Genomic DNA, 57671 nt, shown 5'->3' with positions numbered 1-57671 from the left:
GAGCGTATCGATGGCGCCCTTGCTTGCAGCATAATCTATATATTCGTTAGGTGAGCCTGTTCTCGATGCTGCTGAAGAGACATTAATAATACTGCCGCCGGTACCACCAAATTCTGAAGACATATGTTGAATGGCGTATTTAGAACACAGAAAATAGCTCATCACATTACTCGTCAATACCTCTTTTACTCGCTCCTCAGTTAACTCGATAAGTTTTGCTTGTGGTTTCAAAATACCCGCATTATTCACAAGCACATCGATAACACCCAGCTGCTCAGTGACAACCTCAAATAGTTTGTGTACTTCGCTTTCTTTATTAACATCAGCTTGTACGGCAATGGCTGTTCCACCCATAGACTTAATTTTGCCGACAACTTCGTTAGCTGCATCTGCATTGTTGAGGTAATTAACGCAAACGGCATAATTATTTTTTGCGAATAACAACGCTGTAGCTGCACCAATCCCACGGCTAGCTCCTGTAATTACAACTATTTTCTTTGATGTCATGTGTATTCCTTATCGGTAAAAAATAATTAAGTTAATCACTCGTTGCAAAAAAAGTGTTTTTTAGGTGGTAGATAAATGGCTATTTAAAGCAATGACAACAATCAAAAGGATATGATTATGAAATTTAACCTTAAAAAGCAAAACCTAAAGCAATTAAATCGTAACGTAAACGACTTAGAAAAGCAGCAAATCCCTCAAGTAGCTGGTGGTGTTTTGACTGATTATGCTTGTCTACCAACAGGTCATATTTGTCACCGTTTAAGTAAAGATGGTCATAATTCTTGTCTTTGCTGATTCGATGTTGAGCCTTCGGGCTCTTTTAAAGCTAAGTTTTAATCGACTGAGAAATTCACTCAAATTTACTATGCTTAAATCAGAGTTTGTAAATTCGAAGATTTCCATGAAAACCTTAACCTGTTTTGTTTTTCTATTTCTGGCTGTTCCTTCATTCGCAAATTCAATTGTTGAAAATAAAATCACAGAAGCCGAAGATTATTTAACTGTAAATCCTGCACACACTCTAATTTTGCTTGATAGCATTTACGATAAAGAACGTTTCTCTGACGAACAATTTATTCGTTGGCATTTGATCAGAATGAGAGCCGCTGTACCAACAAATCAATTAGATAAACTCAGTGAGTCTTTAGCAACCGTATTTCACCACAAACAGCATCCTTACTTTAAAGCCCATTTAACTTCATTTCTGAGTGGAGCTGGGATATATCTTAGGAAAAAGCAATCTCTGGCTGATGCGCAAAAAAGTTTAGAGTGTGCTTATAGATATGCGCAAAATGAAAAACAAAGATTAACTTTAACGAATAGTTTAGCTTTGGTTGCACGCCAGCAGAGCGATTATGATAGTGCAAGGTTACTTTATAAAAAAGCTCGGGCATTGGCGGTAGAGAATAAACGGGAGAGCATCATTGCAATGATAGATAATAACCTCGGAATGATTGAATTCGATGTAGGCAATATTAAAGAGGCTGAAGCGTATTACCGACAAGCATTAAAAGGCTATCAACTGATCGATAAGCGCTCAGGAATAGTGACTGCTAGCATTAATTTACTTTTTTCATTCTTACTACAAGATAAGTTTTTAAATTATCAGCGCTTGTATTCACCAACTGCAACCTTGACCCTCGCTTTTCCTAATCAATCTAAACAATCTCTTTTGTATTGGATCCATCAAAGATATCTACAGCTACAGGGAGGAAAAATTACCTCTCAAACAATTAAAAAACTAAAAGAGGCATACATTAATTTAGAAGATATTAAAGTCAAAATACATATTTATAAATATCTTGCCGATGATATGAACATCTCGCTTAAAGCCCCTGAAAATAAAACTAATCAAGAATTCAATCGCCCATGGTTTTTGGCCGTTAAGCAGTGCGATTGGGTTTTGGATTAGTCACTTCCAACTTGAGTCTACATATTTCTTCAATAAACCCTTAACTAAAGCGTCACGAGTTTGTAAGAAACCATGTTTAATCTATGCCAAATCAATCTGGACTAGACCAGATTCAAACCCAAAATTAGAGATAAACGCAATGAAAAAACTATCCTATGTCGCAGCTGCAATATTGCTGGCTCAAAGCGCACACTCTTTTGCATCAAATGGCAAACTTGTTGGTTCAGTGAAAGATCTGAATAGCCATTTGTCAGGTGCAATGATCACCGTGAAAGGGCAAAAAGCAACGGCGGTCACAGATTATCGCGGTCGATTTGAACTGCCGAATGTGAAAAGTGGCGAATATACACTTGTAGTGAGCTACATGGGGTACGACAGCGCTGAAGTAAAAGTAAAAGTACTAGACTCTGAAATTACTTTACTCGACCCAATCACCTTAAACTCGCAACAGCAAATAGAAGAGGTTGTGAGTGTGGGTCAAATATTTCGGGGTGAAATGGCGGCCGCGAATAATCAAAAAAATGCTTCGAATATTATCAGTGTGATCGCAGCCGACGGAATTGGAAAATTACCCGACAGAAATGCAGCAGAAGCGGTGCAACGTATTCCCGGTGTGTCAATTGAGCGCGATCAGGGCGAAGGACGTTTCGTAGCTGTTCGTGGCCTACCATCGCAATGGAGCTCAGCTAGTATCAACGGCAATCGGCTCCCAACTGCAGAAGAAGAAACAACGAGTAGGGCAACGGCATTTGATTTTTTTCCGAGCGAGTTAATTGAGTTTGTTGAAGTATCTAAAGCGATCACCCCAGATATGGAAGGCGATGCAATTGGCGGCAGTGTTAATTTCATAACTAAAAAATCAGCAGATGACTTTGTGTTTAAAACAAACTTTGGATTAGGCCAAAACGAGCTAGCAGAGGGCACAAATTACTCTGCAAATGTGGTTTACGGAGACCGCTTACTTGATGACAAACTCGGTTTTATTGTCAATGCCACGGCTTGGAAGCGTGATTGGGCAACTGATAACTACGAACCAAGACGCCGTGGTGAAGGCGAAAACTTCGGGATTTATCGACTAGAGCTGCGAGATTACACCGGCACCCGCGAAACATATGGTTTAAATGGTTCTATTGAGTACGACTTGGAGAGTGGCAGTATCAGTGCCAGTGCATTATATGGCACCTTAGTTGATGATGAAACGCACTACAAACACCGACTTCGTTTTGATAAAGACAGAGTTGAGCTACAGCATATTCGTAATGAATTAATTACTGAAATGAACGGTTTAGAGTTCGCGGGTGTCCACAATATCGGCTTTGATAAAACCATAAACTGGCAGTTAGCGAGCTATGAAAATGAGTTCAAATATGGTGATAAACCAAATGGCCAAGATAACAGCTATTTTGTTATGCGTTTTGACCAGAAAAACGTCGGTTATGTTGGTTTGCAAAAAGCAGCAAATGGAAAAAACTACGCGTATAACCTAGTGGATGGGGGGGCTGATCCTTGGAATGCGATCAGTAACCATTTTGCAAATGGTTTCGCATTGGATGCAACTCAAGCTGGCTTATCTTGGGTTGAGTTATATAAAGTGTATGTTAAAGAGAAAGATAGGTTGGTTGCTAACCTTGATTTTGAATGGCAAAGAGATTCTGACCTAACCTTTCAATTCGGTGCTAAATACAGAGATAAAGTTCGTTATGCAGATTTTGCAGATGAATTTTACGAGTGGAATAGTGATGAATTTGGTACAGCACCAACACTTGCTGATTTTACACTTGTTGATCAACCCGGGCGAAGCGATTATCTATCAGAAGCTAATTTCAATTACCAAGCACAGTTTTCTCAAGTGGCCACAACTGAAGATGCAATGGCATTTTGGAATACAAATCGAGATAAATTCAGATTGGTAGATGGTGAATCAGCACTCATCAGCAATGGTGGCGCACTCGGTCGAAATTTTGATGTAGAAGAAACCCATACTTCACTTTACGGTATGGCAACCTATCAAATGAGCGCTCAGTTAGAAATACTCGCAGGACTACGACTGACGCAAACTAAGACCAATGTATCCGGTTACACCTACTTAGCCGATAAACAACAGACTGTAGAAACCACGCAGAGTAATGATTATCTTTCTGTGCTGCCAGCTCTACATCTTACCTATCGTGCTGATGAATCGAAAAATTATCGTGTTGCATTAACAAGAAGCTTTGCGCGTCCAGACTTTGGCTCATTAACTCCGGGGGCAACTTATCTAGAAGCAGACAACAAGCTTGATTCAGGTAACCCTGCGCTAGAGCCAACTTATTCTAACAACCTAGATGTAATGTTAGAGCATTACTTTGACAGAGTAGGTCTTGTGTCTGCGGGTGTGTTTTATAAAGATATTCAAGATCCAATTTTCGAAAAACGCTCGATTGGCAATTACAACGGTCGTGATGGCGTTAATATTGTTCGCCCAGAAAATGGCGACAGCGCGTGGCTTGCAGGGATAGAGTTTGCGTTTAATCGTGACCTTACTTTTATTTCTCCACAGTTACAAAACTTTGGTGTTATGACCAATGCCACATTTATGGATTCAGAAATGACCATTCCAGAGCGGGCAGGCAAGGTTGCTATCCCAAGGCAAGCAAAAGAATTATATAACTTTACTCTTTACTATGACGATACTGAATTTGCAGCTCGTATCGCTGTGAATCATAAAGGTGCTTATATCGAAGAGCATGGTAAATCAGCAAACAGCGACAGTTATTATGGTGCAAATACTAGTGTTGATTTTACAACTTCTTATCAAATCAACGAACAAGCTTTGGTTTATCTAGAGCTTAATAATCTCACCAATGAAGCACTTGAATACTACATGGGCGAAAAGGGCCGACCGCTACAAGTTGAGTACTACGGTATGCGCGCAATGATTGGCTTTAACTACCAGTTCTAACGGTAACTTAAACGTCTAGTTTTTGTTTCTTATATTTCTTAGCTGTTTTGCGAGGTCAGAGATTGGCCTCGTAATTTTCAAGGTTTATTTATGAACTCTTTATCGCTTTGGCAAGTGCCGCCAAAATGGTTAAGGCCAGCTCAAGGGCTCGCTTTTGTTGCTTTTGCTGCCTGTAGTGCGTTTATGACGTATTTCTGTATGTATGCATTTCGAAAGCCCTTTTCGGTTAATAGTTATACCGAGCTGGATCAAGACCACTGGCTCGTCAGTTTCAAAATAGCTTTGATTTTATCGCAAGTATTTGGCTACTTAGTGGCTAAATTTATCGGTGTAAAAGTCATTGCTGAGATGCAGCATGCAAACCGAGCAAAAACCATTCTCTGGATGATAGTGAGTGCCGAACTTGCCTTGATCTTATTTGCTATCTCACCTTCACCACTGAATGTGATTTGGTTATTTTTTAATGGCTTATCGCTTGGCATGATCTGGGGTCTGGTTTTTAGCTACCTAGAAGGGCGTAAAACCACTGAGTTACTTGGTGCAGTGTTAAGTGTAACGTTTATTCTTGCGTCGGGCTTAGTTCGTACTGTGGGTAAATGGCTTATGGTTGAAATACAGGTATCAGAAATGTGGATGCCAGCAGTAACTGGCGCCATTTTCTTACCTCTTTTGGTTATCTCTGTGTTGTGTTTGAACAGTTTACCGGCGCCTACAGCATCGGATGAGCAAGCCAGACAAAAAAGAGCACCAATGAACGGCGCGCAAAGGTGGGCGTTTTTTAAAGAATACGGGGTTGGGATCACCTTACTGGTACTAAGTTTCTTACTCTTCACTGGGTTTCGAGATTTTCGAGATAATTTTTCTTCAGAAATTTGGAATGCACTTGGGTATGGACAAGAGCCTGCCATTTTTGCTTATGCAGGCGTTCGAGTCTCTTTAATTGTCTTAATTGCGTTAGCGGCTTTGGTATTGATTAAAAATAACCGTATCGCATTTTTTGCAAATCATGGCTTTATCTTGTTGGGCACGGCTTTACTGGCAACAAGTACATGGGCGTTTGAGCAGAGTCTGCTGGATGCTAAAGCTTGGATGGTGTTACTTGGCGCAGGGCTTTATATTAGTTACATCCCCTATAATTGCTTTCTATTTGACCGAATGATATCAGCAGTTGGCTCAACCGCAAATGCTGGGTTTTTGCTTTATCTCGCAGACTCAGCAGGTTATGTCGGCTCAGTTGGCATTTTACTCTACAAAACTTTTGCATCACCAGGGTTAAGCTGGTTGAGCTTTTTCATTATGGCTTGTTACTGGGTAGCGGCAATTGCCAGTGTGCTGGTGGCCAGCTCCTTGCTGTATTTCAGTTTCAAACTCAAACCTTTTAGACCTGGTTACTCTCTACAACCAGCACATCAAAACTAACAAACAGGAACATCAAAATGAAACATATTGAAGCGCTAATTTTAGATTGGGCGGGCACAGTTGTGGATTATGGCTCAATCGCACCCACGAGTATCTTTGTTGAGGCTTTTAAGCAAGGCTTTGATTTTGAGATTAGTCTTGAAGAAGCTCGAGGCCCGATGGGAATGGGGAAATGGGACCATATTCATACTTTATTGAATATAGGCTCTATCCAAGTTCGTTGGCAAAATCAATTCGGTCGTTTGCCTAATAAAGAAGATGTCGACCAAATTTACAATACATTTATGCCCTTACAGCAGGCTAAAGTAGCTGACCGTGCTGCACCAATTGAAGGCGTTCTAGCAGTGATACATCGATTGCAATCCGATAACGTCAAAATAGGCAGTTGCTCAGGGTATCCAAAACCTGTGATGGATGTATTGGTGCCTGCAGCGGCAGAATATGGTTATAAACCTGATTGTGTGGTTGCAAGTGATGAGTGCGAAGCCGGCTCTCGTCCTGGGCCTTGGATGGCATTAGAAAATGTACAAAAACTGGGTATTTCTCGAGTAAGTGCCTGCGTAAAGGTAGATGATTCAGTACATGGTATTAGTGAAGGGCTAAATGCAGGGATGTGGACAATAGGCATCGCGGTAACAGGCAATGCCATTGGTTTGAGCGAACAGGAATGGGTAAATGAGAGTCAAGCAACACAGGCGTCGCTTACTCGCAAAGCTTATGCGCAATTGACTTCGGCGGGTGCCCATTATGTTATTGATTCGCTCGCTGATATTGAGCCGATTTTACATGCGATAGAAGCCAGAATAGCAAGAGGAGAAAGACCTTAATGCGCTATGTGCCTTTTTGGTTCGATGAGGTGATGACTGAGGCAGATGAAAAATCTGCCTCACATTTGACTCATGATATAACCACAGATGTATGTATTATTGGTGGAGGTTTTACAGGGCTTTGGACAGCAATTAATCTGAAACTAACAAAGCCTGAACTTGATGTTGTGATTATTGAAAAGGACTTATGCGGACAAGGTGCTTCAGGCAGAAATGGCGGTGCTATGCTCACCTGGTCTACAAAGTTTGGCAGCTTAATTAAGCAAGTCGGTTTAGAGCGGGCGATGAATTTGGTCAAAGTCTCCGAACAAGCAGTACATGACATTAAAGCGTTCGCTGAAAAGTATGGTATTGACTGTGATTGTCGAGTTGATGGTACGTTTTATACGGCATCGAACGCCTCACAGCAAAATGCCTTTGAGCCTGTGCTGGATTTACTTGCTTCACATCAACTTAATGCTTGGCAAAGTGTTACACAAGATAAGCTTGTGATGACGGGGTCAAAAGCGAATTTATCTGCAATATTTTCGCCTCATGCTGGCAGTGTTCAACCAGCCAAATTAGTCCGAGGTATATTTAGAGTAGCCAAGGAACTTGGTGTGAAAGTATATGAACGGACCAAGTATATTCACTATCAGGGCGATGAAACTTTAAATATAAAAACTGACAGAGGCATGATCAAAGCCAATAAAATGGTGTTTGCAGTGAATGCTTGGCTCCCTATGCTTGAGCCACAATTTGCGCGTTCTGTGGTGTTAGTTTCAAGTGATATGGTTATCAGCAAAGCTAACCCAGAAACAATTAAAGCTATGGGGCTAAACCATGGCGCTCCAATTATAGATAGCCGAATTTTCGTAAATTATTATCGAACCACGCCATCAGGCAGACTAATGCTTGGCAAAGGCGGCAACTATTTTAGCTATGCAAATCATGTGTCAAAGAGGTTTGATCAGCCGAGTAGATATTTGGAAATGATGAAGCATTACTGGCAATATTTTTTTAATCATAGCGGCTTAGAAATCGAAAGAAGTTGGACAGGACCCTCTGATAGAAGTGTCAGTGGACTGCCTTTTTTTGGGCAATTAAACACTCAGGAAAACATTTACTATGGCAGCGGATACTCAGGTAATGGCGTCGTGCAGAGTTACCTTGGCGGTAACATTTTGGCGAGTTTAATTTTAAACAAAGCAGATAAGTGGCGAGATTGTGGCTTAGTTAATCAGCCAATTGCACAATTTCCTGTTGAGCCAATTAGAAGCTTAGGGGCATACATGGTGCGAAATGCTATTAGGCGAAAGGAATATGCTGAGGACTTAGGAAAACAAGCTAAACTTTGGGATATTTATCTGAGTAAATATAGTGGAACAGCCGCTAAAGTTGATACGTCAGTTAATAAATAGCAACAATATTCGAGTGTGACAATTATATAGCCTTGTATTTGTAATCTAGATAGGTAAATTAAGAGAGGATTCATATTTCAGTTGTTATAAAGGCAATTTGATTTGAGGTGCATTAGGATATGTATAATTACGCTGTTTTAATATTATTGCTTATTTCGAGCTTTAGTTTAGCTGCAAACAATGATGTTTTGTCTTTGGATAGAGTCGATGTCGGCCAAGTTAAATTTGCTTTTGAAAACGACTCAAATATATACCCAGACGAGAGTGAATTTAACATCGACCATTTTGTTTTGATGAGCAACGACAATGGTGAGCGATGGGGAATTTTAACCATTACCAACCAGTCGAGCGGTCGCAGAGAATTACAAGCAAAACACATCATGGCGTTGTTTGCAGACGGTTCAAGATATTCCCCCATAAACTTTAAACAGCCTTTCAATGGCAATGAAACACAGTCTATTACTTTGAATTTTGGGGAAAACAAGTTTCCGATCTTATCCGTTTACACGAGAAATTAATAATTGACTGTACAGGTCTAAAAATTAGATTTATCGCATAGGCGATAATCTAAATAGTATTTGTCTAGTTCAGGTTTTGCGCCCTGCGTAAGGTAGTTGTACATTAGCTCGGCGCTTTTCTTGCCCATCTCAAAAGGCTTTGGTCCTAGATTCACAGTTGATAGACCGTGCTTAAGTGCATCAAGTTGAATTTGCTCAGTGTCGGCTGAGATCATCACAAAGTTACCGTCGGCTATTTTACCTTTTACTGCTTTCATCGTCTCTATATAGTCAGGGTTAAACTGAGCAAATCCTGCCACAGCCAAGAAGATTGGCGGATTTTTTAGAGGAGAAAAGCGCTCTACTTGTTCCAACGAGGCATGTCTTTTCCCCATGGTATAAAGCGGGCAGCGAGGATGTTCTACCCAACCACTGTTGCCAGATAGACGCTTTTTACTTTGACCAGATAATGCATGACGCACCCCAGCAAGGCGGGCATTCAGATTTGGTGTTGTTTGATGCCCCGACTTTAAACAAATGCTCTGTTTTTCTGCTGTTTTGTATTTTTTTGCTAATTCTCCTAAGGCAACAGCAAAATCAAAATCATTAGTCCTTATGTAAGCAAGCCTTTATTGATGTTTGGGTAATAAGTCAGAGTCGAATGTGATGACTGGAATATTTTACTTCAGTATGTAAGTTTAATTATTAGAACTTAGATAACAAATTCGTTTAATTCAAATTAACACTAGATTCTGTTTGTCATAAAACTGCAGTAAGCTTGTAGAATTGAGTCATTTAAATAGTTTGTTAAATAAGTTGCTTATGTTGTTGTATCAAATCATCCGAAATCATATTCAAAACTTGGTCAATGAGGGGCGTTTAAAAGCCGGTTCTAAACTTCCTTCGGAGCGCAGTTTGCAAGAGCAGTTCAACTCTACAAGGATCACTGTGAGAGAAGCGTTAGCTAGGTTAGAATCTGAAGGGGTGATCTATAGTCAAAAACGCCGAGGCTGGTTTGTTACCCCTGAAAAGCTAAAATGGCATCCAGCACGCAAAGTGAATTTTAACGCTTTATCTGAATCTCAAGAGTTTACGCCTTCTACCAAAGTCATCGAACTGATGGCTCCTTCCAATGAGCACAGCATTGCATTTACTCACTTTGATGATAAGCCAATTTACAAACTGACTCGAGCTCGATATTTAGATGGAAGAGGTGTACTAGTTGAAGAAATTCACTGTTTAGCAGCGCGTTTTAATCATTTAGAAAAACAAGTTTTAAATGGATCAATCACTGATGTTATGAAACAGCATTATCAGGTTGATGTTTCTCATGAACAGTGCAACATCAGTGTCACTGTGCTTCCTGATTATGCGGCTGAATTACTTGAAAAAAATAGCGGTACGCCTTGCTTAAAAGTGCAAAGGGCGCGTTATGATTGCGAAGATAATTTGGTCGACTTTAACATTGAATTCTGGCTACATGATTGTATTGAAATGGTAGTGGAAGGAAGTTAAAACTTGGAAGATTTTGGATAACGAAAAAAGCAAAAGCGATTGATTATTTATAAATATGCTTTTGCTTTACTTTCCAGGAAATTTTTCAATTAAAGATAATAAAGACTACCAGTATTTCGCTTCATAAATGGCTTGAAGTAAGCCTTCTACGTCTTTCTTATATACTTCACCAATGTTGCCTATTCTAAAGCAATCAGCGTCTGAAACTTTTCCTGGATAGATAACATAGCCAAGCGACTTTAGCCTTTCATAAAATTGTTTAAAGTCATATTCAGGTTCGTTAGGTGAATAAAACGAGGTAATTATTGGTGAATGCAACGGAGCTGGCAAAAGTGTCTCAAAGTCAAGCTCTCTCATACCACTGACAAGTAAAGACTGGTTTGATTTATAGCGGCTATACCTTGCATCAACCCCTCCTTCTTGTTCAAGTTCAATCATTGCCTGTGCAAATGCTCTGACTACGTGTGTAGGTGAAGTAAAGCGCCATTTACCACTATTTTGTTCCATAGTTTGCCATTGATCATACAGATCTAAAGATAGAGAGTGTGCATTGCCTTTGCACTTTGAAATCAATGCACGTTTACAGATCACAAAACCAAAGCCAGGAACACCTTGAATACACTTATTCGAAGAGCTAATTAAAACATCAATACCTAGCTTTATCATATCGATGGGTATTCCACCAAAGCTGCTCATCGCATCTACAATAAACGTTTTTTTGTAATGACTCACAAGCTCTGCCACAGCATCTAGTGGGTTAAGCATGCCAGTAGTCGTTTCACAATGAACCATGGCAATATGGCTTATATGTGGGTTTTCTTTAAGCGTTTGCTCAACGTGGTCAACGTCAGGATAGTGCGTCTCTGCAAAATCTAGACTAATGACATTGATGTTGAGATAGTCTGAGATTTGTTTAATACGCGCACCATAAGCACCATTATTTATAACAAGTAAGGTGTCTTTTTTTGAGATGAAAGTACCTAGGGCCGCTTCAACAGAAGCGGTGCCACTGCCTTGCATTAAAGTGGCAGTTAATAGTTCAGTGCTACCGGCAAGCGAACATAATTGGGTTCTAATTTTTTCAACAATCTCAACGTTGTAGTCGTCATCCCAAGTGCACCAATCTTGTAACATGGCTTCTTTTACTGTTTTAGATGTACTGAGAGGGCCGGGGGTAAGTAACAAATAGTTATTTTTCATAAAAACTCCATCTGGTCTATACCAATAATTAGAGCATACGTTCTATGATGTTTTGATGATGTAATTGTGACAGTTTGCGATGCGCTGATTTAAATTAATAGATTAAAAATACCTGTTCATTGTGAAATATAGGGCTAAAATTACAGTAGTTGCACAAGTTTAAAAATCACATGCTTCAACGCTTTTTTTATTTAATCTGTTTGTTTGCTTGCGTTACGGCTCAGGCAACAACGCTCAAGTTTTGTTATGAAAGTAAAGAGCTTTTGCCTCATTATCGTGGTGAAGGTGTCTTCACACCTAGCGAAAAACCAGGTGCAGCAATCGAGATTGTGCAAAAGCTTGATGAAATGTCCTCAAAAGTACACATTGAGTTTGTTCGTGAGCCATGGAAGCGTTGTTTAAACGACTTAAAGTTAGGCAAAGTTGATACATTGATTGCTAGGCATTCAGTAAGCAGAGAGGCGTTTGCAAAGTACCCTAAAACCACAAAAAATGAGCTCGATAAAAAGCGAGCAATTTCAAGTACATCAACTTGCTTTATCCACAAAAAAAATGCGCCTTTAAAATGGAATGGTCATGAATTATTAGTAGACATGCCACAAGGTATTTCTGTGCCAAGAGGCTATTCACTCGTTGAGGATTTGAAGAAAAAAGGTTTTCAAATCTACGAGACCGTGTCGGTTAAGCAAGCCCACGAGTTACTTTTTAATGGTCGAGTAGGTATTTCACTGAGTGATTGCCAACATAAAAACCTACCAATAAAATTCGTCGAAAATAAAATCCCGATTGTAGAAAATTATGGTTATTTAGTTTTCAGCCACCAGTTTTACTCGCTTTATCCAAATCTATCTGAAGAATTGTGGAACCAGCTAATGAAAATAGATGGCAAAGCTTTTTATGATAAATACTAGAAGTATCTCAATTGATCTTGTCTCACCAAGTGTGCAAGTTTACAAATAGTGATGTATTCATTGTCATCTAAGATAACTGGCGATTCTTCTATAATTTGAAACTTAAAATTTTTTCTATTTTTATTGCATTCAATCCAAAATTCTTGTGTGCCATTATCATAAATGAATATGGTCTGTTTGTTGGTAACATTGATTTTTTCTATGTGGTTGTCGACCATATACTTTATTGATGCGTGAATAAAATCAATGCTCTTTAAGAATTTTTGAGGGTCTTTACGGTAAAACTGTTTTTGTTGCTCGTCTAGCGAGTTTTCTGGGGGAATTGGTAGATTTAAAGTTTCTTTTTCTAAGTACATGTATCGCTCCAAATAGAGTCAATAAGTACGTTTTAAAGGTGTGTTTGGATTGCTGAAAGATATAATTTTTATGATCCAAACTTTGCTTAACAAAGAAAGTTTTTACTTTACTTCTCGTAGAGAGCTTCAATTTATTTGATTTATTATCTTTTAATTAAATTATTCTTCATAAGAGTTTAAATTCTAAATTCAACTTAACTAAGACGCAGAAATTTTTCTATTTTCCAAAATCTACATATTTCTTCTGAAGTCAGATTTAATAAAATTCGATTAATTTTACATTGGATAATGAGTTTTGAACAAATTAAAGATCTGTTGATGAAAATTCACAAACTAATTCGATATTCTAAAGTAATTAACCAAAATATTTGCATTTAATTTTTTTGAGCTTACACTTGTTCGCTCAATGGGCGTACACGTGTAAGCTAAAATGGTTTAGACATGCAAAATATCTCACAATTTATTTCAAACAATTTATTTCATCACAGAGACTTATCAGGTTATTTCGAACCTGTTTTACAAGTATTTAAGCCTGCTTGGAGAAGCGGCTTTTTTAGGGCACAGGTTAAAGGTATTCGAATACTTAGCGAAAATGCGCTTAAAATAACCTTAAAACCTGAGAGGAAATGGCCTCTACACATAGCCGGTCAACACATTTCTTTGACAATAGAGCAACAAGGTCGGCTGATTTCTCGGGTATTCACCATCGCGTCTAGCGCGAAAAAATTAAAAGAAACGGGCTTATTTGATTTGGTGATCCGCACTCATGATGAGGGTAACTTTACTCCGTATCTTGGCGAGTTAGCATTGAATAGCTGGGTCAATATTTCAAACCCAATGGGTGAATTCATATTTGATGAACAAAGCAATCATACGACTTTTTTAGCGGGCGGCTCTGGCATTACCCCATTCATTGCAATGTTGGACGACTTACAGGAAAACACGCAGAAACACATTCATTTATTGTATTACGCAAAACCTAACGCGCACTTAATGGTTGATGTATTAGAGAAGCTTTTAACTAGACTCCCTAATTTTAGCTTTGAATTACTTAATCGTAGTGAACATGGCTCATTTACCAAATATGTTTCAGTAGAGCATACCGATGAACTCCTCGTCTGTGGACCTGAAGAAATGTTCGTTGAAGCTGAAAAATTCTGTAAGTCACGTCAAATACCCATCAGAGCAGAACACTTTCAAGCAATTAAGCCAACTAAACCCTTAAATGAAGCTGCAAGATTCACAGTGAAACTCAATCATGGTGACTTAGAAATCAGTAACCGAGATTCATTATTAAGTGAATTTCAATCACACAATAAACCTGTGACGTATGGCTGTGGTATGGGTATTTGCCATCAATGTCAGTGTGTGAAAAAGAAGGGTATTGTAAAAGATATGCGTGATGGACGCTTATCAGATAACAGCGAAGAGCTGATCCAATTGTGTGTTTCTCAAGCCGTGACAGATTTGGAGTTAGAACTATGAAACAAGTAAATTTTGAACAGTTAGCTTTGCAACTTGATGAAGTAAAACAACAAGCTCAGGCGAAAGTGGGGCAAGATGATGCTAATTACATTCGTAAAGTCATTGTTTGGCAGAGAGTATTTGAGTGGAGCGGCAGAATTTTATTGATGTTAGGATTCTGGCAGCCATTACTGTGGGTCGTGGGTGTCATAAGTCTTGCGGTCGGCAAGATCTTAGACAACATGGAAATTGGTCATAACGTGATGCATGGTCAATACGATTGGATGAATGACAAGTTCATTAATTCTCGCGCCTATGAATGGGATATTGCCTGTGATGGCAGTAGTTGGAACAGGGTACATAACTATGAACATCACACTTATACCAATATCATCGGTAAAGACAGAGATTTTGGTTATGGCCTTTTGAGGTTATCGAATGACTTCAGGTGGCGTTTAAAAAACCTTTGGCAGTTTATTACTTACGTTTTACTGAGTGTGCTTTTTCAGTGGGGCGTGTCTTATCATGAGATGGCGGCTGAGCGGGTTTTCTTTGGTAAAAAGAAAGACAACCGAGATAATAAAGTGTCACATGCAGAGCTTAAAAAGCGCTTCTTTAGCAAAGGGGCTAAGCAACTGGTTAAAGATTATGTCATTTTTCCACTTCTAGCAGGGCCGCTTTTTCTATGGGTTTTTTGTGGTAACTTAATAGCAAATTTATTAAGAAACTTATGGACTTCAACCATTATTTTTTGCGGTCATTTTACGGAGCATGTTCATACTTTCACTGAAGAAGAGTGTAAAAATGAAAGCAAAGGGCAGTGGTATTATCGACAAGCTTTGGGCTCATCAAACCTGAAAGGTCGCACATGGTTTCACATTTTAACAGGGCATTTAAGCTTTCAGATTGAACACCATTTGTTTCCAGACTTACCGGCGAAGCGTTACCCAGAAATAGCCCCGAAAGTACAACAAATCTTTCAGCAGCACGGTATTCACTACAATACGGGTGGATTTTGGCGACAATATGGCTCTGTCTTAAAACGTATTATTCGATATTCATTCCCTTAGAAAAGCGATTCCCTCAGTTTTAAATCTGGCTGAGGGAGGTTTATCCTTAATACTCCACACGCTCTAGGTTATCTGATGGGATCTCTGGAAATTTACCATCTATCCAGTTTTGCTTTGCTTGTTCTATTTTTTCTTTATTAAACGAGACAAAGTTCCAATGAATATAAGGCACATGCTGCCATTTTTCTCCACCCAGTAAAATAACACGGCTGTTTTTAGAAAACTCAATCGTTGTTTCTGTCTCTTCTAATAATACAAGCTCATAGGGCGAGATAGTCTCTTCGTTGATAATGACTTGACCATATAAAACATAGAGTGCGGTTTCAAAGTCTGGGTTGGGTACGTCAATTTTTTTACCTTCAGCACCAATTACATCAAGATAAAACATTTCTGTATAAGTTTTAATTGGTGAGCTTAAGCCATATGCATCACCTGCTATAAGGCGAGTCATAACACCATCTTTAACTATTTGCGGTAGGGCTTCTCGCTTCACATGCGTAAACGCAGGCGCAATATCTTCATGCTGTGCTGGTAAGGCAATCCAAGATTGCAAGCCATTTAGACCATGTTCGCTTGCTCTTGTTTCGACGCTTTCTCTTTCAGAGTGGGTAATACCTGTGCCAGCTGTCATCCAATTCACATCACCAGGTGCGATTTCTAAGTTATTCCCCAATGAATCTCTATGTAAAATTTTACCTTCAACTAAATAAGTCAAAGTAGAAAGACCGATGTGTGGATGCGGTTTGACATCAATCCCTTCACCTTGAGAAAAAGTAGTCGGGCCCATGTGGTCGAAAAATATAAATGGTCCAACCATGCGCTTTTTCATGTGGGGAAGTAAACGTTTTACTTTTAGGCCACCAATATCATGTTCTGTTGCGGATAATTTTAATGCCATAAGTAACTCAAATCAGGTGATTAACTATTTACAGCATAGATGCAAAATACCATTTCAATCTATTCAAAAATTTTGATTAGAGTGTTCAAAATTTATAGCTGTTTAACATTTTCTGCCCAACATAGACTGGAGTTATTGAAATGACTTAAGGTGAATACAGATGAAAAATGTTCTACTAATTAACACATCAATTAATCATGACGCTGGAAATTCTTATATCTTGAGCAATGAGTTTGTCGACAGGTTGTCAAAAAAGTTCGAGTTAACAGTTTCACACCGTGACCTAGTTAAAGAGCCGATGGAACACTTGAAGCAAACAGAAATGCTTGCTTGGATGACGCCTGAAGCGCAGAGAAACGATGAACAAAAATCACTGGCTGATTTATCTGATAATTTGATCAAAGAAGTACAACAAAGCGATCTACTGGTAATTGGCCTACCTATGTATAACTTTGGTGTGCCTTCACAGTTTAAAGTCTGGATGGATAGAATCGCCAGAGCGGGTGTTACCTTTAAATACACAGAGCAAGGCCCTGTTGGCCTGTTAGCAAATAAGAGAGTGATAGTGTTAGCTGCGCGTGGCGGAATTTATGCAGGTACTGATAATGACTCTCAAACTACACATGTTAAATCGTTTTTTGCACTACTAGGGATCACAGACGTTGAGTTCATTTATGCTGAGGGCCTAAATATGCCTAGTAAAGAACTCAGCATTGCAAATGCAAAAGAGAAAATGGAAGCTGTCTTTTCTAGTATGGGCTAAACTGAACGATAGCTGCGAAGCTCACTCGCAGCTATCGTATTTTAATTAATGAGCAAGTTTCGCATCAGCTTGTGGATTTGCTAGAGCAACGATGATTTTGAATAACAAGAACATCGCATAAAGATTGATAGGATAGTTAACTAATACTTCAGTCCAAAAAACCACCAGTGGGCTATGAATTAAGTTAGTTATTTGGTCAAATATTTCAATGAAGAGGCCTAGAGCCAGTAAAATAAACCCATAATATTCACATAAATGAGTCGTTTCAGTCGCTTCTACTTCATGGCCTGCGATCCAGTTTTGTAAAAATTTCTGCCTTCTAAAAGTACTCCGAATCCGACCAGCAAGATCGCGATACCTTCTTCATCTTCTTTTAGCTGGGCCAAAGTTTCATGGCTAAGTTCGGAAAACATGAGTTCGAGTTTATGGACCATCAACGTACCAATGATGCCAGTAACAACAAGGCTGATATAAAGCAAAAACAGTCTATTTGTGAGTAGCTTAGTAAATAACATAACATTTTCTAAATTCGAAGATTATCAATAAACTAACTGAAAAATGTGAAGAGATTATGGTTGGGTTAAAAAGACATAATTGAGAAACTAAATTGTGTGATGAACCAACTTTTATTCAGTGAGTCATATTTTTAGAAAAGATATTGATGATAATGACACCTAAAATGATCAATGCCATACCTAATAAAGTGGGAATATTAGGCATTTGTTTAAAGAAGATACTTCCCAAAGCTGTAACAAGGACAATGCCTGCCCCAGACCAAACTGCATATGTAACGCCAACAGGCACTTCTTTTACAACTAAAGACAGGCAATAAAAAGCAACACAATAGGCAATAACACAAATAGCGCTTGCAGTAAGGTTGTTAAAGCCATCTGATACTTTTAAAGCCAGTGTGCCTATAACTTCTGAAATAATAGCAATACTTAAATATAACCAAGCCATATGAAGTCCAGTTTAAAAAATCGAAATTTTACTATGTATTCGCATGCTTTAATAACGAAAAATTAATATGGTGATTTATTCTTTGGATTTCTCAAGCGAGACTAAGAAAATGCCCCCTAAAATAAGAAGTGAAGCTATTATAAGGCGTGTTGATATAGGCTCCGATAAAAACAAAAAATCACCAATAGCAGCGATTACTGGTACTAATAGCTGAGAGGCGGCTGCTTGAATACCAGTTAATAGTGGCAAAGCCTTATACCAAATTATGTAACCGATACCTGATGTGACAATGCCAGATATCATTGCAACGATTAGGCCTTTAGTTGTGACACTGCTGAAGTCAACGAATGGCAGTACGATAAGTGCTAATGGTAGAGTTCTGATGAAATTCATAGAAGTCTCGGCACTTGGTTGCTTTACTCCTTTACCTGCAAGTGTATATAAACCCCACGCGACCCCAGACAACGACATAAGAACAAAGCCAATGAGAGAGGGGGTTGTTAACGTTGGAAATACCAGATAAATAAACCCGATAAGTGCAGTCAACAAGCCTATCAATTCAAGCGATGAGAAGCACTCTCCTGATAACTTAGAAATAGTTAACATGCACAGTTGAACTGAACCAAAAAGTATTAATGCACCGGTGCCAGTATTTAAAGTGATATAGGCAAAAGAAAAACAAATTGCATAGATAAATAGCATAACTGATGACCACCAACTACCATAATTCAGAGGTGACTTATCAGTACGCTTGTTAAAGAAAATCAAAAAATATAAGAATATAGCTGCAGAAATTAACCGTATGACAGTGAAACCAGCAGCATCTATTTGTTTTTCGCCTAATGCAATACTGCACAATATAGAGTTTCCTGCGAATGCAATAAGCGCAATAAATGTCAGAAAACTTAATTTCAATATTCAGGCTTTTTTCTCATATCCGAGCAGAATAAGACAGTTAATGAATGAAATTTATTTCGTTGTTTTGAGATTTTTTGAAAAATTATGAATACTGCTGTACTTGGTACTCATTAAGAAATAAAAGTAACCGTTGCTGGTAATCCATTCTTCAAGTGAGATTTCACATCTTCAAACTGCTCAGGTGGAAATTCAAATGCCGGCACAACACCGGGTTTTATTTGATTATAAGGCAATGAGAAAAAACTTTTTTCTCCACAAGTATCTAGCGCAACCTTTCGGATCTGATCCACAGGTACGCTGTCAGACCCAATATATAATACGTTGTCGTTAAAAGTCAGGTGATTAATTGGATCTTTCACGATTTGTTGTTTTTGATACTCGATTATACCATTTTTTAAATTAAACAAAAAAGGAAGCATTGTGAGATTTGAGATGGTTGTGAGAGTAACTAACTCAAAATCGATAAACCCGACTGCTGTGAGCAGAAGGTAGCAGGCAATAGAGCCAAGCCAGAGCAAAGCATATTTATCTATTTTCATCTAATTATCCTTTTAATGGTTGTGCATTTGTTAGTGTCAGCAAGTGTTTTATGGTTCTAGATAAAATTTTTACACTGTCTGTTAGTTTCACTGATGTACGTTGACTTAATCTTGAATTCAATAAATCAATCTAGATTTTCAACTTTACGAACAAGTGATTATCGTAATATATGCCACCTTTAAATATCGCACTTTTCAAAACTGCTTCTTGGTGGAATCCGGATTTAAGCAACACTTTCTTTGAAGGCATGTTTGGTTCAAATACGGCGGCAAAAATTCTGACAATAGGCGTTGTTCTAAAAACTTCGGTAATTATGAGCTCGATAGCTTGAGACATAATGCCTTTTCCCCAATACGCATTATCTAACCAATAGCCTAATTCACCAGCGCGCTGGTATTCAAACTCTCCAGGGTTAACGCCTATACAGCCAACAAATTTACCTTGATAGCAAACCGCTTTTATTAAACCATGTTTACTCCCTTCGTTGATCCACCAAATGGCATCCTCTTCTTTGTAAGGAGAAGGTATTTTGCTAGATAAATAGCGAGTTACATCAGGGTGATTTAACACTGATATCAATTGAGTTTTGTCAGAAATTACAAAATCTCTTAAAGTAATCTCTTGCTGATTACTCATGGCTTAAGTTTAACTGCTGTACCAAAAACCATAATTTCAGAAGAGCCATCCATAATGGTACTGGTTGTAAATCTAATACCGACGATGGCGTCAGCACCGTTGTCAGCCGCACTTTGAACTAAACGTTCAATTGCAATGTCTCGTGCTTCACTTAGCATTTCTGTGTAGCCTCGGATCTCTCCGCCACCAATGTCCTTTAAGCCAGCCATGATGTCACGACCAATGTTTTGCTTGAACGACGTTGCCGGTTACTACACCAACGATACTTTCTATTTCTTTTCCTGGAATGGTTTCTGTGGTTGAAAAAAAGCATAAGCCCTAAAAATCTGATACTTAGTCTGTATTTGAAATAAAAACACTTATCGCAATGATTGTAAATAATCTTCATACATAGAGATGATTGATTAGCCATCGAACGCTTATAAAGGATTTAACTGGATAGAAAAGGTGATACAAAATTGCAAATAACAATAAGGTGAAGCTACTATTTAGCTTCACCTTGCAGAGTCAGTTTATATCAAATCGACCAACAAGCCTGTTAAGGCTATTTGCAAGTTCTACTAATTGAGTTGCACCAGCAGAGAGGTTATCAGCAGCTTCTCCTACATGCTGAGCTGAATCGTTTACACCAGAAATGGTATGTTTAGTCTCACTTGCTGTATCACCTTGCTGTTTAGCTTGCTCAGCAATTTGCGCAATAAAGTTTTGTACCAAACGAACAGATTCAGCGATTTCATCAAAACTTTGATGTGCTTGTTCCGAGCATTCAATGGCCTGCTCTGAGTCAGCAACACTAGATGTCATTTGTTGTGAAACACTTCGCGTTTGATCAATTAATTCGGTTAGTACTTTTTCAATATCTTGCGTCGCATCATGAGAGCGTTGTGCCAGTGTTCTTACTTCGTCGGCAACAACCGCAAAGCCTCGACCTTGTTCTCCTGCACGGGCAGCTTCAATAGCGGCATTGAGTGCTAATAAGTTAGTCTGTTCCGCGATATTTCTAATTACTTCTAGAATATTGGTGATGTTATTTGATTGCTTCTCAAGGTCACTCATAGCGCCGGCTGATTCGCCCAAAGAACCATGAAGTTGTGCTACTTGTGAAACCGTTTGCTTAATTAAATCATTACCATTTTGAGCATGAGAATCAGTCGTTTCAATCGCATTTAAAGCATCACCACAGTTTTGACTAATGGTTATGGCCATGCTTTCTACAGATTCAGTAGTATGTGTTGCTTGCTGAGCTTGGTCTAGTTGCGTTTGGCAGCGTTGTTGAATCTGACTGATACGTGATTTTGAGCTTTGCGCTTCATCATTTAACGTAGCTGCGTTGTTTTGAATGTCTTTAACTAATTCATTAATTGAATTTAAGAATTGGTTGAACCACGAGGCAAGTTCGCTGATTTCATCGTTACCTATGACTTTAAGGCGTTTCGACAAATTACCTTCGCCTTGAGCAATTTCTTTTAAGCCTTCAGATACCATTTCGATTGGGTAGACAATTTTATTCGCTAACACCACAGCGATAATGACAAAGACGATTAACATGACCACAGCAATCACACTGATGCTGTAAGACATGTTGTAGGCAGAAGACAAAATTTCGCCTTCATCAATGATGGCGACAAACGTCCAATTCAATGCATCTGAATGGTACAACTGAGCAACCATGGTTTTATTGCTTGCTTCAATATTGATCAAAGGCTGATTTTTATTCGTTCTGATAGCATTGAAAATAGGCGAATTTAACTTGTTAATTGATTTGAAGTTGTTATTAGGGTTTTTAGGATCGGCTAGGACTGTGCCTTGACCATCCAATAACATTAAATACCCAGTTTCACCTAAACGAATGTTACTCACAATATCTGTAAGTGTAGATAAGGTAACATCTAACGACTGAACACCTATCGTTTGCCCTGACTTTTTAATTGCCGTTGCTACACTCACCATAGCCTGTCCTGTTACACCTTGATATGGCTCAGTGACAATGACTTCACTTGAATTTTGCGTAACTTGTTTGTACCAAGGGCGTTTACGAGGGTCGTAATTTCCTAAGGGTTCGGCAGGATATTGAATAAAACCACCGTATTGGGTACCTAAGTAAACAAATAAGAGTTCTTCATGGGTTTGACCGAAAGATTCAAACAACTCAAAAATTTCAGCTTCTTCTTTCCCTGCTGAGCGCGGATCCATCATTTTTTCGGCATCAAAGTAAGTAGATGTGTTTTCAGAAACAGAAGTAACAGTGCTACTTTGCGCTAAAAATCGCGCATTATTCTTCATTTGATCAAAAAATAGATTGAAGGTGTTTTCGACCTGTCGTATCTCGCTGTTTGAGCTATCAATGAAGCGCTCTAAAGATTCGGTTTTGGTTTGTGAAATGCTCACAATTGAAATTGCTAAAATAGGGGCAATCACGGTTAATACAAAGCTGGCTATCAGCTTTTGGCGCATTCTCATAAATATCACCTCCCGGGTTATTATTTTTATTGTAGATGATTTATTTGAATACTATGGGGAATTAGGGGTATTTGGCAACAGTTAACGATTATTTAACTATATTTTTGTCACTTATTCCATTTTGTTTAGGTGTGATTGAATTATTACACATAAAAATATAAGAAAAATGTAATTTTTTTGTAAATTAATTAATTTAGGGTGTGGCTCCAATTTTGATACAGCAAAGTGGATAAACAGTTTGCAAGTGAAAAGAGCCAATCGACACCTTTTTATTATTCTGCATTTAATCGTTCTGATTTCCGTAACACTCTCTTTGATAACAGGTTTGAGAGTCAGTTTGTTACAGTATGATCACTTTTCATTTCTAGCTCCTATTTTGCCGCAAGGTAAAATGCACACAGTTCACTATTATTCTGGCGTTACACTTACTTTAGCGAGTGCCTGTTTTATTCTTTACCGCTTAACGTTTGAACATAAAACAACAAATAATAAGTATCACCGATCAGTAAATTGGTTTGGCTATATCGTTCTTCTTTTTTGTTTAATCTCGGGATTTACCCGATGGTTAGACTTAGCCAATGTATGGCTTTCAACCGTTCATTACTTGAGTGCTTTAGCGATCATATTCTTCTTGATATTGCATAGTTACGTATACTTCTTAACACTAGGCAAAAAATTAGTAGTTAAACTCTTCCAAATAAAAGCGATTGTGAGACTTAAATGGCATCTCATTAGTTTTTGCTTGCTGGCAGGTATTGGCGTATTTATTTTTGATCAGAATAAATCTCTAAGCTTCCAGGTGTTACCACTTGAACATTCAGACTTTATTGCAATCGATGGGCAAGATTCAGAGCCTTTTTGGCAAAACATCAAATGGAAAACAGTTAACACCTACGGCGGGGCAAACTTTAATAACGGGCATACCCCCGTAGAAATAAAGATTGCCAGCAACGATGTCGAGAGCTACTTCTTATTTCGTTGGCAAGATGAGACTAAAAGCCTAACCCACCTGCCATTGGTTAAATTAAATCAACAGTGGCAAGTTAAGCAGCAAGGCTTCCATACATTCAATGAAACTCGCTATTACGAAGATAAATTTGCAGTTCTGCTTAGTCAGAGTTGTGACCATGGCGGCGATGGCACAGCGCATTTAGGAAAGTCACCTATCAAAGGCAAGCCGGCTAATTGGCATGGCAAAGGCTACCATGGTGCGCTCGATGGCAGAGTGCGTGACCTTTGGCATTGGAAAGCTCTTCGCACCAACGACATGGTACAAATGGATGACAATGTCATTGCCGCGCCAAGAAGTGCTAAATCTGGAGATAGGCGTTATACCGCAGGTTACTTTGCGGATGGTAAAGAAAGTGGCGCCTATGTAATGAATTGGCTTTGGTACGGCAAAAACAAAGTCATCCCTAAGCGTTTGCCATTACCTGAATATCAGCACATGTATAGAGCTGATAACCAACATATTGAACAAGCCGTTTTACCTTGGTTCTCAAGTACACCTTATAAACCATTGCTCGATACCTACCCGGAAGGTACTTTATTAAGCTCGGTACTTTATCGTTCGAATCGCTTTGAAGGAGACCGAGGCGATGTCACAGCAAAAGGTCATTGGCAAGACGGGTATTGGACTTTAGAAGTCGCGAGGAGAAACAAAACAGGCTCTGATTATGACGTAGCATTAGAGGAGGGCGTTTGCATTTGGGTTGCTGCTTTTGACCATGCACAAATCGCACACACTCGTCATCAAAGGCCATTGAAATTGGATTACTCGGCGCTTAGGCAAAAAGGAAAGTTATGATGCTTAAACGATTATTACTTTCTATTGGTTTTTTTACAGTTTGCTTAGCTGCTGGTCATTTAATTCAGAGTGAGCCGAGTATACCCCTAGAAAATAGATTTTATAAAGTCAGTAATGACGGTCAGTTGATAACTGCATGGAAGGGGCCTTGGGCCTGTGTTTATGATGAAAAAGAAAATCTGTTATGGGAAGTGAAGCGTGACGATGAATCCATTCATGATGGTTACTGGAGTTATTCGTGGTTCGACGACCAAATTGGCGTAAAAAATAGCGGCGATTGTTATTTTGAGTCTGAACGATGTGATACTCAAGACTTGGTTCGTAAAACCAATCAACACGGGCTTTGCCAAGTAACTGGCTGGCGCTTACCGACAAAACAAGAAGTAGAAGCAATTTTACAAACTCAAGATAAACCTCAGCAAGCAATGCTTTCTACTGATTATTTTCGCCATATAAAAGCGGGCGATTATTGGACACAAGACGCAGAGCAACCTTTAGAAGGGCATTATCGCCATCTAGAGAAAGGAGCGATTGCAGTCGATTTTTATCAAGGGCGTTTTCATACTCTTCCCTACAGAAATGCTGCATTTGTGATGTTAGTAACTTCCGAATTACCCAATTCGATTAAGGAGGCTAATGCACAATAACCCCGTCAACATACCAACCTTTAAAAGAGATCACTTAATTAAGAGGGTAGGCATATGACGATTTTTCACAGCAATATCAATACTAAGGAACAACTATGAAAACTTATAGCAAGGTCGCTATATCATTTACTTTGCTTGGTGCGTTTAACGTGCAAGCAGGCAGTAAATATCATCGTCTCATTTGGGATAACGCCCCACAAAGTCAAGCGACTATCGGCTTCACACCTGATGGCAGCACAAATCATTATGTCAAATATGGTGTGTCGACAGATGAGTCTTTATGGCAAAGAAAGAACGTGACAGCTAGCCATACATTCGATGGTTCTTTACAAAGTAAATTTGTAAAGCTCACAGGGCTATCAGCGAATAAAGCCGTGTATTATCGCGTCTGTGATGATTCGGGCTGCGGTCAACGTCTATGGTTCAAAACAGCCCCCAATGACAACTCTCCATTTGTCGCAATCGCTGGTGGAGATACACGTACTGGATGGACGAATCGACAAAATGGCAATAAGTTAGTCGCCAAGATCCGTCCACTGTTTATCATGCATGGCGGCGACTATACCAATGCTAACACCGCTTCTGAAATGAGCAGTTACCTCAATGATTGGCAGCTTACTTTCTCGTCAGATAGCATCGACGGGCTGAATTACAAACGGATCTATCCGTTTGTTGCCACACATGGTAATCATGAAGATGATAACTACAAAACACTATGCGAAGTGTTTGGTGTGGATTACGACAACAATAATGTCTGTGACGCGAAAGATACTTATGGTGCATTTAACGTTTCGCCATTATTACGTGTATATACGTTAAATTCTCAATATAAAAACTCGGGCTGGTCGAGTTATGCAACAGCAATGAATAATTGGTTGCAACAAGATCTGCAAAGCTCTGGTGGCTCAGTAAGTTGGCGCGTAGCACAATACCATAAGCCAATGTTCCCGCATTATTCAGGTAAATCAGACAACACCATTTTGCATACTTGGTGGGCAAATCATTTCTATAACCATAAAATGAATTTGGTGGTTGAATCTGATACGCACATCAACAAAGTGACACAAGCACTGAAACCAAGTGGTAACAATTTTACGAGTACAACCAGTGGCGGTACTGTGTTTGTAGGGGAAGGAAGTTGGGGGGCGCCTGCCCGTAGTGCCAACGATCCTAAATCTTGGACGATTGATCTTGCCAGTATTCAACAATTCAAAGTGCTCACGGTATCAAGTGATAAGCTTGATGTGAGAACTGCACAATTTAACTCAACTGCAAACACACTTTCAAAAGCTGATCGCGATGCAAATCCAACCTTACTACCGAATAATGTTAATTGGTGGTATGCCTCAGGGGCAGGTGATGTACTTAACTTAGTTAAAGCGACTAACGGATTAACTAAAATTGATACTGGTGTTATTGATCCACCCGTGGGTGATAAGGAGTTAACAAGTGGTGTTGCTGCAACAAATATCAGCGGTAGTAAATCGCAAGAGCTCGGTTTTTATATTGACGTTCCAGCTGGTCAAAATGCTTTATTAGTTGAGATGTCTGGTGGAACTGGTGATGCCGATATGTATGTGCGTTATGGCAGCAAACCAACGCCGAGTTCATACGACTGCCGCCCTTATAAAAATGGCAATAATGAAACTTGCAGTATTGATGCTGTGAAAACGGGTAAATACTACGTGGTCGTTAAAGGTTACAGCGCATTTAGTGGTGTGAGCTTAAAAGCAACCTATAGCAATAATGGCAGCGGAGGTAATGGCGGGTCTGATATCTTTACAAACCTGTCTGCGAGTACCGGTAAATGGCGATATCGAAGTGCAACTTTACCAAGTGGTGTAAGCAAAATGACGGTCACTATTTCTGGTGGCACTGGCGACGCGGACCTATATGTTAAAAGTGGTTCTGCACCCAATAGTTCCAGTTATGAATGTCGTCCTTATAAAGATGGCAACAGTGAGACATGCACGCTCACAAACCCAAAAGCAGGCGAGTGGCACTTTGGCGTAAAAGCCTATAAAGCCTATTCGGGTGTGACGTTAAGTTATAGTTATGAATAAATTTGCGTGATAAGTGAAAAAGCCAAGCTTCGCTTGGCTTTTTTGTTTGACCTGTCTACTACTTTAAACATTATGCTTTCATCATCGAAACAAGCTAATCTTAATTACGCTTTAATTTATACACTCAGAATGGGCTTATATGTTTTTAATCTCCGAACTTGAAAACGTGTAGGTGTATCAAGAACGACGTTATTGTACTACGAAAAATTAGGTGTCATTAGAGGTCAACGTTTAGACAATGGTTACCGTCTTTACACCGAATTGGATGCTCAGCGTTTAACTTTAGCCATGCAGTTACAAGATGGTGGATTATCACTTTAAGAGTGCATTGCCTGTCTGAATGGCAAATTAGATAAAGATATTTTAAGTGAAAGACTGCGCTTGTTAGATGAAGAAATAGTGCAAAAACAGAAAGCGAGAAATTACTTTCTGGTTTACTGGGGGAAAGTTCTAATCGTGACTTTCATGCGCAATTAAATGAACTTGCTCCACAAGCGGACTATGAATGGTTATTACAGCAGGGCTTTACTGAAAAAGAAGCGCAAAGAATAAGGTGGTTATCAAAAGATATGAATTCACACGATCAATATATGCAAGACTTCCTAACCGTTTTTGAACCTTTGACGCTTTGGGGGCCCGGAGACGACAGTGACACGCTCAAAGCGATGTCATATATTTCAGATAATGCTGATAGCATTTTAGAAATCGGCAGTAGTAAAGGTTTTTCGACTTGTTTATTGGCAGAGCACTATAATGCATAGATCACAGCCATAAATAACGAGCCCATTGCGGTAACAAACTTAGTAGAGCTGATAGATAGTAAGGGTTACGCTGAAAAGGTTACTCCCATCTGTGCGAGCATGTCAGAACTGCCAATTAAAGCACATAGTTTTGATGCAATTTTGGTAGAAAGCTGTGTCTATATTATGGGTTTTGAAGAGGCCCTAAAACAATGGCAAACAGTGCTCAAGGCAGATGGTTTGATTATTGTCAGTGATTTAGTTTGGCTAACTTCGAAGCCAAATGAAAAGTATCAATCATTTTGGTCGACTGAATATCCCGCAATGTCAAACGTTGATACGCGTTTGGTGCAAGCTAAAAAGCTGGGTTTTGAGGTGTTAGATGACTTCACAATTAGTGACAAAGCTTGGCAAAACTATTTGCAGCCCTTGCAAGCAAGGGTGAATGCGCTAAAAGCCAGTATGCCAGAGTCACAAGCAATCAAAGATATTCAAAGAAAGCTCGATATTTATCAATCACATTATGGGTCGCAGTTTGGTTATCATTTCTTTGTGCTAAGAAGAAATGCGTTATAGAGTTAAGCATTAATAATTAATCAGGATATTCTTCATGTACCAACAAGTACTCGATTTTTGGTTTAATGAAATCTCGCCAAAGATGTGGTGGCAAAAAGATTTAGCGTTTGATACTGAAATTGTTCGACGCTTCGGCAAATTACACCAACAAGCGGTTCTAGGAGAGTTATTTGAGTGGCGAGAGCATGCAGAGTCAAGCCTTGCAGAAGTCATTGTACTCGATCAATTTTCCAGGAATATACATCGAGATACGTCACAAGCTTTTGCTGCAGATCCGCTCGCCTTAGCACTTGCTCAGCAAGCCATTAAAAATGGTTTTGATAAATTAATTGAGGTTGAGAAACGCAGCTTCTTTTATCTGCCATTCATGCACAGTGAGTCAAAACGCATTCATGAAGAAGCACTAAAGCTCTATACGGCGCATGGCAACGAAAATAACCTAGAGTTCGAGCTTAAACATAAAGTGATCATAGACAGATTTGGTCGTTATCCACATCGTAATAAAATATTAGGCAGAGAATCTACCCAAGAAGAAATCGCTTTTTTGCAAGAACCAGACTCGAGCTTTTAGGCTTTTATAAACAAACTCACAAAGCGCGTGTAAATCGCGCTTTGTGAGTTTGTTTATAAAAAAATAGAATATGCTTAGTCATTACTGAATCATTAATAAAGATAAGTTAAACTCTCGCCTTTATTTTTAGGAGGCGAACAAGCGTGATCTCAGGACTAACAGCAGCAGAGCAACAATGTCATAATCTAATTGATTTAAAAGCAGGGAAGTACCAAGGTTATAAAAGGCTGCAATTAGTCGAAGGCATATCTGAATTCCCTGAAGAAATCCTTTCTTTATCAGACACACTTGAGGTGTTAGATCTCTCAAATAATCTGCTTTCAGAATTACCAGACAGTTTTGTTCAACTCAAAAAATTAAAAGTATTATTTTTATCGTTTAATCAGTTTAAATTCTTCCCTGACGTGTTGGGAAAATGCATAAATTTAGACATGGTTGGGTTTAAATCGAATCAAATCGAGTCAATCAGTGAAACATCACTACCAAGAAACTTACGCTGGCTGATTTTAACCGACAATCGTCTAACTCAATTACCACATAGCTTTGGTCAATTAAGTCAGCTAAAGAAGTTAGCATTAGCCGGCAATAAACTTACTGCAATCCCTGAAAGTTTTACACAGTGCAAGCAATTAGAGTTAGTTAGGCTTTCAGCAAATGAACTAACTTCAGTCCCAGCGGGTTTATTTAAACTGCCAAAATTGGCATGGTTGGCGCTATCTGGTAATCCATTGGTTGGTGAGCACAAAGTACATTCAGGTATTGCCCAGTATGAGCAGCAAGATATTGTACTCAATGAGCAAATAGGTCAGGGCGCATCGGGTGTAATTTACCAAGGTAAATTAAATAATGCTGACACAGACATTGCCATTAAGGTGTTTAAAGGCGGTAAAACCAGTGACGGTTATCCAGAAGATGAGTTAAATGCTTGTTTAACAGCGGGTCAGCATGAGAATTTGATCAAAACATTTGCGCATATTTTAGACCAAGACTTTTTGGCGCTTCTTATGGATTTAATTCCAGCAGGTTATGAAAACCTCGGCCTTCCTCCAAACTATGAAACCTGTACAAGAGACACATTTGTCGAAGCCACGCAATTTTCTATTGAAACAATCAGCAATATTGCTAAACAGTTAGCAGATGTATTATCGCATTTACATAATCAGCAAGTCAGTCATGGTGATTTCTACGCGCATAATACAATGATTAATGCACAGGGGCATGTGATGTTCGGTGATTTTGGTGCCGCGACGCAATTACATAACTTGTCTGAAGTACAGCAACAGCAATTTGAACGCATTGAAGTCAGAGCGTTTGGTAATTTGCTAGACGATCTGCTGACACAAAGCCAGTTAAATGAATGTGATAGAAGCACGTTAGCTAAGCTAATATCCCTTAGAGATGCGTGTTTGAATGACAATATTACGCTTCGACCAAACTTTGCAGACATCAAAGTTTTATTGGCTGAATAAGCTCTCAAACTATATTTGCAAAATAACTCAATCAGAAACGTAATATGGGCACTCTTTAGCGGTGCTTATATTGCGTTTTACAATATCCGCGTGAAATTTCAGGGTTTCGCAATTTCAGATGTTTAGTTTCACGACCCGCCATGCGTTTTCGCCACATTTTGAAGCTGCTTGGTTTCATTTCTTTTCGCATTAAATTAACGACTTGAGTTTCATTTAAGCCATATAAGGTATTAATTGCTTCAAATGGTGTTCTGTCTTCCCACGCCATTTCGATTATGCGTGAAACTTCGTGTTCTAATAGGTCCATATTTTTTATGTACTGAGATATTTATTCTGTTATTACGGAAAATTCTAAGCTTTAGATTTATAAATTTTCTGTATTTTTATGAAATAGTTAAATCCAATAAATCTGAATAGATCTTCATGTTTTAGACACAATACAGAAATATTTGTAAACAAAATATTGCAATTGTTCACAATTCGATCTAAAACTCTAACTGCATCTGGACTGATGTCATACCAGATGCCGCATGGGAAACCTTATTCTTAGTAATGAGAATAAGATTATTTTTGCAATAAACTTGGAGGTTGCGATGGGCAATCTGAATACAATGAAAATAACAAGCTTAGTTTTTGCAGTATGGGCTTTAGCACAATCAAGCGTTGTAAGTGCAACGGATTATAAAACAGTATTGATTCATGGTTTTCAACCACAACAGCTATTATTTGGTTCGCCAAATACAGTTAGTAGCGATGGGGAGAACTATTGGGCTGACTATTGGGGCGCTTTGGCAGACGAAAGAATTGATTGGCCTTCATTTGAGCGCGTTAAAGGTAAAATCGCGACAGATTATGTATGGCCGAAATTAAAGTCGATGAGTGAGCGTGGTGTATGCGACCAAGGCTGTATACTTGTTACACACTCAACAGGTGATTTAGTCGCACGTTACATTATTGATAACCAAGCAAACTGGTTAAGTGCAGCCGGATTGAAGCCCCTGAATATCATTGCTACATTTGATATTGCTGGCGCGGGTGGAGGAAGCGAATTAGCTGATTTAGCTGTTAATGTTACTCAAGGCGCAACATCTTGGAACCCACTGATAGAGTTGGCTTTACAAGCTTGGTTGGGAGGACCATTGACCGATAAGCTTGGGGTTCTAAACGACCTCAAAGTTAATAACGCTCGTCAATTGGCAGCATTACCCAGTGATAGAGCCCCAAGATTAAGATTTGTTGGTGAGGGCGATTTATTCCTGGGAGCAACAAAGCTATTTTTAAAAGGCAAAGATGACAGTGTAGTGGCTTCTCATTCAAGCTGTGGATCAAGCAAAGCAGGGAACTTTGGTAGTTGTTCTTCAAGCGTTGCATTTAACGGCAAGATTTCATCACAGGGTGATGCAGTAACAAGCTTTATGCCAAATCACTATCCAATGTTGATGTCTGATAACTATGATCACTTATCAATCATTTTGAATAAGCCAAAAGGCAAAGTGACAGCGGCTAATGACACTGTAAGGTTGGATAATGGCGACACAATTTCATTTTCTACCTACCAAAAAGATTATGGGTTCTGGATCTTTAAAACACATTACAAATATGTGAGCCAGTCTGATTCTCAAAGTATGTCTAAGTTAATTTATAACACGTTATAAAATCTCAAATTGAGTAATGTTATTAAGGCCGTATAGTTTTTACGGCCTTATATGGTCGACACTATGAAAAAGAACAAAATCATCATTGGATTAGTTGCCATTAGCTTTATAAGCATTTGCTATTTTCTTGGTACAAAACAAAATAGCGATAATGAATTAGATACTGACAGAAAAACAGCACTTGGAAGCAATCAAGTTGATGAAATGAAGTCTTCGCAAGAAATCATTCAAGAAACTACTCAAGAAACTAAGACACCTATGCCTATAAGCTTTAATCAATCAACGGTTGATTCGGCAAAAGTCATCGCAACTAAATATGAACAAACTTTAAATTATCCGCCTTATTCGCAGCCACTTTCTTTAAATGACTTTAGTATTTTAAATCCAAATTATTTCGAACCAGTAACTATGGTTACTCAAGATAGCAATGTGAAAATATCAATGATGCTTGAGAAATATCATTTTGTTTCGCCAGAAGCCATTATAGTTCAAGTAAAGGGTAGCGATATTTATGGTGTGGAACTAAAAGTGCAGGATGCTGATACGCGCAAGCTATTATCTAGTCATAAGATGCACCCTTCACAAGATGCATACTTAGCACAAATAAAAGGAAACACTGATTACCCAGCTAACTTACAAATCACGGCAATAGCCAATGTAAACGGCGATGAAGTGCCTATGGTTGCGCAAATTAGTTACAACCAAAAAAGTGCGACAATTGTCGGAGGAACCAAACCATTTGTTGAAAGCGCCGACCTAGTTTTTCCTATTGATATTAAAGTTGAGAAAGCAGGTATTTATAGAGTGAGAGCAAATTTGTTTTCAGGTGCGCAACCCATCGCCTCTTTAGTCTCTGAAACCAAATTAGAGGAGGGGCAAAAACAGATTTTGTTGCGAGCACATCAAAGTGTACTGCCAAAAACAAGTGAATTTGAGCTGGCCACTTTTACTATTGAGAAGCGCTCTACACACCCTGCAGAGCCATCTCGATTTGGTAACTCTGAGATTGAAAAATTGGTATTCGATGATGTTGACCTGTCAGGCATCGAAAACACTCACTACCAACCTGATGAAAACGAAAGAAAGCGTTTGGTGTTTTTGAAAGGGATGGCAAATCAGGATTAACCAGTTTATCCGTAATCAAAACTTAATTGTTAACTAAATAATTCATAATAATGGCATCAATCTTAGGTTGTGACTCGTTTATTGCTCCATTAATTATTTTAACTTCGTATGGTGTGAAAGATTTATGGCTAAGTAGAAGGTGGACGGGGTTATCATGCACTATGTAAGGCCATATTTTAATGTTGTCGTGGCCGAGTGTTGTCTTATAGTAATGTGCACTGATAATGTCATCAATAATAAAATCGACGCGGTTTTTAACCAGCATTGAGATACGGCTGTTAGCACTTGCCAAACTCACAAACTGTTCTTTGAATTTTTTGTGTTCGAGTAGTTTTTTTAATTCCTTTCCATAGTAAGACCCGATGCTTAAACCAATGGTATGATCTTTTCTGAGAATTGCCTTGAGGTTTTGTATAGGCCTTGGTTTAAACAGTGATATTAATCTCATTTTCTCATCTCGATAGCTTTCTGAGAATATTCCATATTTTTGCCTTTCAACTGTAAAGCTTGTCATGGTGGAAACATCAATGATACCTTTGCCCATTTCTTCAAAAGTTCTTGCACTGGAGGGAAGCCGCACAAATTTGTAGCACAAACCGGCTTGATCAAATATTGCTTTTACAATCTCAACATCAAGACCTGTTGCACCAGTACTATCGAAAACGGTTAGAGGAGGCCAGCTAGCCACTACACCAATCTTTTTACAGTTTTGTGCAAGTATAGTCTGTGAAAAAAACAGGCAAGCAAAAGAAAGTAGAAACGTAATTCGCCTCATCGAGAACACAACCATCAACTTTTATTTAAGCATAGAGCAAAAAGCACCGAATGATAGTTGAAATCTAACAATCTTAGTCCCTAATTTATTATTTTTTGCATGTGTTTTTATACCTAAAAAAGGTATTTTTAATTGCTTTTAGATATAATTTCCTCATAAGTCATTATTTATATTGCTAATAATTTTATTGCGAAATTTTAAATCATTAATAACTGAGAGAAATATGAAATTAAAAACACTATGTGCAATGGGCATCATCACATCTACTTCATTTGCTGTGATGTCAGATGTATCTGACAAAGTGATCGCAGATCAGCGTGCTAACCTTGCTAAAAATACTGAGGGTAAAGGTTTTGGCCCGCAATCTCCGCGTGATATTGATACTTTAGAGGGCGAAAACAACATCGCTTTTAATGCTGCGCCTTCTCATAAAGAAATGAACTTGTGTAACATCCACTTCCATAAAAATGCTGAGCATAAAGGCGGAGAATTCACTAAATATGCTGGCAATGGTAACGGTAAAGGTTTTGAAACTGGATTTGTTTATAACGGTGAACTTTCAAATAAAGAACTAAAAGCAGTTAAGAGCCAAATTTGCCCATCTAAAACGGGTGGTCTATTCCCGGGCGACACCATAGAACTTCACTACGTTCATACAACAGCGCAAGTAAAGCCAGGTCCAACATTGGGAGCTTGTTTGAGCGACTCAATTGCTAACCCGCAATTACGTGTAGAAGCGCAAGTGTATGTACTTGTAAACGATAAAAACGGATTAGATTTTGCTGATTTAACAAAATTTGGTAAGCAAAACGGTTACTATCAAGCGCTTAATATTCCAAATTTTACCGGTGCACCAGTACAGTACGCAGGTTCGACAACGGGTCCTAGCTACAATGAGCAAGGTTCACCTTTACAAGTGAGCTGGAGCGTTCGGCCACGTGTTGCTAAGGTAAATATCGAGACAGTAGGTGAGTGGTGTAATGACAACGCATTCAACGAAGATCATGCTCATGGTGTGCGCAATCTAGTTGTTAATCCTGCGCTTATTTCAGACATTGAATAAGACAGGCTGAGAAATAGTTAAAAAAGGAGTATTCGGTAGTACTCCTTTTTTAGTAAATTGATGATTATTTTAAAGCATTAATACGTTGTTCAAGTGGTGGGTGAGACGCGAACATATCAGCAATGCTCTTACCAGATGCAATACCAAATGCCATCATTGAGCCTTCAAGCTGTGATTCATGGTTGGTACGCAGGCGCTCAAGGGCTGCTCGCATTTTATGTGCACCAACTAATTGCGCTGCACCATTGTCTGCAGCAAATTCTCGTTTACGACTAAAGTAGGCGACTACGACTGAAGCTAAAATGCCAAAGATGATTTGGAAAATCATATCAAAAATGAAATAAGTCCAACTACCACCACTGTTTTCACCTTCTTCATCGCTGTTTAAGAAGTTATCAACGATACCTGCAAGTACCTTAGAGATGAAGATAACAAAGGTATTTACAACACCTTGTATCAAAGTCAGGGTAACCATATCGCCATTTGCAACGTGAGAAACTTCATGAGCAAGAACAGCTTCAGCTTCGTCACGTGTCATGTTGTGCATGAGTCCTGTGCTAACAGCAACAAGACTATTGTTCTTACTCGGGCCAGTTGCGAACGCATTCATTTCTGGACTGTCGTAAATTGCAACTTCGGGCATTTTAATACCTACTTGCTCCGCTTGACGTGCAACCGTTGTTATTAACCAATGTTCAGTTTCATTTCTTGGTTGCTCAATGACATAAGCACCAGTCGATTTCTTGGCCATCCATTTCGACATAAATAGTGAAATGAAAGCACCACCAAAACCAAACACGGTTGATATCATTAAAATACCACCTAGGCTTCGGTTGCTAATACCAAAGACACTCATTAGGATGGATAAGACAACACCTAAAACGATCATCACCGCTAGGTTTGTAATCAAAAACAACACGACTCGTTTCATAAGACCCCTCAAAAATAAAGCCAATCAGTAATTTGTGCGATTATTTGTTTAAAAGTTCAATATTCATCAATATATGGGCGAAATGTTTCGTTTAAATAGTTTCAAACAAAAATTTGGATTTGTTGATAATTAAATACGTTAATTTTGTGGTTTGGGTTTGAAATAGTGCTGCGTTGAAGCAGCTAGGATCAAATCCTAGCTGCTTGTGGTGAGGTGAAGGATAGTTACAGTCGTTTCATAAGTTGATTTACTTTTGCGATAACAGGCCAAGCTGATGACTCATAATTACCTAACACAACTAAGATATAGCCTTTTTCTTGATACATATTTAAACGAGCGGTCATACCGAGGTGCTGACCGTTATGACCAATAATGGTATTTTCTTCGTCGCCTCTTATTGAAAAGCCATACCCCCAGTTATTTGCATTAAGCTCTGGTTTTGCACTTAGTGCTTGTTGAGCGAGGGATTTGCTTATTAATTTGCCATTTTGCATTGCAATCGCAAATTTATGGAGATCTGACACTGTAGAGTAGCCCCCGCCAGCAGGGCCACCCTTTACAGATTGAAACATTAAATTCTCGGTGATTTGGCCGGTTTCTACTGAAAACCAATAGTTCCTTGCCGTGTTCTTGACGGGGACGTCTAAGTCAAAACTACCGCTATTGCGCATGTCTGCTTTGGCATAAACGTGTTTGTTAATGAAGTCGAAATAACTTTCACCGCTCACATTTTCGATGATTTTCCCAAGCAGCATCATACCGTTATTGCTGTACCTCCATCTTGAACCTGGTTCAAAGGTTGTATCTATTGAAGCAAGTAGGGGAGTTATATCTTTTAATGAGCGGACTTTATTTTGAATTGCATTAAAGCCTTCTCCATTACCGATCCCCGATGTATGACTCAGCAAATGTTTAATTTTAATTTTTGAGAAATCTCCCTCACCTAAAAGGGTTGGGTCAATATACTTTGTCATAGGGTCGTCTAGTGACATTTTACCTTGTTCAACTAGCTGCAAAATAGCAGTACTGGTAAACATCTTATTCATCGAACCAATTTGGAATTTCGTATTTAAATTATTAGGCACATCGTAACGTCTTGAAGCTAATCCGTGTGCAGCAGAGAAGAGCACTTTGTCACCTTTAGCGAGTAAAATAGCGCCAGAAAACGCGCCGTTATTCGCCAATCTGGCACTGTAGCTTTTTACTTCTTCGACAAATCTATCATCCGATAATTTAGAAAGATGAGAGGTGTCTTTTGGGTTTTCCCCGATATACCAACCTGTTATAGCGCGCTGTTGCTCATTATTGAAATAGATTACCATGCGGTATTGCATATCAATGTTTTTAGAATAAAGCGTACTAATATGTTGCAAGCCGTTGTCTGTTTTTTCCAATTTAGAATCTATGACTTCTAAATTGCCAAGGTAAAGTGCTTTATTCATTGAGTAGCCAACATATCTGTCTTTGCCCGTTCCTTCCCAGCGTGAAAGCGCATCTTTTGAGAAATGAGAAACAACAAAGTTTTCTATGTTAGACAGGTTTTGACTATTCAGTGTGGTTAAAAAAGTATCTGCCACTTTATTGTGATTAAGGGTATTTTCTGCAGCAACTGAGGCGCTGCTAACAACTGCTAACAGAGAAAGTGCAATAAAAGATCGCTTCATGTTGTATTCCTTTTGTATTTAATTGATTAATATGGCTGTCTGCCTTGGTGACTGTTTTACTTTTTTATTTGCAAGCAGGCGATGATGAAGCCATTAAGAACAGATTAAAAAAGGCTTAAGGAAAATATAACTAATAATTACAAAGAGATAAGATTGGATTCGTCATATAAAAATTTACCAGAAAAAATTTCTATCAATGAATTTAGAGTTGATTTTGGCACCGGACAGATTTCGACAGATACAAAAATAGAAGTAATAGAGCCAAAAGTAATGGATTTGCTAAGGGTACTCTGTGGTGCACCTAAACAGGTTCATAGTGCCGAATCATTATTTGAAAAAGTTTGGCCCAAATCTATTTACAGCCCCAACTCAGTTAGAAGAAATATAGCTTTGCTGAGACAAGCATTATCTGATGAAGATAAAACGCTAATTAAAACCCACCCCAAAAGAGGATACAGTTTAGAAGCGTCAATAAACTTGCTTGATAGTACGAATGAAAAAGCACAGCAGCAAGGCTCAAGTTTAGATACTGAAAAGTCTGCATTACTCAAGATAAAGTCATCGCACTTAGCTTTGATTTTCTTAATCGTATGTATTGTTTCGGTTTCTAGTGTGGTTTTATTCAATGCTCAAAAGTCAGAAATTAAGCTTTCTAATCTGAGTCCGATAACGTCTAGTAATGAGAAAGAGCGTTATATGCAGGTTAGTCCGGATGGTCGATATATGGCTTATATTCAAAGCGGACTTAGTCAACGCGGACCTAGTCAACGCAGACTATTATTGAAAGACCTTGTCACACAAAAGGAATGGCCTATAAGCCAAAAGGCTAAAGCTTATACATATCTTGCATGGGATGTTCATTTAAATAGTATTGTCTATTCCTCAAAAGAACAAAATAGCATCTCCTTTAGTCGTATTTTACTGGATGCACAACGAAAGCCAGTTTCGGAGCAAATATTATTTCAGCGCCAAGATATCACTTGGAATAGTGTATTTTTTATTGATGATAAACAGAACCTTTATTATCTAGCTAATAAAAACAGTTCTGAGCACAGCCGCAATGCAAGTTTGTATCGCCATAACCTTGCAACAGGTTTGTCTGAAGCACTTCTTGAACCAAATGATGAATTTAAGCCTTATAAAATCGCATTGTCACCAACTCAAAACGACTTGGCATTAATTGGCTTTAATCACTCAGGTATTTCAGAGATTAAAATATTAAACTTTAATTCTAAAAAGATAAGTTTAGTTGGTGAGATTGATCATAATTGGCATTTCTTGACTTGGTTTGAAGATGAGCGCGCTATTTTGCTTAGTAATGGTAGCCAACTTAATAAAATAGACTTAAATGGTAAAATCAGCCCATTGAATTATAAGAGTTTTAATTTTCTTGTTTATCCACAAATCGTGAAAGATATCTTGTATTTTGTAGAAGCAAAAACTGACCAAGACATTTTGCTAGCACAATTAAACAAGTCAGCAAAACCTGTCAAGATCATAGATTCCAATACAGTTGATATGTTTCCTGCAATTTCTAATGACAAAAACACAATTGCTTATGTCTCTCTTAGAAATGGTTTGCCGCAATTGTTTATAAAAGATTTGCAGAGCAAACAGAACCGCTTCATATTTGAAAATGAAGATAAAGAATATGCCCTGAGTGAACCTATTTGGGATAGAACCAATAAACGATTAGTAAGTAGTATTAATAATAAACCCTTTATTGTTCATCTCGAAGAGACTCATCAAAGAATAGAATGGTTAGAAAGTGTTATTGGAGTACCAAAAGCATGGTACCAAGAAACAGATGCCATTTTGTTTGTAGATAAAAGAACGCATAATGATGAACTTATTCGTCTTGATGTATCAACACGCCAGGTAAAGCCATTAAACATGGCGCTTGGAAAACAAAAAGTGTTCTTAAATAACGAGGACAGTTTGATTTTCTTCAATGGTGAAAAGGTTGCGGATGCTCAGTCAGGTTTAAACCTACTTACTGATATTGCAACAATACAAGAAGTGTATCCTCAAAATAATGGCTTTTATTTTACGACAAGTAATAAAGGCAAAACGGATTTGCATTTTTATCAATATGAAAGCAAAGAAGTTATCAAAGTTAAAAGACAGCACGAAAGCTTTGATCTGAACTGTTCAAATCACTGTGACCAAATTCTTTCTATATCCGGTGACATTGTCTTGCTTAAGAAGCAAGAAGGTTTTGCTGATATTCTAAAGTTACAACTCTCTACTGAGTAGGTATTTTTATGTTAAAACCTCATCTGCAGTATGTAAGTTAACTCAAATAATGAAATTAAATCAAAGTAATTTGGTTCTACTTTCATTTTTGCACGATGTCACATGGTTTTCTTTCATTAGCTTTTCAAGAGTACTTGCAGAGTTGTAACCTTGAGTATAAAAGGTCAACTTTCCGTATTTATTAAAAATTAAAGCCATTGGAACTGGGGGTTTACCTCCTAGAGCTTTAACTATTTCAGGGTGACTAACAAACGCCGGAAAATGATTCCTCTTCTTTCTTAAAGCGCGCTTCAAATCTCTGTTATTACCATTGATCCCCAACATTATACTTCTGACTTCGGGGCATTGAGTCTTGAGCAATTTTAAAGCTTTGTGCTGTTTCTCGCACCAATTACAGTTTGGCATAAAGAATGAAGCAATGATGGGTTGGTTTTTAAATTGAGATAATGTTTCTTGCTTACCGTATGCTGCGTCATTAAGACGCAGCATAGACAGTTCATAAAACTCAATTGCGTGAGTTTTATGAACAAAAACCAGTAAAAACAGTACAGAAGCTGTTTTAAAATTCATAGGTTAAACCAGCGTATGCCATTCTTCCGCGAAGTGGGCCATGAATGTAAACAACATCGTAGCCACCTTCGGCGTCAAACATAAGCGGGCTGCCCATATCCTCTGCTTGGTTGTAGTCAAATAAATTACTGGCACCAAAATATAATGTGAATGTTTCAGACATTGCTTTTGATACTTTCATGTCTACAGTGATGTAACTTTCAGCCGTTGTTGGTTTTGCAAACTGCGCTTGTGTGTCGTTAAAACCCTCATAGCCGTACTCAGTGAGGTCTCTACTCGCTACCCAGGTTGCACTTGAGATAATCTCCCAACCTTTTAAGTGTAGGTCAGAACTAATAGTCGCTCTTTTCTCTATGGGCGCAATACCGAATGATGCTTTGAATGTATCGTCATAGTGATATTGCTCTGCAATTGCGTAAATAGTCAGATCATCATTTACCTGATAATTAGCAGAGATATCTATTGCAGTGACAGCCGCTGTTTCTGCTAGCTGAGTAAGAAGCGGCGTACCTTCTTCATTCTCAGAGAGTGTTGCTAGATGATCGACTTTTGTATGTGCTGCAGAGGCAGTAACAGTTAATGTTTCTTCTTCGTAGCTCAATGAATAAGTAGCTGATTTTGAGCGCTCAGGCTGATTCACTTCGACCAAGAAACCTTTACCAGAATCTAAAATTCCGTGATCGCTTTCAAAGAATGAGAGGGGAGCACGGTACCCTTGACCAAATGATAAGCGTGAAGTTAATGTTTCATTATGGAAATAACGCATATCAACACGCGGAGAAATAATGGTTTTGTCAATTTCAACACCTGGCTTGCTAGGGTCAACAAAATCAGCCTTTATTTGATCAAGGCGGATGGCGGCCGAAGCTTCAAAATATTCGTTTGGTAACCAAGTATCTTGAATGTATAAACCTGTTGTATCGTAGTCAAAACTATCAGAGACATAGTTTTCAGTCCCTTCAAGCGCAGCAGAAGCCGAGCGCATTTCTTCTTTGCGCTGATCGATACCAAACGTTAATAAATGCTTGTCGTTTAAGTCATAATTAAAGCGAATTGACGTATAGAACATCGTATCTTCAGCATAATAATCTGTGCTTTCATAAAATGAGTCTTGCGTATGATCGACATAGGCAAGGCTTGAGGTCACATTTAATCGAGAAGATATCTCATGCAGCCAGCTAATGCTTGCTTCTTCACGATCTGTCTTTACCCATTCAGCGGTTTCCCATGCATTACCAACATAGCGATTTCTTACATCATTGCCTTCAAATAGGCTGTCAGCTTCGCCAAGGTTGACACTCGCTAAAGTTGCAGAAACGCTGGTTGCTGTATCTCCTAATACTGGACCACCAAATACTTCCGATTGAGTTTGATTTAAACGAACTCGGATATTATTTGAATAATCTATATCATGAGACAAACTCAAAGTTAGAGATTGATTTGTTAGGGCTGGGTTTTCACTAACGCCATTTTTGTCGCCATCGAATTGGTCTTTATTGTCGTATTGCCCAATCAAAATAGCTTTAGTGCGACCATCTTCACTAATACCCGTTGCCATGCCAGACACGAGTCGATAGCCATTACTGCCAGCGGCAATGTCTAGTTCTACCTTTTCTTCACTCGGATCACTGGTTACTAGATTTACAGTACCACCAATTGCCTCTGGTGCAGTAAGAGAAGCACCAGCACCTCGAGCAATTTCAATGCGACCGATACCCGCAGCTGCAACAGAATCCATACCATAGAATCCAGAGATCATGGTGTGCATAGGTATGCCGTCAACAAGTACGTTGGTATGCTCACCTTTGAGGCCATTAATCATGATACGTTTTGCACCACACATAGCGCATTCATTTGAAACACGAATACCAATGGCATTTTTAATCGCATCAGCTAAGCTCGATGATTGTGTATTTTTAATATAATCTTCTGATAAGAGTTCAGTTTTAGAAATATCATCTTTTAAAGCGCCAGACTCTATCAGGCGAGACCTTACACCTTTAACTTCTATTTTTTCTACTTCTTGTTGTTCAGAAATTGGTGCTGATGCTGTGGACGCTAAAACAGCTAGCGTTGGAAATAGTAATGCCATTAATTATGGATCCTTGACGAGGTTAGATTGAAAAACTTTCATTATGTTATATTGTAACATTAGTGATTTCACCTATAAAAAGTAAAAATATGTAACTAATTTTTCAAATGATATTAGTTATCAATTGTATTTGTTGAGTCTATCGTGCTGATTGCAAAATGCAATGAAGTATATTCATTTGGGGATTACATTTTGTGATATACGTATGAAGCGAAACAAATTATTTGAGATATTAATTTAAGGAATTGAAATGCAGTCAAGAATCACACTCCCAGTGACACTTTTTTTAGCAAGTACATTTAGCATTGAAATCTTAGCTAAAACAGATGATAAGTCAGTATGGCAATATGAAGACGTATTTAATATTGAGTATGCAGCGTCACCTAAAACGAGCCCTGATAGCAGTATGATTATATATGAACGCCGTGCAATGGATATCATGAGCGATGGGATCAGAACTAACTTATGGTCACTCGATATAAAAGATGGGTCTCATAGACCTTTTTTATCAGGTAAGTCTCAATATAGATCTTTAGAATTTTCTCCTGATGGTAAACGTGTTGCATATGTCAGCAACTCTGAAGGAGATAACCAGCTTTATGTAAAGTGGTTAGACACAGGTGATATAGCTAGAGTGTCAGAGGTTCAAAGTGGTATTAGCAATATTAGCTGGTCCCCAAATGGACAGTGGATTGCTTTTTCAATGTTTAAAAAAATGCCCTCCAAAGGTATTTTCAATGAGATGCCAAAGCAGCCAAAAGGTGCAAAATGGGCTGGTACAGCAACTTATATTGATCAGAAACGCTATAGAGGCGATGGTGTAGGCATATTACCAAAGGGTAATAGGCATATATTTGTTGTGCCTTCAGAAGGTGGCACAGTACGACAAATATCAAAGGGTCAATATAATCACGGAGGCATCTTAAGCTGGACACCTGACAGTAAAAATATCCTTTTCTCAGCTGATAGGCATGAAGATTGGCAATCTAGGTCGAGAGAGTCTGATATTTATCGAATCAACATCGACACTGGTGAGACGGTTAATATCACATCTAAACCAGGACCGGAGACACGTCCTTTAGTAAGCCCTGACGGCAAGCGCGTTGCGTTTCTCGGCTTTAATGATAAAAAAATGTCGAGTCAAAATTACGATATATTCATCATGAATATAGATGGTACAAGGCAAAAAAATCTAACAAAATCTTTAGATAGGCCAATTAACTCTCCAAAGTGGGATAGTAAAGGTAAAGGAATCTACTTTAGTTACGATGACCATGGTCAGAAATATATTGGTTATGTGTCAGTTAAAGGAAAAGTGAAGACTAAATTGGCACAATTAGGTGGTCAATCTTTAGGGCGGCCTTACACATCTGGTGAGTTCGCTATAACTAATGATAATCAGCTTGTTTTTACACAAGCTAATACAAATAGGCCCGCTGACCTTGCGTTGCTTTCTAAACGTGGAAAAGTTACAAAACTCACGAATTTAAATGAGGATTTACTGGGTCACAAAAAAACAGCCAACATTAAAGCTTTAACAGTTAAATCGTCTGTTGATGGTCGTGAAATACAAGCTTGGTATGCGTTACCGCCTCATTTCGACAGCAGTAAAAAGTATCCGCTAATACTAGAGATACATGGTGGTCCTCACACTGCATACGGTCCAAACTTTAGTACCGAGGTGCAATTAATGGCAGCTAAAGGGTATGTGGTTGTGTGGTCAAATCCAAGAGGAAGTACTTCATACGGTGAAAACTTCGCAAACTTAATTCACCATAAATATCCATCTGAAGATCATAATGACTTAATGGATGTTGTTGACGGCATGGTTCGAAAAGAGTTTATTGATAAAAATAACTTGTTCGTAACGGGTGGCTCTGGTGGTGGTGTTTTAACAGCATGGATGATAGGAAATACAGACAGATTCAAAGCTGCGGTTGTCGCTAAGCCTGTTATTAATTGGTTGAGTTTTGCATTGACAGCTGACGCATACCCTTACTTTGCAGAATATTGGATGCCAGGTATGCCTTGGGAGCAGGCAGATCATTTATGGAAACATTCACCTCTATCGTTAGTAGGGAATGTGAATACGCCAACCATGTTGTTGACGGGTGAAGTTGATTATAGGACGCCAATGAGTGAAACCGAGCAGTATTATCAAGCGCTTCAGCTTCGGGGAGTTGACTCAGCAATGGTAAGAATACCAAAAGCATCCCATGGTATCGCTGCGAGACCAAGTAACTTAATTCAGAAGGTCGGGAATATTCTTGCGTGGTTTGAGAGGCATAAAACTGATGTTGATTAATTAGTCATTTATTTTAACACATAGAATAAAAAGCCAGCTTAGCTGGCTTTTTTATTAAGGTCGTTGTACTTATTAATACTGAGCTTTTGGTGGAAAGTTCTTTAAAATCTCAGCGATGGTTTTATTAATTGCTTCGGTACGTTGCTCTGGTGTTTGTTTTTTACGTAAACGACCTTCTTTTGCACCTCGCCAAACCAGTTGATTTGATTTAGCATCCACAATATCAACTACGAGAGTGCCGACATCATATTCACGCGTTGTAGTTTGAGTTTGATAACCCCAGCCCCAGTAATTCCAACGCGCAGTATATGTTGTTTGCATTGTGTCTGTTTCAAGCTTTTGATCAACAGATGCATGATAGTTTACTAATACATCCGCGTTTTTAGCGTCAACAAACTTAATTCCTTGCGCAGCTAAATTGTCAACAATGGCTTTGCGAATGCGTTTTTCCATTAAGTCATTAATTTGATAGTCACTACCGTGATTTTTAATATCGGCATGTTCTGACCATGCAAATGTTTTGTAGTTGGCAAACTCAACAGAGGTGTCATAATCCCAATCCGGTGTGCTACCACAAGCCGCAACGAGCGTGAGCAATACTGCAATAAATAAATGCTTTAACATAGCGTTCTCCTAGTTTCTGGCTTCCATCCCAGTTGATAATGTCATTTGCTTTCTGAGACCTAACTGGCCTCAGAATGTTCCACTTCAATCCAATCTTTTTCGTCAACCCAGTTCTGACTGCCATCTTTTACACTACGGATTGGCACTAAGTAGTCACAACTGATTTGCGGTTTAACCGAAGCAAAAATTGGTACAAAGCCGAAACTCAATGCAGTTTCTATAATGGCTTTTTGGTTTTGCGGGTCGATATCAGCCGCTTCATCTATATAGATAGGAATACGATACAAAGTCTGTTCCTGATCTGATAATAGATAACGAATGAACAACATACCACATAACAGCTTGATTGTAATACGTGTTCCGTTAGAACCAGCAGAATCGATTTTATCGAAATGTTCAGTCTCACCGGCTCGGTTAACCACTTCAAAACGAATGTCGAATAAATCGGTAAGCGTTAAACCAGCTTTTTCGCTGGCAAGCTTTATTAAATGATCTTTTGCTTCGTTAACGGCTTTTTCGTCCGTAGGTGATTCACTCAATAGATCAAGATTGTCACCTTTCTCATAACTGTCAGATGTGTTGATAATCGTATCGATAGAGTCAACTAGCATCTTACGAGGGATCACGTTGATCTTAAACGCTTTTAAGTTTGAGATCCTATGCTGACTGATCCCTTTGTTAAAGCTGTTCATTTCACGACGTAAACGATCTAAATCTTCACGAAGGCCTTTAATGGTTGCAGCAACCTCAGTCAGGGCAACACGTGCTTGTTTCTCAACCGCATCACGTTCATTGTCAATATTATGATATGCGCTGATAAGTTTCTGATATTTAGTAAATTCATCAGATTCATTATCAAACTTAGTGATACCCGCATTGTAAATATGCAAATAGGTATTACGCACGTTGACAGCTAGGTTACGCAGCTCATGGCAATCTTTATTGAACTGATGGATCACATCAGCCAAGTTGTCAAAATCGAGATTTATCTCAACAGGGTAAGGCGTTTGTTGCTCGCTCACTATGTCTAGTGTGTGATCAATACGCTCAGATTTAACCTGTTTTAATCGGTCCCCTTGACGTTTAATTAAGTCTTGCTTCGATAAGATAATTGAACGCCTATCTGAGATTGAGCTGGCGTTGCGTTGAATATCTTGAAGGTAGCTGTCTACTTGCTCGCGCTCAGCGTCTAATTGCTCTTTGAGTAATGATTGCGCTTCAACAGATTGCAGCATAGTTTGGTATTGCTCGAAGCGTTTAAGCGTTGCTTCTAGCGCCATTAGCTCGTCATATAAAGTATCACGCTCTTGCTGCTTTTGTACTACGTTTACTGCAACTTCACGCTGTTGTTTGAGCTCGACTAATGATTGCTGTAATGATTCTAACTGCGCTTTTAACTGTGCTTTGTTCTCGCCACTTTGCATTTGCACAGGACTGAGCTTTTTAAGCTTAATGGTTGCACCTGGCAGTTTTAATTCACCGCCTTTTACGCTGTTTGATAAGTTTGCTAAGAACTCACCAAAAGCGTCTTCGTCATGAATGTCAACTTCACCTTGGCTTGTCGTTGCAAAGCTCAGAATATCTGGATTCAAAATACGAGAAATTTCTTCGACTTCTTTTAGAGACAGCTCTTCACGCATACGAGTAAACAAATTGAACTCAAGGTTTTTAAGTTGCAGCTTCAGACTCTTGATCTGCTTGTTGTTCTCGTTAATACGATAATCAAGGGTATGTAAGCTTTGCCCTTGCGCGCTATTAATAGAAAACGACAACTGCTCGTATTCTTTTTTCAATAATTGCAGATTGGTTTTTAAGGTCGCATGATTGGTTAATTCAAACTCAGTTTTAAGAGCCGAGTAGTCAATAAACCACTGCTCAATTTGCGCTTGGCGGCGGGTAATGTCGCCTGACTGTTGTAAGTAAAGTTGTTGTTTTTGTTCGAAGTCGTGTTTTTCTTGCTCTATATCTTCTAGTTGAGCTTCAAGCTCACTCATTTGTGATTCCTGATAATCGGCAAATTCAACCAGTGCCATATCAATTTTAGGGGCGTAGGCGGCAAGTTTACCTTTTATACCGCTCTCGCTATCTAGCATTTGTTCAAGGGCTGCAATGGGCTCTTGCATTGATTCAAGGGCAGCAAGTTCGCGACGAGAGTGGTTTACTTTATCAAAAGCGCGACGCCATACTTCATAAAAATCGACTTTTGAGTTTGACATATGACGTTCAAATACACGCAGCATAAAGCGTTTTACGTCTTGTGCACCTAACTTATGCAAGTTTAAAATTCGTCTGAAAATCTCTTTATAAATAGACGCATCCTGTACGTTATTTAATGGGATCATTTTCAAGTTAATATCACCATCAAATTGCGTTGCGCCACCAATGAGTAGGGCATTTAGCTCTTGTGCTTTTAATTCGACCGCTTTTTTGCCTTTGCTCTCCAAGTGATTAAACAGCTTGGTATATTTAATGATGCTTTTGTCTTGCGTGAAATCATTTAAATCTAGCTTACCTGGATAGCAGAAAAACTGGTGGGCATAACCTGCAATCTTGCCTAAACCTGCAACACCGATGACGACATCACCGTGGGGTAGATTGGCTTCAAGTAAGATATAACTTTGATCGCTTGAGAAGTAGAATTTACGTGTTTCTTCTAAATCGTGACCATCCCATTCAGTTAAACGCAGGTCGTTGATCAACGGAAATTGCAGCGCATTAATCACCGAGCTTTTACCAGTATTGTTCGGCGCACAAATAGAGGCACTCTTATTTAGCGGGATCACACATTTTGCATAGCCCGCCGTATTTAGCAGTGCAAGCTTACTTAATCCATATAACTTACTCATACTTCTTCCTCGAGTTCGTCAAAGTTATTATCATTTACTTCCATTAATGCATCGATATATCTATAAACTGGCGCGAGTAATACAAAGCCTTGCTCAACTTCTTTAGCCAGCCCTAAGCGCACCATGCGTAAATACACGTCTTTACGAAGTTCTGAGCCTGAAAAAATGTCGAGTTGGTCAAACAGGTGTTTGTTCATTTGTACCAGTGTTTGCATCAGTTCTAAGTCGGCGACGTTATCAAAGAGAGCGCGAAGGGGATCTTTACCTTGGTTCGCGTAATGCTCGATAAGAATATAGATAGTTAATGCAATGGCACGCGAAATCTTACCCATGTTAGGTGTGCTCTCATCACTGCCTAAATAGTAAAAACCTCGGGCATCATGAATAAGATCGTGACCTAGCGCAGTAAATAAGGCTTGGTAAGCATCAATGTTTTGGTCTAGTTGCTGCCATAAGGTGGTGTCTTGTTCACTGATGTGATACCCGCTAACCAATTTTTTATTGATGGCTTGTAATTCTGATAAATCAGTTAAATTAATGTTTGTCATTCTTTAGTTCTTGCTTGTTGGCGGCATTAAATGGATACAGTTTGAATGTCTGTCCCGAAATAGAAACGCTTGTGCGTTGTTCGTCTTGTTGTAATTCGAGATCTATATCGTTAATTAACTTTTGATATAAAAACAGCATCTCATCGGCTTCGAGATCTGGATATTGTTCTGATAAGAAACCTAAAATCGCCGTTCGATTTTTGCCTGTTTTTGCGAAAGTCGTTCTTACGTTGTTGTAATCTGGAATATTTGGGCTCTCATAGGCTGGCACATCGTTTTTATCGGGAAGCTCGTATTCGTCATGCTCAAACTCTACTAAACTTGCCATATAGGCAACCATATGGCGTTGTTGCCCTAATGAAAAGCGTTGAATATCAGAGACAAACTCAGGTTGTACGGCACTTAATGTACGTTCAACGCCGTTTTTACGAATAAGACCTAGTACTTTAGATGCTTGTCGCGTAATAAGGTTGTTACGGCGCAGTTCTTCTCGTAGTGGCATTAGCATATCAGCACTCTTACGCAGACTTTCTCGACCAACTAGGTGCATATCAAGAATACGAGTACGAAGTTGTTCTAGCATGCGCTTGTCAATACTGCCACGGCCAAAGAGTTCGATATGTTCTATCTGAACACTAATTTGCATTTCTATGCGATTGAAGCAGCGATGAAAGTCACCACGTATATCGACCATATCTAACATAGGTTCAATATACTCGTCGAATGCCTCTATGACGGCTTTATAACGCTTTTGAAGTGAAACATGGCTAGTATCAGACTTTGCTTGCTCTACAATGTTAAAAATAGCGTTTTCATTGTGATTAAACAGCTTGACGATTTTACGCACTCGCTCGTCCATAATGCGGCTAAATCGACGTAACTCAGTAAAGTCTCCATCTTCACCAGACTGTGCTAGGCGGTTCCCGAGTCGTTCAAGATCTGTGACTAAAACAGTTATTTCAGCAGCAAGGCCTAAGTCTTCTTCTTGCAATAAAAAACTGATGAAATCAGCAATCGCTCTGTTAATTTCTAATTGTGACGATTTTGCCAGTGGTATGATTATTTCCTGATTTAATAATTTATTAGTTTCCTTGAATATTTTGTCACTTTTCCAATGAGGATTTTTGTTTTTTATGATGTTTTGAACGTCTTTGATGCTGAAGTCAGTCATTTTGAAACGTTTAAACAAAAGCTCAATGACAGACCAGTGTTCAGTGAGCGTATTTAAAACTTTCTTCGCTGGGATCATATTTTTCCACTTTGTGTCTTTTTTGTGAAAAAAGACCGTATTTTATACTTATATTGATAGCTTACATGTACCTATAATGCTAGAATCTGCGCCGACTTACGTTACCCACCATTTTTGTTAATTTTTAAACACAGGTTGTTTACGCATTATGGTTACTACTATAATCCTAACACTGATAGCGATAGCTTTTGTGCTCATCGTTATAGAGGATATAATCCATGTAAACAAGGCCAAAACTACACTTTTTTTTGGTACTTTATGTTGGATTATCGCCTTTATCTCTCCAATACATGGTCAAAGCCCAGAAAATGTACAACATGAGCTAAACCACAACATATTAGAAATAGCAACCTTGTGGCTATTTTTAATGGCCACAATGACTTTCGTCGCTTATCTAAACTCTAAAGGCTTTATACAAAATATCGTGCACCGTGTCATGCCATCACAAATCAGCGAACGTAAACTCATGTTCCTGGTTGGCATTGCCGCTTTTGTATTTTCGTCAATTTCAGACAATATTACAGCAACGCTCATTTCATTAGCTGTTGTTATGTCGCTGAAATTAGACCCAAAGAAGCTTATAAAATATGCAACTTTAATCATATTTAGTGTCAACTCAGGAGGAGTATCATTGATCACAGGCGATGTGACAACACTTATGATATTTCTTGCCGATAAAGTAACCATTCCAGACTTATTATTGCTCGTGACTCCAGCGATTGTGAGCGTAGTCGTGTTGGCTACATTGCTGTCTTTTGGCATGAATGAAACAATTGTGTTTGAAAAAGAACAAACACGTCGGATTGAGAAAACGGATGTAACAATAGCGTGTATTTTTGCATTAACGGTCTTTTCAACTTTATTCTTGAGTGTTGAGTATCAAGTGCCACCTTTATTAACCATGTTATTTGGCTTGTCTCTGATGTTCTTAGTTGCTCAGTTCTTAATGAGAAAAAAAGACGTAAACCGCAAAATTATCGACTACATTCGCGAGATAGAATACGACACGCTGCTGTTCTTCGTTGGTATCTTACTTGTGGTAGGTGCACTAAAAGAAGTGGGTTTCTTAGTTAAATTCACTCAGTTGTATGATTACCTTAAACCCGAGTATGCGAATTATATTGTTGGTATTATGTCTGCAGCAGTAGATAACGTGCCTTTAACTGCGGCACTTTTAAAAGCTGATATCACTATGTCTACACAGCAGTGGCTAATGTTTACCTATGCAACGGGTGTTGGTGGTTCAATGCTAATCATCGGCTCTGCTGCAGGCATTATTGCAATGAACAAGGTTAAAGCTCTTACGTTTGTGAGCTACTTACGTATGTTCTTTTATCTACTTATAGCTTATTCAGTAGGTTATGTAGGTGCTTATTACGCAGGCATGATGATTTAGAAGCTTTAAGTACAAATTAGTTAAAACAGTACTTGACACCTAGACGTCTAAAAGTTACTTTTTAAAAACCCGCACAAACTTGCGTTTGCGCGGGTTTTATTTTGCCTAAGTTCAGCTTAGATTACGCAAAATAAACAGAAGAGGCGCGAAACTTAGGTAGCTGGTTTGAGGTGACGTATACCGATGACAGTCAGTGAGGGAAGTGTTCGCCGAGAAGAATTTCAGTACGTCGCTGTTATTTTTCGGTTTACGAGGCTGAATCCTCGGAACTGTCACCGATTTATGGTGGAGAGCTTCTGGCAATGAGCATATCAAATCTATCCGTATATTCTTGCCGAGTTCTCCTTATTGATGTTGAACACACAGTGTTCATAAAGGAGATAAAATGACTTCCCAGTTCACAGTTGCTAAGTTTGGTGGTACAAGTGTCGCCAATTTTGAAGCAATGCATCGCTGTGCACAAATTATTCATGATGATAATCAAGTACGTATTGTAGTAGTAAGTGCCAGTGCAGGTGTTACTAATCACCTAGTGACATTAACTCAGCAAAAAGCTGATTTAGCAGAGCGTAAAACCCTGGTTAAAGCTGTACTTGATATCCAGGACGCCATTTTAGAAAAACTGACACTAGATGCAGACTTAGCAACCGGCTTCTCTCAAACAATTAGCGAGTTTGAACAGCTTGCTGAACTACCTGCGTTAAGTGCACAGCAATGTGATGAAATGCTTAGCTTCGGTGAGCGACTATCCTCTTTTCTATTCACTCAAGTATTACGTAATCTAGGGGTTGCTGCTGATAGGTTTGATGTACGCCAAGTACTTAAAACTGATAACCAGTTTGGGAAAGCGACGCCTGACGTGAGTGCAACTGCAAACGCAGCAGAGCACCATTTATTGCCACAACTTGCAGACAAAGTATTAGTAACACAAGGTTTTATTGGCAGTGATACGTATGGGCAAACAACCACGCTAGGCAGAGGTGGTTCAGATTACAGCGCCGCATTATTGGCGGAAGCGATAGGTGCACAAAGCGTACAGATATGGACAGATGTTGTAGGCATATTCAGCACAGATCCTCGTTTATGTAAAAAAGCGTCACCGATTGCTCGATTGAGCTTTGATGAAGCGGCTGAAATGGCCACATTCGGTGCAAAGGTATTACACCCAGCAACCATTTTGCCTGCGAGTCGAAGCGGTATAGCGGTCTTTGTTGGTTCTAGTCGCGAACCTCAAGCCGGTGGTACTTGGATTGAAAAAGAAACCGAATCAAAAGCTGGGATCAGAGCCGTTACACAACGTAAGAATCAGATTCTTTTAACGTTAAAGAGCCCAGAAATGTTGTTGGCGAGCGGCTTTTTAGCGCGTATTTTTACTATTCTAAGTAAATATAATATCTCGGTAGATTTGGTAACAACTTCTGAGATCAGTGTTGCCATCACACTTGATAATGCATTGAGTTCATCTAGACCTGAACTTGATCAAGCGTGTTTAGAAGAGTTGAGTGAATTCTGTCATGTAACTGTAGAGACAAATCTGACCTTGGTTGCCCTGATTGGTTCTGAGATCCAGCTTCGTCAACACGAAGTGAATTTTATGAATGTACTTAAAAACTTTAACATTCGATTAATTTGCCATGGTGCAAGTAAACACAATTTGTGCTTTTTAGTTGAACAAAGTGAATCAGATAACGTTGTTCAATCGATACATGCGCACCTGCTAGAAGCGTGTTAAGAAGGCGTTTCATTGTTAAATTCTATCAAGCGAGCTGAGCATTAATACTCAGCTCGCTTTTTTAATGCAAATATTTGATAGAAAGTGTCAGTACCATAACTAGAAACTCTATGTTATTAAACTCAGTTGCTTCGCAAAGGGTTTTAACTTGCGTATACTCACCCGTCTATAACAAAAACATAAAGATATCAAAATGGCTCAATTGCGTGATGGCTTTCAAAGTCGCCTAGGCTTTGTTTTGGCAGCTGCTGGTGCTGCTGTAGGGCTTGGAAATATTTGGGGCTTTCCTACCCAAGCTGCAAACCATGGTGGTGGTGCATTTTTATTAGTGTACTTTGTGGTTATATTTCTTTTGGCATTACCAGCTTTGTACACTGAGTTGTACATAGGTCACCAAGCACAATCTAATCCAGTTAAAGCACTTAAACAAGCATGGCAGGACAGCAATCCTAAAGTGGGCGCTACAGCAGGTTATGTTGGCCTATGTGGTGCCATTGTGATGTTAAGTTTTTATTCGATCGTTGCTGGTTGGATGCTGGCCTTTTCACTTGAACCACTTGCAAGGCTATTAGAACTAAATAAACTCGCAGAATTCTTAAAAGGTGACTCAACATTGCGGAATTTCATTTTCACCCCGCTTATGTTATTGCTTACTGCCAGTATCATTTTACAAGGTGTTAAGTCTGGTATAGAGGCATGGTCTAGAAGATTAATGCCCTTATTATTGTTATTACTTATAGGTTTAATTGGTTATATGGCAACGCTTGACGGTGCTATAGAAGGCTTTAAGGCTTATTTAGTACCAGATTTTTCAAAAGTAACAGATCCTGATTTGGTTATTGCTGCTATGGGTCAAGCTTTCTTCTCACTTTCATTAGGGGTTGGCTGCATGATGATCTATGGCTCGTATTTAAAACCAAATGAAAATTTACCTAAATTAACTGCGAGTGTTGCCTTGCTTGATACTGGTGTTGCTTTTCTTGCAGGTTTATTAATCATTCCTGCAATATTTGTTGCGCAGCAAAGTGGCGTTGAGGTTTTTCAAGATGGTAAACTTATCGGGGAAGGGCGCTTGATTTTTGCTGTTTTGCCAGAGCTATTTATGAATATGGGGCAAATAGGCCTATTTGTAGGTCTAACCTTTTTCGTACTTATGTCTATTGCTTCATTAACTTCTACAATATCTTCTACTGAGATACCCGTTTCTTTTTTAGTGGAAAACCATGGTTTGAAACGAAAAAGTGCCACAATTTGGGTAACTCTAGTGATTATGTTGGTTTCAACGACGATTATACTTAATTTTGAATGGCTATTTGGTTTGATTATCAGTGTGTTCACACAATATCAATTACCTTTAATGGGACTGTTCTACTTTTTGACAGTCGGCTGGATGTGGCAAAGAGGCAATAAGCTCTTAGAAGCAAGTAGCGGTTTCCATTATTACTTTGCGCAATATGTTCGTTTTGTATGCCCGGTATTAATGACTGCGGTATTTGTAAATGTAGCTTTGAAATAGGTAATACGATTAAGCAAAGCCAAGCAAGTTTGTATTAATCACAAAGCACTTAAACATAAAAATTTATAATTCAGCCCTGACATTTGTTGGGGCTTTTTTATGTTTATTAATTCATTAAAGTAACCAATTAAGAATGTTAAGCCCAAACTTGAATAACCTAAGCTGTAAATAAAAAATTAAATGACAGCGGCTAATCTTAATTAAAACGGCTTGCACTTACACAAAATAGATCTGTAAATTCTCCTTGTTTTTCTAAAGATTATAGTCTGATGGTGTAGATTTCTTTTTAAGCAATGTTACTGGGTTTATTTCAAATAGACTGAGGTTGAAACTGATCCAAGTTTAGAGGAGTTTAAACTGCTGTTAGCAGAACCAAAAGTGATAGGCTTCTTTGTGGAACTGAAGTTAAAGCTGCGAGTTGCAGTTTATCAACCTTTGAGGATAATTAGGGCCTTTTTACGTAATCAACAAACTCTTAATGCTCGATAGATAGGGTTTTGAAAGGAATTTTAAGGTAAATTTGGCGCAAAAAAATAGCCAGTAAAAACTAGCTATTTTCCAATGAATATTTAGTTGCAGTAGTTGTCTACAAACGTTAAGTCATTAATGTGTTCAGGTGCATCCATCACATAGGTTGCAACCGCTGTCTGAGGATTTACACTGTAAATTTTTGCGTTTTCTCCTGACACACGACCTGATACGTATAGAGCACCGCTGTCAGAAATTGCCAAACCAGATGCCCAATTAATTCCGTGATGGCCGATTAATGTCAGCGCCATAGTACTGTCATCAATCGTGTAAAGAGACTTGCCAGTTAACACATAAAGCGTGTTGTTATCTGCAGAATAGGCAACATCACCGTGTGAGAATGTGTCACCAGAATAGCGCATTTTACCTAAAACCGTTTTCTCGCCAGTTTGTAGATCGTAGTCGTACATATATGTTTTGCTGGTTGCACGTAAAGACTGACCGTCAGCGGTAACTGCAGAGCGATAAATAGGCCATGAAGTAGCATCTGCTTCAGCGGTTTGAGTACCTGTTTCTAAATCTAAAGACCAAAGCTTAGATGCTTTAGTTTTTGAATCTAATTGTTCCATGAAATATAGCTTGCCGTTGTGGCTAGCAATGTTAGATGCTGTGTTTTGTGCGCCAGCAACAACACTGTACGTTTTAGATTCAAGATCGAATTTGTATACGTATCCTGTTTCTAGGTCGCCATAATTATTAATACCGAAAATACCTGTGTGGCATGCTTGCTTTTTAGTCACACTTACATTGTCGATGAATGCGCCAAGGCTATCGTTCTTGCCTGTACCAACAAAACGCAACTCAGATGAATCAGAGTCAGCAGTTACAGTGACGTTAAATGACTGCCAACCGCGAGTTGTAGAATTAAGGCTTAGTACAGTTTGACCATTCCATTTAACTTCAGCTTTGTTTGTTGAACTATTACCTTGTATACGAGGAGAGTAATAAAAAGAAACTTCGTAGCTTTGACCAGCTTCAGTGGTAATATTTTGATATACACTGTGGTTAGCAGTTGAGTCTAACTCAATGTACTGATTGCCGTCTTGCGCATTAATGATGCCCAGTCTTGAAGTTTGAATTTCAAAACGTGCGCCTTCACGCTCCCATCCGTTAACTGAATTCAACAATGTCCATTTAGAATTGATCACATTTTCTTCAAACGAGCCGTTTGTAACTAAATTGTCAGCCATTGCAAATTGCGTTGCAAAAAGCGTCGACATTGCTAATAAAGATAACTTCATATAGTTGTTCTCCAAGTTTAAAAACTGCTTACAACAAACTTTGAAAGCGAAATTAATCCTATTGTCGTATTTTACGTAGGTTTCGTCAACAATTAATAAACAATTAAGTCAATAATTCGTTTTTTGCAGTAATTTAATATTCCAAATGCTTATACAAGCAAAGCAAATGCCAGTTAGTAGTTTTTTGATTTTAATTTATAAGGGAAGAGGTTTTTGAAAGTCGTTTTGGCACAAAGAGTCTACTTTGTGCCAAAACGATTAAATCTACATTGATTCCAACGCGCGTTCTAATGCATCAATTCTAGAATTACAAAATGCATTTTCACCAAGTTTTTCGTTAATTTGAAAACGATGTAGTTGATCAGATGTTTCTGAGTTTGGCGAGAAGATAAAGACTTTACAGTCTGCATCTAATGCATCAGTAATCGCATTTTCAAGCGCTAGACTCACAGTTACATCAAGCATTGGCACATCACTTAAGTCTAAAACCATGGCTTTGTATTTACTTATATCGCGATGTTGACGTGCAATGGCTTTAGAGACACTGAATATCATGGGACCCGATAAGTAAAAATAGAGCAGTTGACCGTTCGCTTGTTCAAATAATGCTTGTTCTGATTTATTCATAGGAACATCGTCATCAGAGTCACTAATGGCTTTAACTTGCTCTGATTGTACACGGCTAAGTCGCTCTATCACCATGATATTTGAGATAAAGACACCTAAGCCTACAGCGGCAATGAGATCTACAAATACAGTGAGTAACATTACACCATACATAATTGCCATTTGAGATATGCTTAATTTATGCGCTCTTTGAATAAAGCTCCAATCAAGAATGTTGATACCAACATATACGGCAATACCCGCTAAAACAGCCAATGGAATTGGTTCTGTTAAGCCTCCGGCTACAAATACAACTGCCATTAAAATAAGCGCTCGGAAAATACCAGCCAATGGTGAACGTGCACCGACTTGAATATTTACCA

General features: G+C 38.8%; 51 protein-coding genes, 1 pseudogene and 1 riboswitch (2 of these 53 running past the window's edge). Of the genes and pseudogenes, 28 read left to right on the top strand and 24 right to left on the bottom strand.

Annotated elements, in window-relative coordinates; all coding sequences use genetic code 11:
• Window positions 1–507 carry the 5' portion of an SDR family oxidoreductase gene (locus ABMY35_RS17590; protein WP_349287394.1) on the bottom strand. Its footprint begins 246 nt before the window's first position, so 507 of the gene's 753 nt are visible here — the first part of the coding sequence; its start codon is at window positions 505–507; the stop codon falls past the left edge of the window.
• A 117-nt stretch (window positions 508–624) separates the two neighbouring features.
• Between ABMY35_RS17590 and ABMY35_RS17585 the strand changes: the two genes are divergently transcribed.
• From ABMY35_RS17585 to ABMY35_RS17555, 7 genes are all read left to right on the top strand, one after another.
• Entirely contained in the window at window positions 625–801 is a 177-nt protein-coding gene (locus tag ABMY35_RS17585) for a hypothetical protein (RefSeq protein ID WP_349287393.1), read from the top strand.
• Window positions 802–907: 106 nt separating this feature from the next.
• Complete coding sequence (locus tag ABMY35_RS17580; RefSeq protein ID WP_349287392.1) at window positions 908–1918, top strand: tetratricopeptide repeat protein; 1011 nt, start codon at window positions 908–910, stop codon at window positions 1916–1918.
• A gap of 139 nt (window positions 1919–2057) precedes the next feature.
• Window positions 2058–4859: a TonB-dependent receptor gene (locus ABMY35_RS17575; protein ID WP_349287391.1), complete on the top strand. Its 2802-nt coding sequence runs from the start codon at window positions 2058–2060 to the stop codon at window positions 4857–4859.
• A 90-nt stretch (window positions 4860–4949) separates the two neighbouring features.
• Window positions 4950–6278, top strand: coding sequence for a DUF5690 family protein (locus ABMY35_RS17570; protein WP_349287390.1), 1329 nt, complete (start codon window positions 4950–4952; stop codon window positions 6276–6278).
• A gap of 17 nt (window positions 6279–6295) precedes the next feature.
• Complete coding sequence (gene phnX, locus ABMY35_RS17565) at window positions 6296–7105, top strand: phosphonoacetaldehyde hydrolase (RefSeq protein WP_349287389.1); 810 nt, start codon at window positions 6296–6298, stop codon at window positions 7103–7105.
• Complete coding sequence (locus ABMY35_RS17560; protein WP_349287388.1) at window positions 7105–8505, top strand: FAD-dependent oxidoreductase; 1401 nt, start codon at window positions 7105–7107, stop codon at window positions 8503–8505. The genes phnX and ABMY35_RS17560 overlap by 1 nt, the downstream gene beginning before the upstream one ends.
• A 119-nt stretch (window positions 8506–8624) precedes the next feature.
• Window positions 8625–9023, top strand: coding sequence for a hypothetical protein (locus tag ABMY35_RS17555; RefSeq protein WP_349287387.1), 399 nt, complete (start codon window positions 8625–8627; stop codon window positions 9021–9023).
• Window positions 9024–9040: 17 nt separating this feature from the next.
• On the opposite strand, the gene ABMY35_RS17550 is transcribed toward ABMY35_RS17555, so the two are convergent.
• Complete coding sequence (locus ABMY35_RS17550) at window positions 9041–9619, bottom strand: substrate-binding domain-containing protein (protein WP_349287407.1); 579 nt, start codon at window positions 9617–9619, stop codon at window positions 9041–9043.
• Between the two features lie 205 nt (window positions 9620–9824).
• Here ABMY35_RS17550 and ABMY35_RS17545 point away from each other — a divergent pair, with 205 nt between their 5' ends.
• Window positions 9825–10517: a UTRA domain-containing protein gene (locus ABMY35_RS17545; RefSeq protein WP_349287386.1), complete on the top strand. Its 693-nt coding sequence runs from the start codon at window positions 9825–9827 to the stop codon at window positions 10515–10517.
• Window positions 10518–10622: 105 nt separating this feature from the next.
• On the opposite strand, the gene phnW is transcribed toward ABMY35_RS17545, so the two are convergent.
• On the bottom strand, window positions 10623–11717 hold the full coding sequence (phnW, locus tag ABMY35_RS17540) for a 2-aminoethylphosphonate--pyruvate transaminase (RefSeq protein WP_349287385.1): 1095 nt from the start codon (window positions 11715–11717) through the stop codon (window positions 10623–10625).
• A gap of 263 nt (window positions 11718–11980) precedes the next feature.
• Here phnW and ABMY35_RS17535 point away from each other — a divergent pair, with 263 nt between their 5' ends.
• Window positions 11981–12628, top strand: a complete 648-nt coding sequence (locus ABMY35_RS17535; protein WP_349287384.1) for a hypothetical protein — start codon at window positions 11981–11983, stop codon at window positions 12626–12628.
• On the opposite strand, the gene ABMY35_RS17530 is transcribed toward ABMY35_RS17535, so the two are convergent.
• On the bottom strand, window positions 12625–12984 hold the full coding sequence (locus ABMY35_RS17530; protein WP_349287383.1) for a hypothetical protein: 360 nt from the start codon (window positions 12982–12984) through the stop codon (window positions 12625–12627). The genes ABMY35_RS17535 and ABMY35_RS17530 overlap by 4 nt on opposite strands.
• 441 nt (window positions 12985–13425) lie before the next feature.
• On the opposite strand from ABMY35_RS17530, the gene ABMY35_RS17525 reads away from it, so the two are divergent.
• Window positions 13426–14469: an FAD-binding oxidoreductase gene (locus ABMY35_RS17525; RefSeq protein WP_349287382.1), complete on the top strand. Its 1044-nt coding sequence runs from the start codon at window positions 13426–13428 to the stop codon at window positions 14467–14469.
• Window positions 14466–15518, top strand: a complete 1053-nt coding sequence (locus ABMY35_RS17520) for an acyl-CoA desaturase (RefSeq protein WP_349287381.1) — start codon at window positions 14466–14468, stop codon at window positions 15516–15518. The genes ABMY35_RS17525 and ABMY35_RS17520 overlap by 4 nt, the downstream gene beginning before the upstream one ends.
• 46 nt (window positions 15519–15564) lie before the next feature.
• Here the strand turns inward: ABMY35_RS17520 and ABMY35_RS17515 are convergent, their stop codons facing one another.
• Window positions 15565–16416 carry a pirin family protein gene (locus ABMY35_RS17515; protein WP_349287380.1) on the bottom strand — a complete coding sequence of 284 codons (852 nt, stop codon included), beginning with the start codon at window positions 16414–16416 and terminating at the stop codon, window positions 15565–15567.
• A 160-nt stretch (window positions 16417–16576) separates the two neighbouring features.
• Between ABMY35_RS17515 and ABMY35_RS17510 the strand changes: the two genes are divergently transcribed.
• A complete protein-coding gene (locus ABMY35_RS17510; protein ID WP_349287379.1) occupies window positions 16577–17179 on the top strand; it encodes an NAD(P)H-dependent oxidoreductase in 603 nt (200 codons plus the stop codon).
• Between the two features lie 275 nt (window positions 17180–17454).
• Here ABMY35_RS17510 and ABMY35_RS17505 read toward each other — a convergent pair whose 3' ends face one another.
• From ABMY35_RS17505 to ABMY35_RS17475, 7 genes and pseudogenes are all read right to left on the bottom strand, one after another.
• Entirely contained in the window at window positions 17455–17694 is a 240-nt protein-coding gene (locus ABMY35_RS17505) for a hypothetical protein (RefSeq protein ID WP_349287378.1), read from the bottom strand.
• Window positions 17695–17809: 115 nt separating this feature from the next.
• The gene (locus ABMY35_RS17500; RefSeq protein WP_349287377.1) at window positions 17810–18139 is read right to left on the bottom strand and encodes a multidrug efflux SMR transporter; all 330 of its coding nucleotides are present in this window, start codon (window positions 18137–18139) and stop codon (window positions 17810–17812) included.
• A 75-nt stretch (window positions 18140–18214) separates the two neighbouring features.
• Complete coding sequence (locus ABMY35_RS17495) at window positions 18215–19054, bottom strand: DMT family transporter (protein ID WP_349287376.1); 840 nt, start codon at window positions 19052–19054, stop codon at window positions 18215–18217.
• Between the two features lie 113 nt (window positions 19055–19167).
• On the bottom strand, window positions 19168–19596 hold the full coding sequence (locus ABMY35_RS17490) for a hypothetical protein (RefSeq protein WP_349287375.1): 429 nt from the start codon (window positions 19594–19596) through the stop codon (window positions 19168–19170).
• Between the two features lie 130 nt (window positions 19597–19726).
• Window positions 19727–20233 carry a GNAT family protein gene (locus tag ABMY35_RS17485; protein WP_349287374.1) on the bottom strand — a complete coding sequence of 169 codons (507 nt, stop codon included), beginning with the start codon at window positions 20231–20233 and terminating at the stop codon, window positions 19727–19729.
• Window positions 20230–20521, bottom strand: a pseudogene (locus ABMY35_RS17480) (heavy metal-binding domain-containing protein). The gene ABMY35_RS17485 and the pseudogene ABMY35_RS17480 overlap by 4 nt, the downstream one beginning before the upstream one ends.
• Window positions 20522–20740: 219 nt before the next feature.
• Window positions 20741–22693 carry a methyl-accepting chemotaxis protein gene (locus ABMY35_RS17475; RefSeq protein ID WP_349287373.1) on the bottom strand — a complete coding sequence of 651 codons (1953 nt, stop codon included), beginning with the start codon at window positions 22691–22693 and terminating at the stop codon, window positions 20741–20743.
• A gap of 391 nt (window positions 22694–23084) precedes the next feature.
• On the opposite strand from ABMY35_RS17475, the gene ABMY35_RS17470 reads away from it, so the two are divergent.
• The 8 genes from ABMY35_RS17470 to ABMY35_RS17435 all read left to right on the top strand — a co-directional run bounded on the left by ABMY35_RS17470 (window position 23085) and on the right by ABMY35_RS17435 (window position 30566).
• On the top strand, window positions 23085–24500 hold the full coding sequence (locus ABMY35_RS17470; protein WP_349287372.1) for an ethylbenzene dehydrogenase-related protein: 1416 nt from the start codon (window positions 23085–23087) through the stop codon (window positions 24498–24500).
• Window positions 24497–25147: a DUF1566 domain-containing protein gene (locus ABMY35_RS17465; RefSeq protein WP_349287371.1), complete on the top strand. Its 651-nt coding sequence runs from the start codon at window positions 24497–24499 to the stop codon at window positions 25145–25147. The genes ABMY35_RS17470 and ABMY35_RS17465 overlap by 4 nt, the downstream gene beginning before the upstream one ends.
• 95 nt (window positions 25148–25242) lie before the next feature.
• Window positions 25243–27210 carry a pre-peptidase C-terminal domain-containing protein gene (locus tag ABMY35_RS17460; protein ID WP_349287370.1) on the top strand — a complete coding sequence of 656 codons (1968 nt, stop codon included), beginning with the start codon at window positions 25243–25245 and terminating at the stop codon, window positions 27208–27210.
• Between the two features lie 192 nt (window positions 27211–27402).
• Window positions 27403–27531: a MerR family transcriptional regulator gene (locus ABMY35_RS17455; RefSeq protein WP_349287369.1), complete on the top strand. Its 129-nt coding sequence runs from the start codon at window positions 27403–27405 to the stop codon at window positions 27529–27531.
• Window positions 27532–27779: 248 nt separating this feature from the next.
• Window positions 27780–27971 carry a hypothetical protein gene (locus tag ABMY35_RS17450; RefSeq protein ID WP_349287368.1) on the top strand — a complete coding sequence of 64 codons (192 nt, stop codon included), beginning with the start codon at window positions 27780–27782 and terminating at the stop codon, window positions 27969–27971.
• A 99-nt stretch (window positions 27972–28070) separates the two neighbouring features.
• Window positions 28071–28526: a hypothetical protein gene (locus ABMY35_RS17445; RefSeq protein WP_349287367.1), complete on the top strand. Its 456-nt coding sequence runs from the start codon at window positions 28071–28073 to the stop codon at window positions 28524–28526.
• A 34-nt stretch (window positions 28527–28560) separates the two neighbouring features.
• Window positions 28561–29097 (top strand): DUF924 family protein, encoded by a 537-nt coding sequence (locus ABMY35_RS17440; RefSeq protein ID WP_138569115.1) that lies wholly within the window; start codon window positions 28561–28563, stop codon window positions 29095–29097.
• Window positions 29098–29240: 143 nt separating this feature from the next.
• Window positions 29241–30566, top strand: a complete 1326-nt coding sequence (locus ABMY35_RS17435) for a leucine-rich repeat-containing protein kinase family protein (protein ID WP_249349119.1) — start codon at window positions 29241–29243, stop codon at window positions 30564–30566.
• A 55-nt stretch (window positions 30567–30621) separates the two neighbouring features.
• Here the strand turns inward: ABMY35_RS17435 and ABMY35_RS17430 are convergent, their stop codons facing one another.
• Window positions 30622–30873: a TIGR03643 family protein gene (locus tag ABMY35_RS17430; protein ID WP_058029651.1), complete on the bottom strand. Its 252-nt coding sequence runs from the start codon at window positions 30871–30873 to the stop codon at window positions 30622–30624.
• Window positions 30874–31159: 286 nt separating this feature from the next.
• Here ABMY35_RS17430 and ABMY35_RS17425 point away from each other — a divergent pair, with 286 nt between their 5' ends.
• Together ABMY35_RS17425 and ABMY35_RS17420 are read left to right on the top strand one after the other, a co-directional pair.
• Entirely contained in the window at window positions 31160–32221 is a 1062-nt protein-coding gene (locus ABMY35_RS17425; protein ID WP_138567416.1) for a hypothetical protein, read from the top strand.
• A gap of 63 nt (window positions 32222–32284) precedes the next feature.
• Window positions 32285–33346 carry a hypothetical protein gene (locus tag ABMY35_RS17420; protein WP_349287366.1) on the top strand — a complete coding sequence of 354 codons (1062 nt, stop codon included), beginning with the start codon at window positions 32285–32287 and terminating at the stop codon, window positions 33344–33346.
• Between the two features lie 22 nt (window positions 33347–33368).
• Here ABMY35_RS17420 and ABMY35_RS17415 read toward each other — a convergent pair whose 3' ends face one another.
• Entirely contained in the window at window positions 33369–34034 is a 666-nt protein-coding gene (locus ABMY35_RS17415; RefSeq protein ID WP_349287365.1) for a transporter substrate-binding domain-containing protein, read from the bottom strand.
• Window positions 34035–34368: 334 nt separating this feature from the next.
• Here ABMY35_RS17415 and ABMY35_RS17410 point away from each other — a divergent pair, with 334 nt between their 5' ends.
• Window positions 34369–35184, top strand: a complete 816-nt coding sequence (locus tag ABMY35_RS17410; protein ID WP_349287406.1) for a delta-class carbonic anhydrase — start codon at window positions 34369–34371, stop codon at window positions 35182–35184.
• 64 nt (window positions 35185–35248) lie between these two features.
• Here the strand turns inward: ABMY35_RS17410 and htpX are convergent, their stop codons facing one another.
• Both htpX and ABMY35_RS17400 read right to left on the bottom strand, forming a co-directional pair.
• Window positions 35249–36115: a protease HtpX gene (gene htpX / locus ABMY35_RS17405; RefSeq protein ID WP_349287364.1), complete on the bottom strand. Its 867-nt coding sequence runs from the start codon at window positions 36113–36115 to the stop codon at window positions 35249–35251.
• Window positions 36116–36339: 224 nt separating this feature from the next.
• Window positions 36340–37779 carry a serine hydrolase domain-containing protein gene (locus ABMY35_RS17400; protein WP_349287363.1) on the bottom strand — a complete coding sequence of 480 codons (1440 nt, stop codon included), beginning with the start codon at window positions 37777–37779 and terminating at the stop codon, window positions 36340–36342.
• 153 nt (window positions 37780–37932) lie between these two features.
• On the opposite strand from ABMY35_RS17400, the gene ABMY35_RS17395 reads away from it, so the two are divergent.
• Window positions 37933–40035 carry a winged helix-turn-helix domain-containing protein gene (locus tag ABMY35_RS17395; protein ID WP_349287362.1) on the top strand — a complete coding sequence of 701 codons (2103 nt, stop codon included), beginning with the start codon at window positions 37933–37935 and terminating at the stop codon, window positions 40033–40035.
• A 60-nt stretch (window positions 40036–40095) separates the two neighbouring features.
• Here the strand turns inward: ABMY35_RS17395 and ABMY35_RS17390 are convergent, their stop codons facing one another.
• Window positions 40096–40605 carry a thioredoxin family protein gene (locus ABMY35_RS17390; protein ID WP_349287361.1) on the bottom strand — a complete coding sequence of 170 codons (510 nt, stop codon included), beginning with the start codon at window positions 40603–40605 and terminating at the stop codon, window positions 40096–40098.
• A complete protein-coding gene (locus ABMY35_RS17385) occupies window positions 40595–42697 on the bottom strand; it encodes a TonB-dependent receptor (RefSeq protein ID WP_349287360.1) in 2103 nt (700 codons plus the stop codon). Before ABMY35_RS17385 ends, ABMY35_RS17390 begins: the two co-directional genes overlap by 11 nt.
• Before the next feature lie 250 nt (window positions 42698–42947).
• Here ABMY35_RS17385 and ABMY35_RS17380 point away from each other — a divergent pair, with 250 nt between their 5' ends.
• Window positions 42948–45002: a S9 family peptidase gene (locus ABMY35_RS17380; RefSeq protein WP_349287359.1), complete on the top strand. Its 2055-nt coding sequence runs from the start codon at window positions 42948–42950 to the stop codon at window positions 45000–45002.
• 72 nt (window positions 45003–45074) lie between these two features.
• Here ABMY35_RS17380 and ABMY35_RS17375 read toward each other — a convergent pair whose 3' ends face one another.
• From ABMY35_RS17375 to ABMY35_RS17360, 4 genes are read right to left on the bottom strand one after another with little or no spacing between them, the layout of a single operon-like run.
• The gene (locus ABMY35_RS17375; protein ID WP_349287358.1) at window positions 45075–45626 is read right to left on the bottom strand and encodes a DUF4136 domain-containing protein; all 552 of its coding nucleotides are present in this window, start codon (window positions 45624–45626) and stop codon (window positions 45075–45077) included.
• Window positions 45627–45685: 59 nt separating this feature from the next.
• The gene (locus ABMY35_RS17370) at window positions 45686–48472 is read right to left on the bottom strand and encodes an ATPase (protein WP_349287357.1); all 2787 of its coding nucleotides are present in this window, start codon (window positions 48470–48472) and stop codon (window positions 45686–45688) included.
• Window positions 48469–49020, bottom strand: a complete 552-nt coding sequence (locus ABMY35_RS17365) for a hypothetical protein (RefSeq protein ID WP_349287356.1) — start codon at window positions 49018–49020, stop codon at window positions 48469–48471. Before ABMY35_RS17365 ends, ABMY35_RS17370 begins: the two co-directional genes overlap by 4 nt.
• Entirely contained in the window at window positions 49007–50269 is a 1263-nt protein-coding gene (locus tag ABMY35_RS17360; RefSeq protein WP_349287355.1) for a hypothetical protein, read from the bottom strand. The genes ABMY35_RS17365 and ABMY35_RS17360 overlap by 14 nt, the downstream gene beginning before the upstream one ends.
• A gap of 148 nt (window positions 50270–50417) precedes the next feature.
• On the opposite strand from ABMY35_RS17360, the gene nhaD reads away from it, so the two are divergent.
• The 3 genes from nhaD to ABMY35_RS17345 all read left to right on the top strand — a co-directional run bounded on the left by nhaD (window position 50418) and on the right by ABMY35_RS17345 (window position 54913).
• Window positions 50418–51665 carry a sodium:proton antiporter NhaD gene (nhaD, locus tag ABMY35_RS17355; RefSeq protein ID WP_349287354.1) on the top strand — a complete coding sequence of 416 codons (1248 nt, stop codon included), beginning with the start codon at window positions 50418–50420 and terminating at the stop codon, window positions 51663–51665.
• Between the two features lie 130 nt (window positions 51666–51795).
• A riboswitch (Lysine riboswitch) is annotated at window positions 51796–51969 on the top strand.
• Between the two features lie 81 nt (window positions 51970–52050).
• The gene (lysC, locus tag ABMY35_RS17350; protein WP_349287353.1) at window positions 52051–53397 is read left to right on the top strand and encodes a lysine-sensitive aspartokinase 3; all 1347 of its coding nucleotides are present in this window, start codon (window positions 52051–52053) and stop codon (window positions 53395–53397) included.
• Window positions 53398–53590: 193 nt separating this feature from the next.
• Window positions 53591–54913 (top strand): sodium-dependent transporter, encoded by a 1323-nt coding sequence (locus tag ABMY35_RS17345; RefSeq protein ID WP_349287352.1) that lies wholly within the window; start codon window positions 53591–53593, stop codon window positions 54911–54913.
• Window positions 54914–55482: 569 nt separating this feature from the next.
• Here the strand turns inward: ABMY35_RS17345 and ABMY35_RS17340 are convergent.
• Both ABMY35_RS17340 and ABMY35_RS17335 read right to left on the bottom strand, forming a co-directional pair.
• On the bottom strand, window positions 55483–56682 hold the full coding sequence (locus ABMY35_RS17340; protein WP_349287351.1) for a DUF642 domain-containing protein: 1200 nt from the start codon (window positions 56680–56682) through the stop codon (window positions 55483–55485).
• 264 nt (window positions 56683–56946) lie between these two features.
• Window positions 56947–57671: the final stretch of a SulP family inorganic anion transporter gene (locus ABMY35_RS17335; RefSeq protein ID WP_349287350.1), read on the bottom strand. 916 nt of this gene lie beyond the right edge of the window; only the last 725 of its 1641 coding nucleotides appear in the window; the start codon falls outside the window, past its right edge — the gene reads right to left on this strand; the stop codon is at window positions 56947–56949.

The sequence above is a fragment of the Pseudoalteromonas sp. BZB3 genome (genome assembly GCF_040104455.1).
GTDB lineage: Bacteria > Pseudomonadota > Gammaproteobacteria > Enterobacterales > Alteromonadaceae > Pseudoalteromonas.
Note: the sequence above shows the minus strand (reverse complement) of the source record. Positions and strands in the feature narration are given on the sequence as shown.

Coding starts and splice junctions, on each gene's coding strand:
- ABMY35_RS17585 (WP_349287393.1), top strand. CDS start 625: ATGAAATTTAACCTTAAAAAGCAAAACCTAAAGCAATTAAATCGTAAC.
- ABMY35_RS17580 (WP_349287392.1), top strand. CDS start 908: ATGAAAACCTTAACCTGTTTTGTTTTTCTATTTCTGGCTGTTCCTTCA.
- ABMY35_RS17575 (WP_349287391.1), top strand. CDS start 2,058: ATGAAAAAACTATCCTATGTCGCAGCTGCAATATTGCTGGCTCAAAGC.
- ABMY35_RS17570 (WP_349287390.1), top strand. CDS start 4,950: ATGAACTCTTTATCGCTTTGGCAAGTGCCGCCAAAATGGTTAAGGCCA.
- phnX (WP_349287389.1), top strand. CDS start 6,296: ATGAAACATATTGAAGCGCTAATTTTAGATTGGGCGGGCACAGTTGTG.
- ABMY35_RS17560 (WP_349287388.1), top strand. CDS start 7,105: ATGCGCTATGTGCCTTTTTGGTTCGATGAGGTGATGACTGAGGCAGAT.
- ABMY35_RS17555 (WP_349287387.1), top strand. CDS start 8,625: ATGTATAATTACGCTGTTTTAATATTATTGCTTATTTCGAGCTTTAGT.
- ABMY35_RS17545 (WP_349287386.1), top strand. CDS start 9,825: ATGTTGTTGTATCAAATCATCCGAAATCATATTCAAAACTTGGTCAAT.
- phnW (WP_349287385.1), bottom strand. CDS start 11,717: ATGAAAAATAACTATTTGTTACTTACCCCCGGCCCTCTCAGTACATCT.
- ABMY35_RS17530 (WP_349287383.1), bottom strand. CDS start 12,984: ATGTACTTAGAAAAAGAAACTTTAAATCTACCAATTCCCCCAGAAAAC.
- ABMY35_RS17525 (WP_349287382.1), top strand. CDS start 13,426: ATGCAAAATATCTCACAATTTATTTCAAACAATTTATTTCATCACAGA.
- ABMY35_RS17520 (WP_349287381.1), top strand. CDS start 14,466: ATGAAACAAGTAAATTTTGAACAGTTAGCTTTGCAACTTGATGAAGTA.
- ABMY35_RS17515 (WP_349287380.1), bottom strand. CDS start 16,416: ATGGCATTAAAATTATCCGCAACAGAACATGATATTGGTGGCCTAAAA.
- ABMY35_RS17510 (WP_349287379.1), top strand. CDS start 16,577: ATGAAAAATGTTCTACTAATTAACACATCAATTAATCATGACGCTGGA.
- ABMY35_RS17505 (WP_349287378.1), bottom strand. CDS start 17,694: ATGTTATTTACTAAGCTACTCACAAATAGACTGTTTTTGCTTTATATC.
- ABMY35_RS17500 (WP_349287377.1), bottom strand. CDS start 18,139: ATGGCTTGGTTATATTTAAGTATTGCTATTATTTCAGAAGTTATAGGC.
- ABMY35_RS17490 (WP_349287375.1), bottom strand. CDS start 19,596: ATGAAAATAGATAAATATGCTTTGCTCTGGCTTGGCTCTATTGCCTGC.
- ABMY35_RS17485 (WP_349287374.1), bottom strand. CDS start 20,233: ATGAGTAATCAGCAAGAGATTACTTTAAGAGATTTTGTAATTTCTGAC.
- ABMY35_RS17475 (WP_349287373.1), bottom strand. CDS start 22,693: ATGAGAATGCGCCAAAAGCTGATAGCCAGCTTTGTATTAACCGTGATT.
- ABMY35_RS17470 (WP_349287372.1), top strand. CDS start 23,085: ATGCACACAGTTCACTATTATTCTGGCGTTACACTTACTTTAGCGAGT.
- ABMY35_RS17465 (WP_349287371.1), top strand. CDS start 24,497: ATGATGCTTAAACGATTATTACTTTCTATTGGTTTTTTTACAGTTTGC.
- ABMY35_RS17460 (WP_349287370.1), top strand. CDS start 25,243: ATGAAAACTTATAGCAAGGTCGCTATATCATTTACTTTGCTTGGTGCG.
- ABMY35_RS17450 (WP_349287368.1), top strand. CDS start 27,780: ATGAATTCACACGATCAATATATGCAAGACTTCCTAACCGTTTTTGAA.
- ABMY35_RS17445 (WP_349287367.1), top strand. CDS start 28,071: ATGTCAGAACTGCCAATTAAAGCACATAGTTTTGATGCAATTTTGGTA.
- ABMY35_RS17440 (WP_138569115.1), top strand. CDS start 28,561: ATGTACCAACAAGTACTCGATTTTTGGTTTAATGAAATCTCGCCAAAG.
- ABMY35_RS17430 (WP_058029651.1), bottom strand. CDS start 30,873: ATGGACCTATTAGAACACGAAGTTTCACGCATAATCGAAATGGCGTGG.
- ABMY35_RS17425 (WP_138567416.1), top strand. CDS start 31,160: ATGGGCAATCTGAATACAATGAAAATAACAAGCTTAGTTTTTGCAGTA.
- ABMY35_RS17420 (WP_349287366.1), top strand. CDS start 32,285: ATGAAAAAGAACAAAATCATCATTGGATTAGTTGCCATTAGCTTTATA.
- ABMY35_RS17410 (WP_349287406.1), top strand. CDS start 34,369: ATGGGCATCATCACATCTACTTCATTTGCTGTGATGTCAGATGTATCT.
- htpX (WP_349287364.1), bottom strand. CDS start 36,115: ATGAAACGAGTCGTGTTGTTTTTGATTACAAACCTAGCGGTGATGATC.
- ABMY35_RS17400 (WP_349287363.1), bottom strand. CDS start 37,779: ATGAAGCGATCTTTTATTGCACTTTCTCTGTTAGCAGTTGTTAGCAGC.
- ABMY35_RS17390 (WP_349287361.1), bottom strand. CDS start 40,605: ATGAATTTTAAAACAGCTTCTGTACTGTTTTTACTGGTTTTTGTTCAT.
- ABMY35_RS17385 (WP_349287360.1), bottom strand. CDS start 42,697: ATGGCATTACTATTTCCAACGCTAGCTGTTTTAGCGTCCACAGCATCA.
- ABMY35_RS17380 (WP_349287359.1), top strand. CDS start 42,948: ATGCAGTCAAGAATCACACTCCCAGTGACACTTTTTTTAGCAAGTACA.
- ABMY35_RS17375 (WP_349287358.1), bottom strand. CDS start 45,626: ATGTTAAAGCATTTATTTATTGCAGTATTGCTCACGCTCGTTGCGGCT.
- ABMY35_RS17370 (WP_349287357.1), bottom strand. CDS start 48,472: ATGAGTAAGTTATATGGATTAAGTAAGCTTGCACTGCTAAATACGGCG.
- ABMY35_RS17365 (WP_349287356.1), bottom strand. CDS start 49,020: ATGACAAACATTAATTTAACTGATTTATCAGAATTACAAGCCATCAAT.
- ABMY35_RS17360 (WP_349287355.1), bottom strand. CDS start 50,269: ATGATCCCAGCGAAGAAAGTTTTAAATACGCTCACTGAACACTGGTCT.
- nhaD (WP_349287354.1), top strand. CDS start 50,418: ATGGTTACTACTATAATCCTAACACTGATAGCGATAGCTTTTGTGCTC.
- lysC (WP_349287353.1), top strand. CDS start 52,051: ATGACTTCCCAGTTCACAGTTGCTAAGTTTGGTGGTACAAGTGTCGCC.
- ABMY35_RS17345 (WP_349287352.1), top strand. CDS start 53,591: ATGGCTCAATTGCGTGATGGCTTTCAAAGTCGCCTAGGCTTTGTTTTG.
- ABMY35_RS17340 (WP_349287351.1), bottom strand. CDS start 56,682: ATGAAGTTATCTTTATTAGCAATGTCGACGCTTTTTGCAACGCAATTT.